Annotated in this window: 55 protein-coding genes, 1 tRNA gene and 2 pseudogenes; 17 read left to right on the plus strand and 41 right to left on the minus strand. The window is 63.7% G+C overall.

Annotated features, from left to right (window positions below; genetic code table 11):
* A pseudogene (locus U0S50_RS17255) lies at positions 1 to 108 on the plus strand (IS5/IS1182 family transposase); the annotation flags it as partial.
* A gap of 243 nt (positions 109 to 351) precedes the next feature.
* Here U0S50_RS17255 and U0S50_RS17260 read toward each other — a convergent pair.
* The 4 genes from U0S50_RS17260 to U0S50_RS17275 all read right to left on the minus strand — a co-directional run bounded on the left by U0S50_RS17260 (position 352) and on the right by U0S50_RS17275 (position 2,088).
* Positions 352 to 428, minus strand: a tRNA-Arg gene (locus U0S50_RS17260).
* A 49-nt stretch (positions 429 to 477) separates the two neighbouring features.
* A complete protein-coding gene (locus tag U0S50_RS17265) occupies positions 478 to 948 on the minus strand; it encodes a DUF1178 family protein (protein ID WP_322309918.1) in 471 nt (156 codons plus the stop codon).
* Positions 949 to 950: 2 nt separating this feature from the next.
* Positions 951 to 1,211 carry a glutaredoxin 3 gene (gene grxC, locus U0S50_RS17270; protein WP_322309919.1) on the minus strand — a complete coding sequence of 87 codons (261 nt, stop codon included), beginning with the start codon at positions 1,209 to 1,211 and terminating at the stop codon, positions 951 to 953.
* Positions 1,212 to 1,215: 4 nt separating this feature from the next.
* A complete protein-coding gene (locus U0S50_RS17275) occupies positions 1,216 to 2,088 on the minus strand; it encodes a double zinc ribbon domain-containing protein (protein WP_322309920.1) in 873 nt (290 codons plus the stop codon).
* A gap of 44 nt (positions 2,089 to 2,132) precedes the next feature.
* Between U0S50_RS17275 and U0S50_RS17280 the strand changes: the two genes are divergently transcribed.
* Positions 2,133 to 2,981 (plus strand): methyltransferase type 12, encoded by an 849-nt coding sequence (locus tag U0S50_RS17280; RefSeq protein ID WP_322309921.1) that lies wholly within the window; start codon positions 2,133 to 2,135, stop codon positions 2,979 to 2,981.
* On the opposite strand, the gene U0S50_RS17285 is transcribed toward U0S50_RS17280, so the two are convergent.
* Positions 2,982 to 3,443: a (deoxy)nucleoside triphosphate pyrophosphohydrolase gene (locus tag U0S50_RS17285; protein ID WP_416195012.1), complete on the minus strand. Its 462-nt coding sequence runs from the start codon at positions 3,441 to 3,443 to the stop codon at positions 2,982 to 2,984.
* Positions 3,444 to 3,884: 441 nt separating this feature from the next.
* Between U0S50_RS17285 and U0S50_RS17290 the strand changes: the two genes are divergently transcribed.
* A complete protein-coding gene (locus tag U0S50_RS17290) occupies positions 3,885 to 4,067 on the plus strand; it encodes a Flp family type IVb pilin (protein WP_322309923.1) in 183 nt (60 codons plus the stop codon).
* An 80-nt stretch (positions 4,068 to 4,147) separates the two neighbouring features.
* Here U0S50_RS17290 and U0S50_RS17295 read toward each other — a convergent pair whose 3' ends face one another.
* From U0S50_RS17295 to U0S50_RS17315, 5 genes are all read right to left on the minus strand, one after another.
* Positions 4,148 to 5,659, minus strand: coding sequence for a M48 family metalloprotease (locus tag U0S50_RS17295; RefSeq protein ID WP_416195013.1), 1,512 nt, complete (start codon positions 5,657 to 5,659; stop codon positions 4,148 to 4,150).
* Between the two features lie 134 nt (positions 5,660 to 5,793).
* On the minus strand, positions 5,794 to 6,741 hold the full coding sequence (locus tag U0S50_RS17300; protein ID WP_322309924.1) for an acetyl-CoA carboxylase carboxyltransferase subunit alpha: 948 nt from the start codon (positions 6,739 to 6,741) through the stop codon (positions 5,794 to 5,796).
* A 9-nt stretch (positions 6,742 to 6,750) separates the two neighbouring features.
* The gene (locus U0S50_RS17305; RefSeq protein ID WP_322309925.1) at positions 6,751 to 7,674 is read right to left on the minus strand and encodes a tyrosine recombinase; all 924 of its coding nucleotides are present in this window, start codon (positions 7,672 to 7,674) and stop codon (positions 6,751 to 6,753) included.
* Complete coding sequence (locus tag U0S50_RS17310; protein WP_322309926.1) at positions 7,667 to 9,493, minus strand: hypothetical protein; 1,827 nt, start codon at positions 9,491 to 9,493, stop codon at positions 7,667 to 7,669. The genes U0S50_RS17305 and U0S50_RS17310 overlap by 8 nt, the downstream gene beginning before the upstream one ends.
* Positions 9,490 to 9,615 carry a hypothetical protein gene (locus tag U0S50_RS17315; RefSeq protein ID WP_322309927.1) on the minus strand — a complete coding sequence of 42 codons (126 nt, stop codon included), beginning with the start codon at positions 9,613 to 9,615 and terminating at the stop codon, positions 9,490 to 9,492. The genes U0S50_RS17310 and U0S50_RS17315 overlap by 4 nt, the downstream gene beginning before the upstream one ends.
* 130 nt (positions 9,616 to 9,745) lie before the next feature.
* On the opposite strand from U0S50_RS17315, the gene U0S50_RS17320 reads away from it, so the two are divergent.
* Both U0S50_RS17320 and aroB read left to right on the plus strand, forming a co-directional pair.
* Positions 9,746 to 10,309: a shikimate kinase gene (locus U0S50_RS17320; RefSeq protein ID WP_322309928.1), complete on the plus strand. Its 564-nt coding sequence runs from the start codon at positions 9,746 to 9,748 to the stop codon at positions 10,307 to 10,309.
* Positions 10,297 to 11,397, plus strand: a complete 1,101-nt coding sequence (gene aroB, locus U0S50_RS17325; protein WP_322309929.1) for a 3-dehydroquinate synthase — start codon at positions 10,297 to 10,299, stop codon at positions 11,395 to 11,397. Before U0S50_RS17320 ends, aroB begins: the two co-directional genes overlap by 13 nt.
* A 7-nt stretch (positions 11,398 to 11,404) precedes the next feature.
* On the opposite strand, the gene U0S50_RS17330 is transcribed toward aroB, so the two are convergent.
* From U0S50_RS17330 to radA, 4 genes are read right to left on the minus strand one after another with little or no spacing between them, the layout of a single operon-like run.
* Positions 11,405 to 13,315, minus strand: coding sequence for a cation:proton antiporter (locus tag U0S50_RS17330; protein ID WP_322309930.1), 1,911 nt, complete (start codon positions 13,313 to 13,315; stop codon positions 11,405 to 11,407).
* Positions 13,312 to 13,746 carry an iron-sulfur cluster assembly scaffold protein gene (locus U0S50_RS17335; protein ID WP_322309931.1) on the minus strand — a complete coding sequence of 145 codons (435 nt, stop codon included), beginning with the start codon at positions 13,744 to 13,746 and terminating at the stop codon, positions 13,312 to 13,314. Before U0S50_RS17335 ends, U0S50_RS17330 begins: the two co-directional genes overlap by 4 nt.
* Entirely contained in the window at positions 13,743 to 14,279 is a 537-nt protein-coding gene (locus tag U0S50_RS17340) for a CvpA family protein (RefSeq protein WP_322309932.1), read from the minus strand. Before U0S50_RS17340 ends, U0S50_RS17335 begins: the two co-directional genes overlap by 4 nt.
* Positions 14,280 to 14,289: 10 nt before the next feature.
* Positions 14,290 to 15,651, minus strand: a complete 1,362-nt coding sequence (gene radA / locus U0S50_RS17345; protein ID WP_322309933.1) for a DNA repair protein RadA — start codon at positions 15,649 to 15,651, stop codon at positions 14,290 to 14,292.
* Between the two features lie 236 nt (positions 15,652 to 15,887).
* Here radA and U0S50_RS17350 point away from each other — a divergent pair, with 236 nt between their 5' ends.
* From U0S50_RS17350 to U0S50_RS17365, 4 genes are all read left to right on the plus strand, one after another.
* Positions 15,888 to 16,568, plus strand: coding sequence for a DUF4197 domain-containing protein (locus tag U0S50_RS17350; protein WP_322309934.1), 681 nt, complete (start codon positions 15,888 to 15,890; stop codon positions 16,566 to 16,568).
* A 120-nt stretch (positions 16,569 to 16,688) separates the two neighbouring features.
* Entirely contained in the window at positions 16,689 to 17,339 is a 651-nt protein-coding gene (fsa, locus tag U0S50_RS17355) for a fructose-6-phosphate aldolase (protein ID WP_322309935.1), read from the plus strand.
* Between the two features lie 187 nt (positions 17,340 to 17,526).
* Positions 17,527 to 18,330 carry an enoyl-CoA hydratase-related protein gene (locus tag U0S50_RS17360; protein ID WP_322309936.1) on the plus strand — a complete coding sequence of 268 codons (804 nt, stop codon included), beginning with the start codon at positions 17,527 to 17,529 and terminating at the stop codon, positions 18,328 to 18,330.
* Position 18,331: 1 nt separating this feature from the next.
* Positions 18,332 to 19,843 (plus strand): acetyl-CoA acetyltransferase, encoded by a 1,512-nt coding sequence (locus U0S50_RS17365; protein WP_322309937.1) that lies wholly within the window; start codon positions 18,332 to 18,334, stop codon positions 19,841 to 19,843.
* A 33-nt stretch (positions 19,844 to 19,876) separates the two neighbouring features.
* Here U0S50_RS17365 and U0S50_RS17370 read toward each other — a convergent pair whose 3' ends face one another.
* Positions 19,877 to 21,394, minus strand: coding sequence for an aldehyde dehydrogenase family protein (locus U0S50_RS17370; protein WP_322309938.1), 1,518 nt, complete (start codon positions 21,392 to 21,394; stop codon positions 19,877 to 19,879).
* Between the two features lie 128 nt (positions 21,395 to 21,522).
* On the opposite strand from U0S50_RS17370, the gene acs reads away from it, so the two are divergent.
* Entirely contained in the window at positions 21,523 to 23,460 is a 1,938-nt protein-coding gene (acs, locus tag U0S50_RS17375; RefSeq protein WP_322309972.1) for an acetate--CoA ligase, read from the plus strand.
* 65 nt (positions 23,461 to 23,525) lie between these two features.
* Here the strand turns inward: acs and secA are convergent, their stop codons facing one another.
* From secA to U0S50_RS17390, 3 genes are all read right to left on the minus strand, one after another.
* Positions 23,526 to 26,261, minus strand: a complete 2,736-nt coding sequence (gene secA, locus U0S50_RS17380) for a preprotein translocase subunit SecA (protein ID WP_322309939.1) — start codon at positions 26,259 to 26,261, stop codon at positions 23,526 to 23,528.
* 112 nt (positions 26,262 to 26,373) lie between these two features.
* Positions 26,374 to 26,646, minus strand: a complete 273-nt coding sequence (locus U0S50_RS17385; RefSeq protein ID WP_322309940.1) for a hypothetical protein — start codon at positions 26,644 to 26,646, stop codon at positions 26,374 to 26,376.
* 87 nt (positions 26,647 to 26,733) lie between these two features.
* Positions 26,734 to 27,249, minus strand: coding sequence for a hypothetical protein (locus tag U0S50_RS17390; protein WP_322309941.1), 516 nt, complete (start codon positions 27,247 to 27,249; stop codon positions 26,734 to 26,736).
* Between the two features lie 109 nt (positions 27,250 to 27,358).
* Here U0S50_RS17390 and U0S50_RS17395 point away from each other — a divergent pair, with 109 nt between their 5' ends.
* On the plus strand, positions 27,359 to 28,159 hold the full coding sequence (locus tag U0S50_RS17395) for an SDR family oxidoreductase (protein WP_322309942.1): 801 nt from the start codon (positions 27,359 to 27,361) through the stop codon (positions 28,157 to 28,159).
* Between the two features lie 83 nt (positions 28,160 to 28,242).
* Here the strand turns inward: U0S50_RS17395 and U0S50_RS17400 are convergent, their stop codons facing one another.
* From U0S50_RS17400 to U0S50_RS17435, 8 genes are all read right to left on the minus strand, one after another.
* The gene (locus U0S50_RS17400) at positions 28,243 to 28,950 is read right to left on the minus strand and encodes a head GIN domain-containing protein (RefSeq protein WP_322309943.1); all 708 of its coding nucleotides are present in this window, start codon (positions 28,948 to 28,950) and stop codon (positions 28,243 to 28,245) included.
* A gap of 43 nt (positions 28,951 to 28,993) precedes the next feature.
* Positions 28,994 to 29,752: a head GIN domain-containing protein gene (locus U0S50_RS17405; RefSeq protein WP_322309944.1), complete on the minus strand. Its 759-nt coding sequence runs from the start codon at positions 29,750 to 29,752 to the stop codon at positions 28,994 to 28,996.
* A gap of 75 nt (positions 29,753 to 29,827) precedes the next feature.
* Positions 29,828 to 30,478 (minus strand): NrsF family protein, encoded by a 651-nt coding sequence (locus U0S50_RS17410; RefSeq protein ID WP_322309945.1) that lies wholly within the window; start codon positions 30,476 to 30,478, stop codon positions 29,828 to 29,830.
* A 1-nt stretch (position 30,479) separates the two neighbouring features.
* Positions 30,480 to 31,001, minus strand: coding sequence for a sigma-70 family RNA polymerase sigma factor (locus tag U0S50_RS17415; RefSeq protein ID WP_322309946.1), 522 nt, complete (start codon positions 30,999 to 31,001; stop codon positions 30,480 to 30,482).
* Positions 30,998 to 31,456: a DoxX family protein gene (locus U0S50_RS17420; protein ID WP_322309947.1), complete on the minus strand. Its 459-nt coding sequence runs from the start codon at positions 31,454 to 31,456 to the stop codon at positions 30,998 to 31,000. Before U0S50_RS17420 ends, U0S50_RS17415 begins: the two co-directional genes overlap by 4 nt.
* On the minus strand, positions 31,453 to 32,169 hold the full coding sequence (locus U0S50_RS17425; RefSeq protein ID WP_322309948.1) for a DNA-binding domain-containing protein: 717 nt from the start codon (positions 32,167 to 32,169) through the stop codon (positions 31,453 to 31,455). The genes U0S50_RS17420 and U0S50_RS17425 overlap by 4 nt, the downstream gene beginning before the upstream one ends.
* Positions 32,162 to 33,043 carry a DUF692 domain-containing protein gene (locus tag U0S50_RS17430; RefSeq protein WP_322309949.1) on the minus strand — a complete coding sequence of 294 codons (882 nt, stop codon included), beginning with the start codon at positions 33,041 to 33,043 and terminating at the stop codon, positions 32,162 to 32,164. Before U0S50_RS17430 ends, U0S50_RS17425 begins: the two co-directional genes overlap by 8 nt.
* A gap of 9 nt (positions 33,044 to 33,052) precedes the next feature.
* A complete protein-coding gene (locus U0S50_RS17435; RefSeq protein ID WP_322309950.1) occupies positions 33,053 to 33,349 on the minus strand; it encodes a DUF2282 domain-containing protein in 297 nt (98 codons plus the stop codon).
* Between the two features lie 159 nt (positions 33,350 to 33,508).
* On the opposite strand from U0S50_RS17435, the gene U0S50_RS17440 reads away from it, so the two are divergent.
* The 5 genes from U0S50_RS17440 to U0S50_RS17460 all read left to right on the plus strand — a co-directional run bounded on the left by U0S50_RS17440 (position 33,509) and on the right by U0S50_RS17460 (position 38,385).
* Entirely contained in the window at positions 33,509 to 33,985 is a 477-nt protein-coding gene (locus tag U0S50_RS17440; RefSeq protein WP_322309951.1) for a GreA/GreB family elongation factor, read from the plus strand.
* Positions 33,982 to 34,161: a hypothetical protein gene (locus tag U0S50_RS17445; RefSeq protein WP_322309952.1), complete on the plus strand. Its 180-nt coding sequence runs from the start codon at positions 33,982 to 33,984 to the stop codon at positions 34,159 to 34,161. Before U0S50_RS17440 ends, U0S50_RS17445 begins: the two co-directional genes overlap by 4 nt.
* A 6-nt stretch (positions 34,162 to 34,167) precedes the next feature.
* Positions 34,168 to 35,346 carry an NAD(P)/FAD-dependent oxidoreductase gene (locus U0S50_RS17450; RefSeq protein ID WP_322309953.1) on the plus strand — a complete coding sequence of 393 codons (1,179 nt, stop codon included), beginning with the start codon at positions 34,168 to 34,170 and terminating at the stop codon, positions 35,344 to 35,346.
* Between the two features lie 165 nt (positions 35,347 to 35,511).
* Positions 35,512 to 37,293, plus strand: coding sequence for a DEAD/DEAH box helicase (locus U0S50_RS17455; protein ID WP_322309954.1), 1,782 nt, complete (start codon positions 35,512 to 35,514; stop codon positions 37,291 to 37,293).
* Between the two features lie 114 nt (positions 37,294 to 37,407).
* Positions 37,408 to 38,385 (plus strand): quinone oxidoreductase, encoded by a 978-nt coding sequence (locus U0S50_RS17460; RefSeq protein ID WP_322309955.1) that lies wholly within the window; start codon positions 37,408 to 37,410, stop codon positions 38,383 to 38,385.
* A gap of 28 nt (positions 38,386 to 38,413) precedes the next feature.
* Here U0S50_RS17460 and fghA read toward each other — a convergent pair whose 3' ends face one another.
* The 12 genes from fghA to U0S50_RS17520 form a co-directional block, all read right to left on the minus strand.
* Complete coding sequence (gene fghA, locus U0S50_RS17465; protein ID WP_322309956.1) at positions 38,414 to 39,262, minus strand: S-formylglutathione hydrolase; 849 nt, start codon at positions 39,260 to 39,262, stop codon at positions 38,414 to 38,416.
* On the minus strand, positions 39,259 to 39,765 hold the full coding sequence (locus U0S50_RS17470) for a prolyl-tRNA synthetase associated domain-containing protein (RefSeq protein ID WP_322309957.1): 507 nt from the start codon (positions 39,763 to 39,765) through the stop codon (positions 39,259 to 39,261). The genes fghA and U0S50_RS17470 overlap by 4 nt, the downstream gene beginning before the upstream one ends.
* 6 nt (positions 39,766 to 39,771) lie before the next feature.
* Positions 39,772 to 40,149, minus strand: coding sequence for a VOC family protein (locus U0S50_RS17475; RefSeq protein ID WP_322309958.1), 378 nt, complete (start codon positions 40,147 to 40,149; stop codon positions 39,772 to 39,774).
* A gap of 56 nt (positions 40,150 to 40,205) precedes the next feature.
* On the minus strand, positions 40,206 to 41,078 hold the full coding sequence (gene purU / locus U0S50_RS17480) for a formyltetrahydrofolate deformylase (protein ID WP_322309959.1): 873 nt from the start codon (positions 41,076 to 41,078) through the stop codon (positions 40,206 to 40,208).
* A gap of 1 nt (position 41,079) precedes the next feature.
* The gene (locus U0S50_RS17485) at positions 41,080 to 41,466 is read right to left on the minus strand and encodes a VOC family protein (protein ID WP_322309960.1); all 387 of its coding nucleotides are present in this window, start codon (positions 41,464 to 41,466) and stop codon (positions 41,080 to 41,082) included.
* A gap of 12 nt (positions 41,467 to 41,478) precedes the next feature.
* A complete protein-coding gene (locus U0S50_RS17490; protein ID WP_322309961.1) occupies positions 41,479 to 42,591 on the minus strand; it encodes an S-(hydroxymethyl)glutathione dehydrogenase/class III alcohol dehydrogenase in 1,113 nt (370 codons plus the stop codon).
* A gap of 416 nt (positions 42,592 to 43,007) precedes the next feature.
* Positions 43,008 to 44,387, minus strand: coding sequence for an L-serine ammonia-lyase (locus U0S50_RS17495; protein ID WP_322309962.1), 1,380 nt, complete (start codon positions 44,385 to 44,387; stop codon positions 43,008 to 43,010).
* Between the two features lie 63 nt (positions 44,388 to 44,450).
* Positions 44,451 to 45,065: a superoxide dismutase gene (locus tag U0S50_RS17500; RefSeq protein WP_322309963.1), complete on the minus strand. Its 615-nt coding sequence runs from the start codon at positions 45,063 to 45,065 to the stop codon at positions 44,451 to 44,453.
* Between the two features lie 201 nt (positions 45,066 to 45,266).
* Positions 45,267 to 46,844: a cisplatin damage response ATP-dependent DNA ligase gene (locus U0S50_RS17505; protein WP_322309964.1), complete on the minus strand. Its 1,578-nt coding sequence runs from the start codon at positions 46,842 to 46,844 to the stop codon at positions 45,267 to 45,269.
* Positions 46,841 to 47,851, minus strand: a complete 1,011-nt coding sequence (locus tag U0S50_RS17510) for a ligase-associated DNA damage response exonuclease (RefSeq protein ID WP_322309965.1) — start codon at positions 47,849 to 47,851, stop codon at positions 46,841 to 46,843. Before U0S50_RS17510 ends, U0S50_RS17505 begins: the two co-directional genes overlap by 4 nt.
* A gap of 100 nt (positions 47,852 to 47,951) precedes the next feature.
* On the minus strand, positions 47,952 to 48,698 hold the full coding sequence (locus U0S50_RS17515; protein ID WP_322309966.1) for a Crp/Fnr family transcriptional regulator: 747 nt from the start codon (positions 48,696 to 48,698) through the stop codon (positions 47,952 to 47,954).
* 19 nt (positions 48,699 to 48,717) lie between these two features.
* Complete coding sequence (locus tag U0S50_RS17520; RefSeq protein WP_322309967.1) at positions 48,718 to 50,253, minus strand: sensor histidine kinase; 1,536 nt, start codon at positions 50,251 to 50,253, stop codon at positions 48,718 to 48,720.
* 204 nt (positions 50,254 to 50,457) lie between these two features.
* Between U0S50_RS17520 and U0S50_RS17525 the strand changes: the two genes are divergently transcribed.
* Positions 50,458 to 51,249 carry a response regulator gene (locus U0S50_RS17525; protein ID WP_322309968.1) on the plus strand — a complete coding sequence of 264 codons (792 nt, stop codon included), beginning with the start codon at positions 50,458 to 50,460 and terminating at the stop codon, positions 51,247 to 51,249.
* Positions 51,250 to 51,267: 18 nt separating this feature from the next.
* Here U0S50_RS17525 and U0S50_RS17530 read toward each other — a convergent pair whose 3' ends face one another.
* From U0S50_RS17530 to U0S50_RS17540, 3 genes and pseudogenes are all read right to left on the minus strand, one after another.
* Positions 51,268 to 51,822 (minus strand): sigma-70 family RNA polymerase sigma factor, encoded by a 555-nt coding sequence (locus U0S50_RS17530; protein WP_322309969.1) that lies wholly within the window; start codon positions 51,820 to 51,822, stop codon positions 51,268 to 51,270.
* A 194-nt stretch (positions 51,823 to 52,016) separates the two neighbouring features.
* Complete coding sequence (locus U0S50_RS17535) at positions 52,017 to 52,421, minus strand: BLUF domain-containing protein (RefSeq protein ID WP_322309970.1); 405 nt, start codon at positions 52,419 to 52,421, stop codon at positions 52,017 to 52,019.
* Positions 52,422 to 52,503: 82 nt separating this feature from the next.
* A pseudogene (locus U0S50_RS17540) lies at positions 52,504 to 52,629 on the minus strand (IS5/IS1182 family transposase); the annotation flags it as partial.

The following is a 52,629-nucleotide window of genomic DNA, read 5'->3' on the forward strand; positions in this document are numbered from 1 at the left end:
TTCGGTCGTCTCAAGGACTGGCGGCGCGTCGCCACGCGCTACGATCGGTGCCCGAAGGCCTTCTTCTCCGCCGTAGCCCTCGCCGCTACCGTCATCTTCTGGCTCTGATCAATGAGTCCTGACCCTAGGTTTGAACCGACAGACGTGGCGGAATAGTCGCCGTCCAAATTCGCCGAGAGGTGAAAACCCCGCAAACCTCCGGATGGAAATTGCGTGACGTCGCTCGTCTTCCTCGGCACGCTGATAGAGGCGCCCCTCGTTACCGCTTTAGCTCAGTTCGCAGAGCACATTATTCGTCATGATGGAGCAACGGGTTCGCGTCCTGAAACGGTGCCCAGCTTTGTTCCGAAGTGGTGCACCCGGCGGGATTCGAACCCACGGCCCCCAGATTAGGAATCTGATGCTCTATCCTGCTGAGCTACGGGTGCACGCTGGGCTCGTCTAGCGGGGCTGGCGGTGCAGCGTCAATCGGGGCGTTTAATTCACCGCATCGGGCGGCACGACCGGAACGAGCAGCGGCGTAGCGGCGATGCCGTCGTCATGCAGCGCGCGCGCCTCTTCCGGGGAGGCTTGCCCGTGGATCAGATCGTCGCGTGCGCGGCCTTCGTGCATTGCGCGCGCCGCGTCGGCAAAGTCGCGCCCCACCCAACGCGAGCGCGGTAGCATTTCCGCCTGTTTGGCGGCAATTTCAGCCATCACCTGCCGCACCAGTTCGGGACCCGGCGCAATCGTCGGCGCGGCGACCGTCGACGCAGGCTTCGCGCCAGCCTGCTGGTTCGACTTCGCACCAATGCGCGGCGCCATCACCGCCTTTTCGACGCGACTATCGCCGCAGATCGGGCAGGCGATTAAACCCCGCGCCTGCTGATCGGTATAGCTATCGCTGCTGGCGAACCAAGCTTCGAAACGATGGGCACCCACCGCGCAGCAAAGATCGAAAACGATCAAGTTCAGCCGCCCCCGAGCAAGGGATCGAGCGCACCACGGGCGTCGAGCGCCGCCAAATCATCGCTGCCGCCGATATGCTGGCCGTCGATGAATATCTGCGGCACAGTTCTACGGCCCAGCGCACGATCAACCATCGAGTCGAATCCGGCGCGGTCCATCGTCACGTCAATCTCTTCGAATGCCGCGCCCTTTCGATCAAGCAATGCCTTCGCACGCGTGCAATAGGGGCAGAGAAATTTCGTATAGATTTCGATCTTCGCCATTCGGCTATCCTGTCATCCTTCCACCTTCCATATCGGAATCCAACGAGGCAAAGTCAAATATGTTGCCGGCCAGCGCATCAGGCACCACCCGCGCCCAGCTAAGCGCCGACACCCGCGCTGCGCCACTGCGCCGCAGCGCCCGCGCGGCCGCCCGCAAGGTCGCGCCGCTGGCATGGACGTCGTCGATCAGTATCAGATGTCTTGCAGCGGCACGTGGCCGGGCGCTGGACGCCAGTGCAAAAGCACCTGCCACAATCCGTTCGCGTTCGCGCCGTCCTTTACCGCGTAGCACCGGGGTCGACTTGGCCCGTATCAGCAGATCGCTGTCATGAGCAATACCAGTAATGCGCGTCAGCTCGGAGGCGATCAACGCCGCTTGGTTGAAACCGCGCGACCATAGCCGCCAACGATGAAGCGGCACCGGAATTAGCAGGGGCAGCCCCTTCCCCTCTCTTACCAATCCTGTCAACGGGCGTGCCATCAACCGTGCCATCAACCTCGCGTGCCCGATACGCCGCCCATATTTGAGCCGGAGCGCCACGGTCCGGGCTGCCGGGCCATAGGCCAGCGCCGCCGGCGCTCCATCAAACGGCGGAGGATCGGCCATGCAGGCGCCGCATTCCATCGGGACGCCGGGCAAAGCGGCGGGTAAGGGAATCGAACAGCGGGCGCATGCCGCGCCATCGAGAAAGGTTAGCGATGACCAACAGTCGAGGCAAAATTGGCGATCGTCACCGACGACCACACCGCACGCCGGACAGCGCGGCGGCAAAGCATAGTCGATCGCCGCACGCACGGCCATGCGCAGCAAAAGTAAAGAGCCGGTCCGCGCCATGCCCGGCTCCTCCGTTCCGGCATCATGCGGTGCCACGCCCATGCGCCCCCTTGTGAAGCATCGTCGAGGGCGGCACAAGCGCCGCCATGGCACAGCCCTCACTCATCTTTTCTTCCGTTCGCCACGCCGCGCAGCGCGACCGAATGGCACGCATGATCGATGGGGCCAATTTTCTGGCTCCGATCGTCGCCGACACATTGCTCGACCGGCTTGCGATGGTGACCCGCCGATTTCAACGCACTCTGCTGATCGGTGCGCATGACACCGCACTTGCCGATCGACTGCGGGCGGATGGCACCCAATTGACGATCATCGAAGGCGGCCCGGCGCTCGCCGCACGCACGGGCGCCTTGACCGGCGAGGCCGACAGTATCGACCTGCCCCTTGCCAACTTCGACCTCATCCTCTGGCCCGGCGGGCTTGACAGCGTAAACGATGTGCCAGGGGCGCTGGTCCGATTGCGCGCACTGCTGGCTCCCGACGGCCTGCTGCTTGGCGCCTTTTTGGGCGATGGCAGTTTACCGCGTCTTCGCCGCGCCATGATGAGCGACGGAGTGCGCGCGATCGCGCGGCTGCATCCACAAATCGACCTGGCGGCGACAGGAAATCTTCTTCAGAGCGTCGGCTTTACCCTGCCAGTCGTCGATGTCGACGCACTGACCGTGCGCTATGGCGATTGGTTCTCGCTGGTCCGCGATCTGCGTGCCGCAGGCCTGTCGAACCGTCTGTCGCCCACTCCCGCCCCGCTAACCCGTGCAGAAGTGACGCAGATCGCGACCGCCTTTGCCGCGCAAGCCGACACCGATGGGCGAATCGCCGAAACTTTCCGCCTCGTCTATTTCAGCGGCTGGGCTCCCCATCCCGATCAGCCGAAACCGGCGCGGCGCGGAAGCGCCACCGCCTCGCTCGCCGAAGCGCTGAAGCCAAGGGAATAGTTACACCAGCGCTTCGAGAAGGCCGATTAGCGGCTTATCGGCAGGCGGCATTTCCAGAGTGTGGAGTTCGAGCGGCCTGAGCCATCGCAAAGCCCGGGCGTGCTGAGCGATCGGCGAGCCGCGCCATTTGCGACAGATATAGAGAAGCAGGAGCAAGTGGCGATCGCCTAGCATGTCGCTAGCAAAACAGGCCGGAGCCAAGCACGAATGATCGACGTCGATCGCCAGTTCTTCATTCAACTCGCGGATCAGGGCGGCCTCGGGCGTTTCCCCCGACTCAAGCTTTCCGCCAGGAAACTCCCACAAACCCGCCATAGGTTTTCCTTCGGGGCGCTGCTGGACCAGCAGACGCCCATCACGATCAACCAGCGCCGCTGCGACGACGATCAAGGATCCGGACGGCGGGGTCGCCAAAACTGACGCGGACAAAATATTAACCCTCCTGTGCCAAGTTGTTGGCATCGCGAACTGATAGGACGAGGCCGCCCCAATTGCACGGCCAGGCCCTCAAGACCAAGACCAGAAGGTCGATTTGTGAAGGCTGCACGACCGGGCGTCGTTCCATCGGGCAAAACAGGGGTGGAACGATGGCATTGCTTACTGATCTGAGGCGATCGATCAAAGCCGCAACGGCGGTCGAATATGGTCTAATTCTGGCCGTGATATTCGTCGGCGCAATTGGCGCCATATCCCAATTCAGCGACGGAGCGATAGGACTTTGGAATTTCGTTGCAACGACCAGCGTTGAAGCGATGAACCCCCAGTGATTGTCCGGTTTCAGGACACCTCGTCGATTCTCAGAGCGCACGCATTAAACATTTCCAAACCAATTGGCCCTAAATTCGTTGATGTTGACCACGACCAGACCGTCAACAGGGTAAGTGACCGATTAGGAGACCAGAGATGAAATTCTTCAAGAAATTTGTTCGTAACAACAAAGCTGCCACTGCTATCGAATATGGCCTGATCGCTGCTCTGATCGCCGTTGCCGCGATCTCGGCGCTCGGCACGCTCAGCGGCGGCCTCAACGGTATCTTCACCAACGTCGGCACCAAGCTGACGACGGAAGCTGACAAGGCCAAGTAATCAGAATCTGATTATGATGAAATCAGGGTGGTGGAGCGATCCACCGCCCTTTTTTCACGTTTGCGCTTCGCTGTCGCTTGTCAACGGGTGGCGTAAACGACCAGCTTGACCTTTTGCCCCGGCGTCAATGCGTTGCCCGCACTCAACCGGTTGAGGACCTGAAACCGTTCGGCCTGCCAATTGCTGTAGGCCATGCGCCGGGACAGGCTGGCGATCGAATCGCCGCGCCCGACCGTCACCACATCGATACGTCGCGGGCGAATGGCAGCAGCCTCGCTGTTGCTAAGGCGGCGAACGCTGTTGAACATGGAATTGAATACCCCCGTTCCGCCCGCCTTTGCCAAGGTGACGAAATGAAACGCCTGGTTGCGTGAAAATTCATAGGCAAAAACAGTCACGTCGACCTGCCCCGACTGCGTGTTCGCGCGCGCCGTTGAATAGTATGCCGGAATTCCGTTGACCGTCGTGCGTTGAAGGCTGCTCGGCGTGAGCGACGCATTGCCCGCAACGCCCTTGAACACCGCTGCGACATAAGCGTTCATGTCGCCGCTATAAGCGCCGGTAGAAAATTGGGCCTGCCCGCCGTTACCACTCACCGTAACGGCCGTCGTCCCGTTCTGCATTCCATAGCCATTGGGAACGGTGAAGCGCAGCTTCAGGTCGGGGTGAAGGAAGTCATTGCCTTCAACCACCCCCTGTACCGGATCGTCGCCATAAAGCACGCCGTCGACCGCCGTGAGAAAGGCGTCGGCGTTGCGAACCCCGCCGCCACCGATACGAGCCGCCAGCGACTGGGCATTGCGGACGCGTGATGCCGGATCAGGATGGGTGCTGGCCCATTCGGGCAGCGAACGCGCATCATGCCCGGCAAGTCGGGCGTCAAGACTGGTCTGGTTCGCAAGACTGGCGAGCATCGTCGACAACGCCATCGGATCATAACCCGCGCTGCGCAGATATTGCACGCCAAGCTGGTCGGCCTGCAATTCCTGACTGCGCGAGAAGCCCAGCGTCGCAAGCTGCGCGACCTGCATCGCGTTATTCTGAAGCAAACCGCCGAGCCCGCCGAGCAGACCCCCGCTATCGCCGATCGCTCCGCCGAGGACCGCGCCGAGGACGCCGAGGATCTGGTTACGGGTCGCCGCCGACTGGCGTTTCTTGCTATGCTGCGCCGCGACATGGCCAACCTCGTGCCCCAGCACGCCAGCAAGTTCCGCCTCGTCATTCATCAATGCCATCAACTGGCGCGTGACATAGACATAGCCGCCAGGGATCGCGAAAGCGTTGTTGACGGGCGAGTTGAGCAGCGTCACGGTAAAGTCGCCACGAGCGTTCGACATGCCTGATTGCACGGCAATATTCTGGCCCACGCGCTCGACATAATTGGCCTGCGGCCCGCTGTAGCTACCACCGAATTCCTGCATCAGCTGTGGATGCGCTTCCTGTCCCTGCTTGCGCTCCGCAGCCGAAATGCTTGTAGCCGTCTTGATCGGCTTGGTCTGAGCCTCTGCTGTTCCATTGAGCCCGCCGCCCCCTGCTGCCGCGCAGCCAGCGAGAACCGCGACCATTGCCGTCAATGTCGTCATGCGAGCCATGAAAACGCCTCCATAAAATACTGACATCCTGTTCATATCCCCGATATTGCAAGGGACAAGCCGCCACCCGGTGGCCATAGCCGCCCATTAACCTATTCAGGGAACGCAGGTAGGAAGGATCGGGTTCCGCGCGGTCAGGCCCGGCCCATGGCAAGAAATTTTTCTTCGCGCGCTGCGAGCAAGGCGTCGCGCGGCAACCCGGAGAGCGAGTCAAGCTCAGCAGCGAGTGCGTCACCGAGCGACTGTATCGCGATATCGGGCGCACGATGGGCGCCGCCGACCGGTTCCGGAACGATGCGGTCGATCACCTTCAATGCCAAAAGATCCTGCGCCGCCATCTTCATCGCGGTTGCCGCTTCCGGCGCTTTGTCCGACGTGCGCCACAGAATCGAGGCACAGCCTTCAGGTGAAATTACCGAATAGACGGCATGCTCGAACATCAGCACCCTGTTTGCCGCTGCCAGCGCAATTGCGCCGCCCGATCCCCCTTCACCGACCACCGCCGCCACCATCGGAACGCCGAGTGCAAGGCATTGCTCGGTCGACCGTGCGATGGCCTCGGCTTGTCCGCGCTCTTCTGCCTGAATGCCTGGAAAGGCCCCGGACGTATCAACCAGCGTAACCACCGGCAGTCCAAAGCGATCGGCAAGCTGCATCAGGCGGATCGCCTTGCGATAACCTTCAGGTTTCGCCATGCCGAAATTATGTTTCATGCGCGACGGAATATCGTCACCCTTTTCATGGCCGATCACCATCACGCGGCGGCCGCGGAAACGCGCGAATCCACCCAAAATCGCCTGATCATCGGCAAAATTGCGGTCGCCCGCCAGCGGCATCCAATCGTCAAAAAGCCCCGCGACATAATGTTTAAAATGCGGGCGATCGGGATGGCGCGCCACCTGCGTCTTTTGCCACGGCGTCAATTTGGAATAGATTTCGCGCAGCAATTTAGAGGACTTATCCTCCAGCCGCGCGATGTCATTCTCGATATTAAGCGTCGGGTCTTCGCCCATCTCGCGCAGTTCAGCGATTTGCCGATCAAGTGCGGCGACCTGTTTTTCGAAATCCAGAAAGGCTGTCATGCGGAGTCGCTAGGCGGATGGGGCTTCGACGTCAACGTCCGCCGTATCGATCCCCATCCGCGCCAAAGGGTGGCGGCTGTTCACCAGTTCGACCAACCGCCGGCTATCGACATGGGTATAAATTTCGGTGGTCGCAATGTCGGCGTGGCCCAGCATCAGTTGCAGCGCGCGCAGGTCGGCCCCGCCCTCCAGTAAATGCGTGGCAAAAGCGTGGCGCAATACGTGTGGACTGACCGCCGCAGGGTCGATTCCTGAACGCGCTGCGAGCTCGCGCAGCATCTGGAACAGGCGTACGCGCGACAGATGCGCCCTCCCCGATGGGAACAACCAGGCTGCGCCTTCAGGAAGTAGAGGCAACCAGCGACCGAGCGCCGCCCCGGCACGCGCCGAAATCGGCACCAATCGCTCCTTGTCTCCCTTCCCCCGTACGATCAGAAATTCGCGCCCGCCGGCAATCGCACGACGCGGCAACGAGACCAGTTCGCTCGCCCGCAGCCCCGAACCATAGAGAAGTTCAAGGAGCAGTAGCATTCGTACCGCGCCGCTGGGCGGAGCGTCCCCCGCTGCCTCTTCACCCGCTTGAGCGAAAAGCCGCTCGACATCGCCATGCGCCAGAATGCGCGGCAACGGTCGCCGCGTTGCCGGGCGCGCGATGGCCAGCGCAGGATTGTCATCGCGCACTCCTTCATCAAGCAGGAAGGCATAAAATTGCCGGATCGCCGAAAGTTTTCGCGCAGCGCTGCTCGCAGCCATTCCGCGGAATTCCGCCATCAAAGCGCGCAGTGCCTCGACGTCGGCGGTCAACAACTTACCGGGCACCAGTTCGGCAGCCTGTGCTAGATCGCGGCGATAAGCGGCGAGCGTGTTGCGCGCCGCTCCACGCTCAGCCGCCATCATCTCCAGAAACCGGTCGATCAGTACCGGGTCAGACACGCACCAATGCTTCGGCAGCGATCATCCGCGCCTCTGCCTCCAGCCCCACCAAGCGCAACGCGCGCACAATGCGGTAGAGGTGATAGGGCGGCATTTTCGACCAGTCCCCCTGCATCCCCGTCGCGGCAAGCAGGGCGACCATGCCGGGCTCTCGGCGTTCAGCGGCCACATCGATGGCGCGCGACCAGCGCGTTTGCTTCGTCAGATTGGCGTCCAGGTCGTTGGCTATCGTCGAACTTGCGCCGGCGTCGATCCGGCCAAGTCCAGCAAGCCCGGCAAGCAGCAACTTCGACCGCAACTGATCATCGCTATCATCATCGTCCGCAAAATTACCGACCGCATCCGCATTGACGCCATTCAGGGGTTGCGGCGATCCCACCGCCAGCACGCCCCATGCGCGGCTCCCGACATTGACCTTCGACACCCAGGCGAGAGCATTGCGGTCATAACCGCCCGCGAGCATCGACCCGACCAATTGCCATGGATCACTCCCGACATCGGTTCCGACCGGCAGGCCGGCTGCCGCGCGCGCGGTCGATACCAGCGCGGCATAGCGCTGAACCGGACTACCTCCCTCACCCCACAAAGCTTCCATAGCCGCAAAACGATCGCCACCGCTCGCCGCGCCAAAGGCATCGCGAAGCCCTCCGGTCAGCGCTGCGAGCGCTGCGTCGGGTTCGGTTTCGGCCGATGCCGCGCTGAGCAGCGAGACGTACGCCTCACTCGACAGCACGCCGCGCGCCGCCGCATCGGGCGCCGCCGCCACGCGCTTCGCCATGTCCGTCATCGGCGCCAGCACCGTCCAGCCACGCATCTGTACCGGGGCGGACGCACGCAACGGATCGGGAATCTCGACCGCCGTCGCGGTGGCCAGCCCAAAGCGCCAGCTTGTCAGCCGATCCACGTTCGCCCATTCGATCGTCGTCGAGCGACGCCCCGCTCCCGTCGCGCCCAGGACACGTTCGGTGAGCAATATGTCGAAGTTGGCGATCTTTCCGCTCGACCGCACGCGCCCGATCGCCCAGCTTGCCGGCCCCGCTTCGCCCGAAAGGCCAGCGCACATGGCAGCGGCAAGGCGCCAGGCTTGTTCGTCACCATGCGCGAGCCCCGCCGGAACATAGGCGCACATTCCTGCAGGATCGGCGTTGGCCAGATAGGCCTGCTGAGCAACGGCAACCAGCCGCGGGCTCGCGCGGTCATAGTCCACCGACTGAACAATGCGGCGCGCCGTCGTCGATTCGCCCATTCTCAGCAACAACGCCGCACGCTCTGCAGCAAGGTCGGCACCATTGATGGTATCGGGCGTGTCGATCGCAGAGGCCAGGGAACGACGGAGCAATATCTGCCCCCAACGCGACGCGATCGGACCGCGCGTGCTGCGCATGATCGCGGCCGCATATTGGCCACGGATGCCAAAGGCATCTGGAGCCATCCCCCCAGTTTCGGGGGTCAGCGGCCCAATTCTCGCCAACAACCGCCGCGCCCCGGGCGGCAGGTCATATTTCAGCGTGCCGGGCTCGTTCGTTTCCTCGTCCGCGTCCCCTATTTCAGTGTCATCGGCAGCATCCGGCACGATCGAACCGGCGGGCGCTGTGACGGGCGATGAAGCTCCACCTGCTTTGGGGGTCGCGGTCGGCGCGGGTGTCGGTGACGGCGCTGGGGCCGGACGCGGCGCCGGAGTGTCCGCCGGACCACCGAACCCTTCAGGTAAAAGCGATTCCTGCGCCAGCGCAGGCAATACCAGCCCCGCGGCAATGGCCGCCCCCGAAAGGCCGAGTGAAAGGGACAGCATTTTCCGAGAAAGATTTTTCTGGGTCATCGCGCAGCGCTTTCGGCGATCTTGTCGGTCACGTCCACCTCAATCATGCGCGGTTCGATCGGCCGCCCAAGGAACAAAAGCAACAACCAGAAGGCCAGCAACACCATCAACAGAGCGATCAAGCGCCCTGCCCAACGGCCGTTCCCCGATCCATTTCTCGAGCGCAATATTCCCGCACCTGTCCATGTTCCATATCTGCGGCAACGCAAAATCATTGTTCCGCGCAGCATCGGCGGTATAGCCGCGCGCATCATGAGGCGAAACCCGAAAAGCCCCGCATCGGCGATACCACCGGCCATTCGTGCGCGGCCGATCGTACTCGTCGGGCTGATGGGATCTGGAAAATCGACCATTGGGCGTCGCTTGGCCGCTCGGCTGGGCATGCGCTTCGCCGACGCGGACGACGAGATAGAACGCGCAGCCGGAATGACCATTTCCGATATTTTTGCGCGATTTGGCGAAGCGCATTTCCGCGACGGCGAACGACGGGTGATCGGGCGCCTCTTGACCGGACGACCGCTGGTTCTGGCCACCGGTGGCGGCGCTTTCATGAATGAAGAGACCCGCGCGCTTATTCAGGAGAAAGCGCTGTCGATCTGGCTCGACGCCGATATTCCGACCCTCGTCGAACGGGTCGAACGCCGGAGCCATCGCCCACTCCTGAAAGGGCGCGACCCCGGCGAAGTGCTCCGCGAACTCGCCGCGATACGCAATCCCATCTATGCCGAGGCGCATCTACGCGTCAGTTCGGCCAGCAGCCCGCACGAACATACGGTGCGCGCAATATTGGAGGCCCTCGCAACATGCAAAGCCTGACCGTCGATCTTGGCGCCCGCAGCTATCCGATCCTGATCGGCGACGGGCTGATTGCCGACATCGGCCGCCATGTCGCGCCGCGGCTGCGCCGCCCCCGCACGATGATCGTGACCGACCGCCACGTCGCGCCGCACTATCTGGCCACGGTCGAGGCATCGCTCGCCGCAGCGAACATCGCCACCGCGTCGCTGATCCTCGACCCCGGTGAAGGCAGCAAGAGCTGGGCGGGGCTCGCCCAGTTGACCGAATGGCTGATCGGCGAAGGCGTCGAGCGCAGCGACCATGTCATCGCGCTAGGCGGAGGGGTCATCGGCGACCTTGTCGGGTTCGCCTGCAGCATCGTCAAGCGCGGCTGTGCCTTCATCCAAATGCCGACCACGCTGCTCGCGCAAGTCGACAGCAGCGTCGGCGGCAAGACCGCGATCAATGTCGCGGCGGGCAAAAATCTGATCGGCGCCTTTCACCAGCCGACGCTGGTCGTCATCGATCCGGCGACGCTCGCCACCTTGCCGCGCCGCGAACTGGGCGCGGGCTATGCCGAGGTCGTCAAATATGGGCTGATCGACGATGCCGCCTTTTTTGTCTGGTGCGAGAACAATGGCGCGGCGCTGCTCGAAGGTGACAGCGCGGCGCGGCACAAGGCGATTGCCCACAGCGTTTCGGCGAAGGCCCGGATCGTCGCGGCTGATGAGCGGGAAACGCAGGATATTCGCGCTCTGCTTAATCTCGGTCACAGTTTCGGCCACGCGCTGGAAGCCGAAACCGGCTATTCGGACAAGCTGCTGCACGGCGAGGCGGTAGCCGCGGGGATGGCGCTCGCCCATCGCTTTTCGGCCGCAAACGGCCTGTGTCCGACCGTCGACGCCGACCGGGTGCGCGCGCACCTCGCCGCCGTCTGCCTGCCGTATGATCTTGCCAGCGCGGGCGTCGATGCCGATGGTGCGACGCTTGCCGGGCATATGGCGCACGACAAGAAGGTGCGCGGCGGCAAGCTGCCGTTGATCCTGACCCGCGGTATCGGACAAAGCTTTGTCACCGACGCCTTTGGTCTCGACGCAGTGGCGGATTTCCTCGACGGGGAGCGCTGAGCGCGCGTCAGGCCGGTTTCGGGTCGGTAGCCTGCCCGCCTTCCTCGTCGCGTATAACCGTCTTGGCGACCTGTCGCCGTTGGCGCAGATTTTCAAGGACACTCGCCGCCTCGCGGCCACCGCCGGGCTTGAAGCGATGGTCCATACCGGCGGTCAGATCGCCCTCATCGATCTGCGCAGCAAGGCGCGTATCGTCGAGTTGACGGAAGGCGGTTTCGACGTCTTCTATTTCGCGCGGATCGATATCGAGCTGCTCCAGCGCCTTCAGCCCGAGCGCAATGGAGCTTTCGAACACTTCCCGGACTGCGGCTGACACGCCCGCCCCGTCGATTGCGATCAGCTGGCGGCGGTCGAACACGCGCGCCAGCACCTTCGCATGCGGAAAGGCTTTCACAATCGGCAGCAACGCCGCCGCATCGAAGGCAGAATCGTCGATGCAATAAATGATCAGCTTCGCATCCTCAGCACCGGCCCGGCGCAGCAGGTCGAGCCGCAGGCCGTCGCCATAATAGACTTTGGTATCGAACCGCCCCGACAGCTCGATTTGGCTCGGCTTCTTGTCGATCAGCGTGACCGAGCAGTCGACCGCATGTAGCATCTGCGTAACTGTCTGACCGAAGCGGCCATAGCCGATGACCATTGCGGACCCGCGCGGGGCATGTTCGGGGCCGTCCATCCCATCCCCATCGCGATCGGGTGCGAATTCCAGATTGCGCGCGAACAGCATGAGGAACGGGGTAGAGATCATCGACAAGGTCACGACGGCGCTGAACAGGCTTGCCGCCTCCGGCGCAATCAGCAACGCTTCCTGCGCCTGGGTGAACAGCAGAAAGCCGAATTCGCCGCCCTGGCTAAGCAGAAGACCAAGCCCCAATGCGGTTTTCCAGGATTGGCCAGACGCGCGGACGATCAGCGTCAGCACGCTGAGCTTGACCACGACCAACCCGATCGCCAGCCCCACAACGCGCATCGGATCGGCAAGCACTACATTGATGTCGAGCACCATACCGACCGCGAGAAAGAAAAGGCCAAGCAGGATCAGACGGAAAGGTTCGACGTCAGCCTCGATTTCGTGCCGATAGGGCGAGTCAGCAAGCATGACGCCTGCAACGAACGCGCCGAGTGCCGTCGAAAGATGAAGACTGTGCATCAGCGCGGCGCTAGCCAGAACGGCGAGCAGCCCGACGACCACGAACAATTCCCGCTCGCCATAACGACCGATCAGCCGCAGCAGTGGATTGACGATGAAGCGCCCCGCCAGCACCAGACCGATGATCGCCGCAACCGTATAAAGGGCGAGCATGGCGCCGGGCGGCGCAGATGGGTCGGCGGGTGCGCGCGACAAGGCCGCAACGATAGTGATCATCGGCACGATCGCCAGATCCTGGAACAGCAGGATCGAAAAGGCTTTTTCGCCAAAGGGCGAATTGATGCGCCCGGAGCTTTTGAGGCTGGGGAGCACCTGCGCGGTCGAGGATAGCGCAAGCGGCAGACCGAGTGCGATCGCCGCAGCAAGGCTGAAACCCTGGGTCAGGAAAATAAGGCCGATCAGGACAATCCCCGTCACGGCGACCTGTGTCATGCCCAGCCCGAAAATCGCGCGGCGAAGCTGCCACAAGCGACGCGGATGGAGTTCTAGACCGACCAGAAAGAGCAAAAAGGCTATGCCGAGTTCGGCAATCGCCAGCTTCGATTCGCCGCCGCCGACAAGGCCCAGGCCGTAGGGACCAACCAGCGCGCCAGCGACCAGATAGCCAAGTACCGCGCCCAGCCCCAACCGCCGAAAGATCAATACGAACAGCGTTGCGACACCAAGCAGAACCGCGCCTTCGAACAACAAGGTGTCGGTTGCCGTCTGCCCAGCCTTTTCCGCGCCTGCCGCAGCCGTGGTCGCCGCCGCGAGGAGCGGCCAACTCATGCGTCGGCCTCGACCGTTTCGAGCGCGGCGATCGCGGCGTCAAAGGGCAATAATATCGCTCCCTGCCGTGCGGGATAATCACGAGCCGGGGCCAACAGGTCAAAACCAGGCCAATCGGGCGCCTGCGCCCCCGCTTCATCGGCAAACCAAGAGGCTATCGCGCCGCGCGCCGTTCGCAATTCATCGATCGACCGCCCCGGCGCATGGCGGGCAAGCAGGGTCGCTGCCGCCTGCCCCAATGCACATGCCTCGACATGCATGCCCACCGCCTGCACCCGGCCAGCGGCATCGATGTCGATATCGATCAATATGCAGCTGCCGCACAGCGGCGCGCGCAGGCTGGCATGATAGCGCGCTTCCGGCTGCGGCAGATGCTCTGCGACCGCAACCGCAAGCGCCAATATGTCGCGATTATAGAGCGGCCCGGTCATGACGCATCCGGTGTGGTCTCGGCCGCCCGCGCTTCGGCCCGGCGTTCGGCGATCACCTTGCTCAACGCCGCACTCGTTGCGTTGAGCGCCGGATAGGTCCGGCTGTCGACGATCCATTGCGGGCGCTGTGCATTGCCATAGCCTATATCATAGAGCAGCGTGACAATCATGAAACCAATGGTGGCAATCAACAGCCCCTTTACCGCGCCGAATCCCGCACCAAGGCCGCGATCGAAGCCACCGACGAACGAAGCCCGGCTGCGTTGCCCCATCGCCCGGGAGCCATATTTGGCCAGCACAAAAACCCCGCCGAACAGGAGGATGAAGGCAAGCACCGCCGCTCCGCCCGCTGTCCCGACCCATCCGCTGACGAAACCGGTCACGGCCGGGTGAAACAGGCGCACGGCGACGATCGCTAGCACCCAGGCGAGCAGGGTCGTAACCTCCTGCACCAGGCCGCGCGTGAAACCGAGGACCGCGCTGCCACCAACCAGCGTGAGCACGATAATATCCAGAGCCGTAAGACTTCCCATGCGGCGAGCGCTAGTCGCGGCCGAGCATCAGGTCAACGAGTTCGCCCAATCGGGCAAAGCCGGTGACGCCGATCCCGTTCACCGCCTTCATCCCCTTTGGTCCCCAGCCCCTTGAAAAACCGAGCTTTGCCGCCTCGCGCAGGCGGAGCGCGTCGTGCGAAACCGGGCGTACCTCGCCCGACAGCGACAATTCGCCAAAGACGATCGCGTCGGCCGGCACCGGCCGCTCGCTGAACGCCGAGATCAGCGCCGCCGCGACCGCCAGATCGGCGGCGGGATCGGTCAGCCGATAGCCGCCGGCGATGTTGAGATAGACTTCGGCGGCGCCCATCTGGAGCCCGCAGCGCGCCTCGAGCACCGCCAGCACCATCGCGAGCCGCCCGCTGTCCCAGCCGACCACCGCGCGCCGCGGGGTCGCCCCGCTCGCGAGGCGCACGGTCAGCGCCTGCACCTCGACCAGCACCGGCCGCGTGCCTTCGAGCGCCGGGAACACCACCGAGCCCGGCACGTCGCGGCTGCGGTCGGTCAGAAACAGGCTCGACGGGTTGGCGACCTCGCCCAGCCCTTCCTCTCCCATCGCGAAGACCCCGATCTCGTCGGTGCCGCCAAAGCGGTTCTTGACCGCGCGCAGGATGCGATATTGGTGGCTGCGCTCGCCCTCGAACGCCAGCACCGTATCGACCATATGTTCGAGCACCCGCGGCCCCGCGATCGTTCCGTCCTTGGTGACATGGCCGACGAGCACCAGCGCCGCGCCGCCGTCCTTGGCATAGCGGATCAGTTCCTGCGCGCTCGCCCGCACCTGGCTCACCGTCCCCGGCGCGCTGTCGATCAGGTCGCTGTGCATCGTCTGGATCGAATCGATGACGACAAAATCGGCGCGTTGCCGGTCGAGCGTCGCCAGGATGTCGCGCACCGAGGTCGCGCTGGCGAGCGCCACCGGGGCGTCGCCCAACCCCAGCCGCTGGGCGCGCAACCGCACCTGCCCCGCCGCTTCCTCGCCGCTGATATAGACGACCGCCTTGCCTGCCTTTGCCAGACGCCCCGCCGCCTGAAGCAGCAGGGTCGATTTGCCGATCCCCGGATCGCCGCCGATCAGCGTCGCCGACCCGGCGACAAAGCCGCCGCCCAAGGCGCGGTCGAACTCGGCGATGCCGCACAGCATGCGTTCGGGCATCGGGCTATGTTCGCCCAACGTTTCGAGCGTCAGCGCGCGGCCGCCCTTCGATAGGTCGTGCTTTGCTGAGAAAACCGTCGAAGGTGCCTCTTCGACCAGCGTGTTCCATTCGCCACAATCGGCGCATTGCCCCTGCCAGCGGTACGATATGCCCCCGCAATTCTGGCAGACATATTGTCGTTTCGCTTTGGCCATGGCCTCGCTTAGCCGGAACAAATATGGAACACCAGCGCTTTCCGATCGCGACCTTGCTGAGAAGCGCGGCAGAACGAAAACCAGCCGCTGGCGCCGCGCCGCCCGTCGTCCGCGCCTGTTCCCGATCAGGCCATGCAACCGATCGGCAGTTCCGGCATATATAGGGGCGTTTCGGTCCGGCCCCAGCCAAGGACAACCCGCATGACAAACGCCCGCCTTTTCACGAAAGCCCAATCATGACCGCCATCACCGATCGCCGTACTTTGCTGTCCGTGCTTGCCACCGCGCCGCTTCTTGCCCTGCCCGGCTGCGCCAGCGTTCCAGGTTTCAGCCTGACCGACGCGGTCCGCGAATTATTGACTCTGTCGTCGCAGCGCGCCTTTGCCATGCTGCTCCAGCCCGGTGGATTTTACGACAGCGAGGTGGCACGCATCGACCTGCCGCCTCAACTCGGCGGTCCTGGCGCCACGTCGGTCATTTCACGCCTTTTGATGTCTAACCTGTTCAAGGACCGCCTGATCCGTCAAGTGAACAGCGCCGCTGAAAAGGGCGCGGAACGGGCCGCGCCGCTGGTCGCCGACGCTATCCGATCGATCAGCATAGCCGATGCCGCCGCGATCATCCGTGGCGGACCGACAGCGGCCACCGATCTGCTCGAGCGCGCAATGGGCGATAGCCTGGTCGGCGCCATGTTCCCCGGCATCGAACAGGGGCTGAGGCTGGCTGACCATGCCATTGTTACCGAAGCCCTGCGCATCGCGACCGGCATCAATTTTCAAGGCCTGGCCCGCGACATTTCGAATCGCGCGCGTGACGCCGTCTATCATGCCATCGGCGCGGAAGAAGCCGCCATCCGCGCCAATCCACGCGCAACGGGAAACCCGCTGCTGATCGGCGCCTTTGCGCTGGGGCGTTAAGTTCGTGGCTCCGAACGCGCCCTATCCGCTGCGCGTTCTGCCCGACGGTTCAGTTTTGCGCGCCATTGCTCTAGGGCGGGGCAATCCGAATCACCCCGTCCCAAAGGAACGCATTGCGCCATGAAATTCTTCGCCGACACCGCCGAAATCGCCGACATCCAGGAACTGGCCGCGACCGGCCTGCTCGATGGCGTGACCACCAACCCGTCGCTGATCGCAAAGTCAGGCCGCGACTTCAAGGAAGTGACCCGGGAAATCTGCGCCATCGTCGATGGCCCGGTGTCGGCCGAGGTCGTCGCGCTCGACCATGAAACGATGATGAAGGAGGCCGAAATCCTTCGCAAGATCGCCGACAATGTCTGCATCAAGGTGCCGCTGACCATCGACGGGCTCAAGACCTGCAAAGCGCTGACCAGCGACGGCACGATGGTCAATGTCACGCTCTGCTTCTCGGCGGCGCAGGCGCTGCTCGCCGCCAAGGCAGGCGCTACCTTCGTTTCGCCCTTTGTCGGCCGCCACGACGACAACGGCTTTGACGGGATGCAGCTGATCGATGACATCCGGCTGATCTATGACAATTACGCCTTCGACACCGAGATCCTGGTCGCAAGCGTCCGCCACGGCATCCATGTCCTGGAAGCCGCCAAGATCGGCGCCGACGTGATGACCGCGCCTCCGTCGGTCATCAAGGGATTGTTCAAGCATATCCTGACCGAAAAGGGCATTGAAGGCTTCCTCGCCGACTGGGCCAAGACTGGCCAGTCGATCTAAAGCCGGGCCTCTCCCCGTGCCACCGGCATGGGGAGGCCGCAACCCGAAGCGCTTGCGAAGGCGCCCCCAGCATCGCTGTGGGGCGCATGTCCTTTCCGCCGCGGATCGGTAGCGAGAGGCAGGCCCGTTAACAGTTGACGTAAACGTCAACCTGCCGCGATACTCACCCGAAAGGGAGAGATTCGCCATGACCGATACGGCCGACACCACGATCCTTACTGAACAGCGCGGGCATGTGCTGATCGTCACGATCAACCGGCCAGAGGCGCGCAATGCGGTGAACGCTGCGGTTCATGTCGGCATCGGCACCGCGCTCGAAACCGCCGAGGCTGACCCCGACATCCGCGTCGTCATCGTCACCGGGGCGGGCGACAAGGCCTTTTGCGCAGGCGCCGACCTCGTCGCGCTGTCGCGCGGCGAAAGCCTGTACCCCGACAATCCTGCGCAGCAGGAATGGGGTTTTGCGGGGATGGTGGCGCATCCGATTTCCAAGCCGATCATCGCGGCGGTCAACGGCTTCGCCTTCGGCGGCGGGTGCGAGATTGCGCTGATGAGCGACATCATCGTCGCCGCCAATCATGCGCAGTTCGGATTGCCCGAAGTCAAGGTCGGGCTGTTCGCCGCGGCGGGCGGCGCGTTTCGCCTCGCGCAGCAATTGCCGAAAAAGCTGGCGATGGAGCATATGCTGACCGGCGATCCGATCCCTGCCGCGCGCGCCGCCAAATTTGGCCTCGTCAATCATGTCGTGCCGCTCGCGGATCTGATGCCAACCACGCTCGCGCTGGCCGAAAAGATCGCCGAAAACGCACCGCTGTCGGTACAGGCGTCGAAGCGCGTCGCGCTCGGTATCGAGCAGGGCCGCATCGCCGCCGACGCTCCCTATTGGGAGCAGAACAGCCGCGAACGGTCGGTTCTGATTCGCAGCGAGGATGCACGCGAAGGCCCCCTAGCCTTCGCCCAGAAGCGCAAACCCGAATGGAAGGCACGCTGACATGGCGAACGAACCGGCGATGACCGACCCCGAGCGCATTCCCGTTATCATCGGCGTAGGCCAGGTCAACGACCGACCCGACGATCCCGATCAGGGACTCGACTCGCTCGGGCTGATGGTCGCGGCCTTGGGCGTTGCGGCGGCCGACGCCGGTGTATCTTTATCCGATATCGACAGTCTGGCGATCGTCGACCAGATCAGCTTTCACGACCTGGGCAAACTGTGCGAGCCACTGGCGGCCGCGATCGGGGCCAATCCCCGGTTCAACTATCAATCCGCTGCTCCGCACGGCGACACGCCGGTGCGATTGCTCAACGAAGCCGCAAATCGTGTCGGCACCGGCGAAGTCCGGCTGGCCGCGATCGTCGGGGGCGAGGCACTGCGCACTGCGGCCGGCCGCGCAGCCAAGGCCGCGACCGGCGAAGACAAAAGTTATAACGCAATCCGCAAGGTGGCGACCCGGCGCGAGCCCAATTATGCGCAAAAGCACGGCTTGGCGGCACCCGTTGACGTCTATCCGCTCTACGAAAATGCAACCCGCGCAGCGTGGGGCGAAAGCCTCGAGGACGCGCAGTTCGAAAGCGCCGAAATCTGGTCGCGCTTTTCCGGGGTCGCCGCCGCAAATGACGGCGCATGGATCAGGAAACCGGCCTCTCCGGAAGACATATTGCGAATCGACGAACGCAACCGCCCGATCGCTTTTCCCTATTCAAAGCTGATGGTGGCCAATTCGTCGGTCAACCAGGGTGCGGGCTTTCTTGTCGCGAGCCTAGCCGAAGCGCGCCGCCGCGGCATCGCCGAAGATCATCTGATCTACGTCGGCATGGGCGCCGCGGCAAAGGAACCCGCGAGCATTCTGCACCGCGACCGCTACGACGGCAGCGTCAGCATGGAAACCTCGATCACCCGCACGCTCGACCTCAACAGCATGACCATCGACGATTTCGATTGCGTCGAACTTTATAGCTGCTTCCCCTGTGTGCCCAAGATGGCACGGCGCATCCTCGGCTGGCCGTGGGACCGCCCCGCGACGGTGTTCGGCGGCCTCACGTTCGGCGGCGGCCCGATCGCCAATTATATGAGCCATGCGATCGTCTCGATGGTCGACCGCCTGCGCAAGCAGGGCCGCTACGGCTTCCTCTTCGCCAACGGCGGTTTCGCGACCGACAATCATTGCATCGTGCTGGGCAGCGAACCGATTGCCGCGGCCCATTTTCCGCAGGACTTCGACTATCAGGCAGAAGCGGAGGCGAAGCGAGGGCCAGTACCCGAATTGGCGGAGGATTACGCAGGGCCGGCGACGATCGAAAGCTACACGGTCTTTTATGGACGCGATGGCACGCCAAGAGCGGGAGTCGTCGTCGCGCGGACGCCGGACGGCAAACGCACGTTGGCGCATGTGGATGTCGGCGACGCCGCGATGCTGGCGTTCTTGATCGACGGCAAATCCGAGCCGGTGGGCGCTTCGGGACAAGTCGTGCCGCTTGCAGAGGGTTTCGGCTGGCGGGCGTAAGGCCATCTCCGCCCGTCGGCAGGAGAGAGAGCGCTAGATATCGAACGAAACCCCCTGCGCGAGCGGCAGCGCGTCCGAATAATTCACCGTGTTGGTGACGCGGCGCATATATTGCCGCCACGCATCGGAGCCGCTTTCCCTTCCGCCGCCGGTTTCCTTTTCTCCCCCGAAAGCACCGCCAATCTCCGCCCCTGATGTGCCGAGGTTGACATTGGCGATACCGCAGTCCGAACCACCGGCAGCAAGGAAGCGCTCCGCCTCGCGCATGTCGGTCGTAAAGATCGCCGACGACAGGCCCGCGGCGACATCATTGTGCAGGCGGATCGCGGCATCAAGATCGTCGTAGCGCATCACGTAGAGAATGGGGGCGAAGGTTTCTTCCAATACCGGCCCCACCTGTCCAGGCATCTCGACCAATGCGGGACGGATATAATAGCCTGCCCCTCCGCCTGTGCTTTCGCCGCCGTGAATGACGCCACCGGCCGCGTGCGCAGCAACAAGCGCCACCTGCATCGCATCGAATGCAGCCCGGTCGATCAGCGGGCCGACCAGTGCCTCTTGCATCAGCGGGTTTCCGACCGAAACGCCGGCATAGGCCGCCTTCAACCGCGCGACGAAACCGTCATAGACGCTATCATGCACGAACAGCCGCCGCGTCGTGGTACAACGCTGTCCGGCGGTACCGATCGCGCCAAAAACCACCGCGCGCAGCGCAAGGTCGAGGTCGGCCGACGGAGTGACGATAGCGGCATTATTGCCACCGAGTTCAAGGATAGCGCGCGCGAAACGCGCCGCAAGCCGCGGTGCAACGGTCCGTCCCATCTGCGTTGATCCGGTTGCCGACACCAAGGCGACGCGGCGGTCGTCGACCAAAAGCTCCCCGACCGCAGGTCCGCCGATCAGCAGCTGCGCCAATCCTTCTGGTGCGTCACCGAAACGCGCGGCGGCGCGCGCAAGGATTGCCTGTACTGCCAGCGCAGTCAGCGGTGCCTTTTCCGACGGCTTCCAGACCACCGCATTGCCGCAGACAATCGCGATGGCCGCATTCCACGCCCATACCGCGACCGGAAAGTTGAAGGCGGAGATTACCCCGACGACCCCGAGCGGGTGCCATTGTTCCATCATCCGGTGGCCCGGCCGCTCGGTCGCGATGGTCAGACCGTAAAGTTGTCGCGACAGCCCAACCGCAAAATCGCAAATGTCGATCATCTCCTGCACTTCGCCCGCGCCTTCGGAGGGGATTTTGCCAGCCTCTATCGTCACGAGCCGCGCCAGATCGGCTTTCGACGCCCGCAATTCTTCTCCCAACAGCCGAACCAGTTCGCCTCGATGCGGCGCGGGTACATCGCGCCAGGTGCGGAACGCGGCAGTGGCATCCGTTACCGTGGCACCGACCGTGGCACCGTCGGCCTGGACGACATGGCCGATCACCTCGCCGGTCAGCGGTGTCACAGCCGCAAGATCGCCATGCTGCCAGCTCCGGCGATCAACGCCCAGAGCGTCGAGCAAGCGACCGACCTCGTCAGCCATACCGGTTCCCGTACCGGTCATTCGCATTCCTTTCGTATTCAGAAGGCCCCCGCCCTTGCAACTTGTGCCCCCGGAGTTATCGCAGGAGAAGAACAAAGCAAACCGAAAGCGGGAGAGTATTCGTGTCCGACCTGCCCCCTTCCGAACCCATGGTTCCCGTGCCGGCCGACGCCGCTGCGTCCACCCATTGCACTCCCGCGGAATATGAGCGGCTCTATGCCGCCAGCATTGCCGACCCGGATGGCTTTTGGGCGGAACAGGCCAGACGTATCGACTGGGCCAAGGCGCCAACCAAAATAGCCGGCTGGTCCTATGACCCGGTCAATATCAAATGGTACGAGGACGGGGTCCTGAACCTTTGCCACAATGCGCTCGACCGCCATGTCGTCGCAGGGCATGGCAACCGCACCGCGATCATCTTTGAACCCGACGCCCCCGACGGCGAAACGCGGTCCATCAGCTATGCCGCGCTGCTCGCCGACACGATCCGCATGGCGAACACGCTCAAGAAAATGGGTGTCAAGAAAGGTGATCGCGTTACCATCTATATGCCCATGATTCCCGAAGGCGCGATGGCGATGCTGGCCTGCGCACGGATCGGTGCGATCCACAGTGTCATCTTTGGCGGCTTTTCACCCGAAGCGATCCATGGGCGGATCGAAGATTGCGGAAGCGAATGGGTCATTTGCGCCGACGAGGGCGTGCGCGGCGGCAAGACCATCCCCCTCAAGGCCAATGTCGACAAAGCGCTCGAAAAGATCGATGTGAAAGGGGTGCTGGTCGTCGCCCACACCGGCGGCGATGTCGCGATGACCGAAGGGCGCGACCATTGGTATGACGCGCTGTCCGCCGATGTCGGTGCCGACTGCCCGTGCGCGCCGATGGCGGCGGAAGATCCATTGTTCATCCTCTACACCTCCGGATCGACCGGCAAGCCCAAGGGGGTGCTGCACAGCGTCGGCGGCTATAGCGTGTGGACCGCGACGACCTTTTGGTATGGGTTTGACTATCGCCCCGGCGAGATTTTCTGGTGCACCGCCGACATCGGCTGGGTCACCGGCCACAGCTATGTCGTCTATGGCCCGCTACAGAATGGCGCGACGACGCTGATGTTCGAAGGCGTGCCCAATTACCCCGACCATGACCGTTTCTGGCAGGTGGTCGACAAGCACCAGGTCAATATCCTCTATACTGCGCCGACCGCGATCCGCGCGCTGATGCGCGAGGGCAATGACTATGTAACGCGGCATGACCTCTCGTCGCTGCGCCTGCTCGGCAGCGTCGGTGAACCGATCAATCCCGAAGCCTGGCGCTGGTACCACGACGCCGTCGGCAAAGGGCGCGTCCCCGTCATCGATACCTGGTGGCAGACCGAAACCGGCGGCATCATGATCACGACCTTGCCCGGCGCGCACGCGATGCAACCAGGAAGCGCCGGACGCCCGTTTTTCGGTGTTCGCCCGCAACTGGTCGATGCCGAGGGCGCCGTAATTGCCGACGAACAAACGGGCGGCGCGGCCGAAGGCAATTTGTGCATCACCCACAGTTGGCCGGGACAGGCGCGCACCGTCTATGGCGACCATGAACGGTTCATCCAGACCTATTTTTCGACTTATAAAGGCAAATATTTCACGGGTGACGGCTGCCGCCGCGATGCCGACGGATACTGGCGGATCACCGGCCGTGTCGACGATGTCATCAACGTGTCGGGTCACCGCATGGGCACCGCTGAGGTCGAAAGCGCGCTTGTCCTGCACGATCTGGTTGCCGAAGCGGCAGTGGTCGGTTTCCCTCACGACATCAAGGGTCAGGGCATCTACAGCTATGTCACGCTGAACGCCGGGGTCGACCCTAGCGACGACCTATTGGCCGAGCTCAAGCAGCAGGTCCGCCGGGAAATCGGTCCGATCGCCACGCCCGATCATATCCATTTCACCCCCGCACTGCCCAAGACACGCTCGGGCAAGATCATGCGCCGCATCCTGCGCAAGATCGCCGAAAATGACTTCGGGTCACTCGGCGACACATCGACATTGGCTGACCCGAGCCTGGTCGACGGACTGATCGAAGGGCGCAAGAACCGCTAGGCTGCGGCGGACCACGTCCACCTGCGAACCGGCCCCATCCCCTTTACGGGATGGGGCCGAACGGATCAGATGGCGCCGTGGCAATGCTTATACTTGCGGCCCGAGCCACAAGGGCACGGGGCGTTGCGGCTGATCTCCATCGCCGCATAGGGGTTTTCACCCTCGGGCAGATCAGGTTTCGGGACCTGCATCGGCGGCAAGGTGTCCGCGATGACCCCGAGCGATCCCGCATCGATATCGGCACTGTTATCCTCGCCCGTAAAAGGGTCGATGTGCGTCGTAAGAAAATCCGGCAGTTCGGGAAGCGGCATCGGTTCGGGTTCCTGATACTGGAAATCGATCCGTGCGACAGTCCGCGTCACATCTTCGCGAATGTTCGAGAGCATGCGCTCGAACAGCGCGAAGGCTTCCTGCTTATATTCGTTGATCGGCTGCTTCTGGGCATAGGCGCGCAGAAACACGACCTGGCGCAGCGCGTCGAGCGTCGAGAGATGTTCCTTCCAATGATGGTCGAGCGTCTGGAGCAGAATGGACTTTTCGATACCGCGCCAGGTTTCGCCGTCGACCTGCCCTGCCTTTTCGGCCGCGGTCGCATCGGCCAGCGCCTGGATGCGTTCCTCGAACACTTCGGGATCGACCGAATCTTCCTGCATCCATTCGTCGATCGGCGGATCAAGGTCGAGAATGTTCGCGACCCGCTCCTTCATCTGTTCGACATTCCACTGTTCGGGATAGCTTCCCGGCGGGCAGGCGTCGGCGACGATTGCGTTCACTGTTTCGGCGCGCATCGCGGTCATCACATCGTCGACGGTTTCGCTGTCGATGATTTCGCCGCGCTGTTCGTAGATGACCTTGCGCTGGTCGTTCATGACATTGTCATATTCGACGACCTGTTTGCGGATGTCATAGTTGCGCGCTTCGACCTTCTTCTGCGCGGTCTCGATCGCCTTCGACAGCCATTTCGACCCGATCGCCTCGCCATCCTCCAGATTCTTGTTCATCATCTTGGCGAACAGCGTGTCGGGGCCGAAGATGCGCAGAAGGTCGTCGTCAAGGCACAGATAGAATTTCGACAGGCCGGGGTCGCCCTGACGCCCCGAACGGCCGCGCAGCTGATTGTCGATGCGGCGGCTTTCGTGGCGCTCGGTCGCGAGCACGAACAGACCGCCTGCGGCGCGCACTGCTTCGCGTTCGGCGGCGACCTCCTCGCGGATGCGTGCCTCGGCGGCGGCGCGCTCGGGGCCTTCCGCCATGTCCTTCAATTCATCCTCGATGCGGAAATCCTCGTTACCGCCGAGTTTGATGTCGGTGCCGCGGCCCGCCATGTTGGTCGCGATGGTGACGGCGCCGGTGCGGCCAGCCTGCGCGACGATATGCGCCTCGCTTTCATGGAAGCGCGCATTCAGGACGCTATGCGTCACCCCTTCCTTTTCGAGGAAGGACGACAGGAGTTCCGACTTTTCGATCGACACGGTGCCGACCAGCACCGGCTGGCCACGCTCCTGCGCCTCGCGGATCGTCCGCGCGATCGCGCCGAACTTGTCGGTGATATTCTTGTAAAACTCATCCTCTTCGTCGCGCCGCGCGATCGGGCGGTTGGTCGGGATGGTGACGCAGTTCATCTTGTAGATGTCGAAAAATTCGGCCGCCTCGGTCGCCGCGGTGCCGGTCATGCCGCTCAGCTTGGGATACATGCGGAAATAATTCTGGAAGGTGATCGAGGCCAGCGTCTGATTCTCGGGCTCGATCTTGACGCCTTCCTTTGCCTCGACCGCCTGGTGCAGACCGTCGGACCAGCGGCGGCCATCCATCATGCGGCCGGTGAATTCGTCAATGATCACGACCTTGCCGTCCTTGACGATATAGTCGGTATCGATGCGGAACATGATGATCGCTTTCAGCGCCTGATTGACGTGGTGAACGATCTGGGTGTTTTCAATATCGTAAAGATTGTTGCCCTGAAGCAGGCCCGCCGCCTCGAGCAGCCGCTCGACATGCTCGGTTCCCTCCTCGGTCAGGCTGATGGCCTTCGATTTTTCATCCTTCTCATAATCCTCCTCGACGAGTTGGAGGACCACTTCGTTGACACGAACATAAAGCTCCGACTTGTCGTCGGTCGGCCCGGAGATGATCAGCGGCGTGCGCGCTTCGTCGATCAGGATCGAATCCACTTCGTCGACGATACCGAAATTGAACTCGCGATGGACCATCTGACCACGCTCGAACTTCATATTGTCGCGCAGATAGTCGAAACCCAGCTCGTTGTTCGTCGCATAAGTGATGTCGCAGCCATAAGCTTCGCGGCGCTGCGTTTCGTTGAGGTTGGGAACGATGATACCGGTCGTCAGCCCCAGAAAGCTGTAAACCTCGTTCATCCATTCGGCGTCACGGCGGGCGAGATAATCGTTCACGGTTACGACGTGAACGCCCTTCCCCTCCAGCGCATTCAGATAGCAAGGCAGCGTTGCCATCAACGTCTTGCCTTCGCCGGTAGCCATTTCGGCAATTTCACCACGATGCAGCACGACACCGCCGATCATCTGCACGTCGAAATGGCGCATGCCGAGCGTGCGGCGCGATGCCTCACGCACCGTTGCAAAGGCTTCAGGAAGGATATGATCCAGCGTTTCGCCGGCAGCCAGGCGCTCACGAAACTTTGGCGTCTGCGCCTTCAGCGTTTCGTCGTCCATCGCCTCCATCTGGGATTCGAACGCGTTGATCTTGTCGACGATCTTACGGATAGAGTTCACGTAACGATCGTTGGACGAGCCGAACAAGCTCTTGGCAATGCTGCCGAACATAATGATTTCCCTTGAAATATTGATACAGCGGCGACGGCACGCCGCCCGAATGTCGCATATCGGTCCCTGAACGGGACGCCGCGCCCCGGAAACGGGGCGCGAGTGTCGCACGCTACTCCAGCGCGCGATCGCTTCGGATCAGAAGACCCGGAAGGTGCGGCGACGCCGCCTTGGGCGCCTTGCACCGTGCCGAACCGGTTGATCGGCGCGACGGCGTCTGCGGCGCCGGACGCCGGGCACTGTCGCTCGCTTCGGCCTGACCGGTGCTTTCCGCAAAGAGGACAAGCGACCCCATCGCCGCAGGAACGGCGGGCGCGGCTGCCGCTGCACGGTCGGCGGTCGCCAGGCCGGTGAGCAAAGCCAAAAGGGTCAGCAACAAACGCAAGGATTGCCCCTCATCACGTCGAATGCGCGGTTGTCTATCACGCGATGCTGAACATAGGGTGAAAGCGAGGCCCCGTCCAGAGCCGCCTCAGTCCAGCGCCAGATTCAGTCGTTTGACCTCGACCAGAAAGCTCTTGGGTTTCTTGAAATATTTGCTCTTGCGGTTGACCGCCAGCCCAACGACTTCGGCTAGCTCCATCACAAAATGCACGCAATTGCGCTTGTTCAGACTATAGCTCGGCTGGTTGCGGTCGCGCCATTCATCCACTTTAGCGATCACCCGCGCATAGGTCGCGTCGTCCAGCGTCATACTGAATTGCAAGTCGCTTTTCCCGATATAGTCGGCCTTTTGCGACTGCACCTCCCCCTTCACCGACCCAAAAAGGATCGCCGGTGTTACCGCAGTCGCGGTGAAGCCATAATTTGTATCGACAATTTCGCCGGTAGTATCGACCCGTCCCTTGAGGACGATGAAGGCGTGGGGAAAGCGGTCGCCAAAGTCGTGGCTATAAAAGCTGACCACCACCTCAGCCCGGGTGGGCGCCGCAAACCCCGCGAAAAACAGGAGCAGGGACAATAGGATCAGGCGCGCGACGCGGGTCATCGCGCCCGTCCTTGCCAGCCCCGCAACGCCTTGCCAAGCCGCGATTGATGCTTGACGATCGGGGGCAGTTCGCCTGTTGTACCACTGACAATGATGTAAGGAGAGGGCGATGACAAAGAAATCCATTTTCATCACCGGCGGCGGCTCGGGCATCGGACGCGCGGTGGCTCGTCACTTCGCCGCGCAGGGATGGTTCGTCGGTATCGCCGATGTCAATGCGCAGGGCATCGATGAAACCGCCGCGCTCTTGCCCAGCGGCTCGTCATCCCGACACGTCATGGATGTACGCGATCGCGACCAGTGGGAGGCCGCGCTCAACGTCTTTGCCGCAGCCAGCGGCGGGCGCCTAGACGTGCTGTTCAATAATGCCGGCATCGGATCGGGCGGCCAGTTCATGGACATGGAGCCGGCCGAAGCCGACCGCCTGATTGCGATCAATTTCGGCGGCGTGGTGAACGGCATCTATATGGCGATGCCGCTGCTTCGCGCGACGCCGGGGTCGACCATCCTCAATACGGGTTCGGCCTCTGGATTCTACGGCGTCGCGGGGCTCGCCGTTTATTCGGCCACCAAATTCGCGGTTCGCGGACTGACCGAAGCGCTGGAAATCGAATTTGCCAAACATGGTATCAAGGTACGCTCGCTGATGCCGGGTTTCATCGACACCCCCCTCCTCGATCAGGTGAGCGCAGACAGCAACGAACCCGCGCGCAACCGCCTGTCGGCCAGCGGGTTCGAGATCGTCCCCGTCGAGCGGGTCGCCGAGGCAGCGTGGAACGCGGTGCATGGAACAAAGGTGCATGTCACGGTTGGAAAAATGGCCAAGCGCCTGTCCCGCCTTGCCCGCTTCCTTCCAGGCCTTGTCGCTCGCCAGTCGAAGAAGATCGATGGGCTGGGAACCGCCCTGTGAACCCTGTAGGGAACGCCCGCGAAATCGAAGCGTGTCCATGCAAACTTTGGCAGACGAACGCGTAGTGGAGCGGGAATGCCGCCCTATTTCGCGGTCCCGCATGTTACGGTGCCTGAACCGACATTTCGCACGGTGCATACCGGGCGGCCAAGCACCACCGTCGTCCCGATACCCCGCGCCGTTATCGTCGCTGTCTTGACGGCGTGAAAGCGATGGTCGCCCGTACCCTCGCTTTCGCTGGCCAGTGCATCGACCGCCAGCCGCCCGGCATCGACCGCCCCTGCACCTGAAAGCATCATTTCCGCCCGCTTGGCCTTGCCCCCGAGTGTCATCATGCCGTTGCCCATCATGGCGACCGAAAGACGGTCGCCGTCAATTGCATCGACGGTCAGACGCCCCGGTCCCTGAAGGGTGATACGGATGCGCGCGCCTTTCAGGCGATCGATCCGCAACGATCCCGCACCAGCAAGCGACGCGGCCCGCAGGTTCGCCGCGTTGACGCGAATCGTCACAGGTCCGCGTGGTGCGGTTCGCCGTTCATCGCCGACAAAACGGCTCTCGCGAATGACGAGGCGTCCATCGCGTGCTTCGATACTCAACCGGTCAAGCGCATCGCGCGGCCCGTCAGCAATTGCACCCACGGGTGCGCGCGCCGTCACCTCGACAATCACATCCGCCTGGACATCGATGGTGTCAAAGCTGGTAAGGCCGAATCGCTTCTCGGCTGCGGCAGCGGGAGCAACGGCGAGCGCCACCGACGCAGCGATCAAATGTCGAAAAACGCTGTTCATGGCGTCAGCCTAACCGCTTTGCAGTGGTCAGACCAGCCATCGATCAAGTGCAGCTGACTTCACCCGAACCCAGCGTGCGGGTCGAACAGGAAGCGCCGCCGGTCAGCATCGCATCGCCCGAACCCAAGATGGTGACGTCGGCCGCGCCCGTCGCATGCGCCTCTGCGCTGCCCGAACCGGTAATCGACAGGTCGAGCGCGGTCGCCGATAATCCCGAGGCCGTAATATCGCCCGAACCCGACAGCTTATACTGCGCCTGGTCCACATTGCCGCTAGCGACAGCGAGATCACCCGACCCAGTCAGCGAAATCGCGGCATTCTTGCCAACGAGCTTGCCAATCTTGAGATCCCCGGATCCAGTCAGGACGGCCGACACCGCCTCGCCCTCGACCACATCGGCGTCGACTTCCCCCGAACCGGTCAGCGTCAGCTTCGTCACGCGCGGCATCGTGATCGCGATCTTCACCCCCTGGCTGCGAACGCGGCTAGCATTGAAGCGCTCGCTCTTTCGACCGATCGACAGCCTGTCGCCGACCAACTCGATTTCGAGTTGTTCCAGTTCCGCCTCGGAGCCGCTTGCCTTGATCGAAAAGGCATCGCCCTGGCGAATGGTGACGTCATCGGGGCCGGTGACTTCGACGCCAACGAAATCCTTGAAGCCATAGCTTCGGCTTCCAACTGCGCCCGCCTCAGCCGACGAGCCCGCTTCTGACCTGCCATCGCCGAGCGACACCGCACCATCACATCCCGATACAGTCGTCGACAGAACCACGGGAAGCGCAATCATCCGCCAGTCAAACATCAGAAATCTCCTATGTGTGTTATTCACATAACACGCGCCGGAGGAGGATGTCCAGCATGTCGGATTGCGATGGCGCTACCAGCGCAAAAAAGAAGGCAACAACAACCGCCCGGCCGCTCCCGACAACGGAATTGCCAGCCCGTGCCACAGGGCAATATGCACCAGATCGTCGATCGGGCAGTGGAGTGCGACGATCGCGGCGCCCGATGCCCCGGCCGCAATACCGATAACCCAGGCAGCACGGGTCGGCGACGTCGGGGCGCCGCCCCTGAGCCATAGGAACAGCGAGGCGCCCACCCCCAGCCCGGCGAGCAGGGCCTGAGCCAGACACGGTGTATCGATGCCATGGCGGACCGAGGCCATCGCCGCATGGCTGTCCTCCATGCCCGTGAACAGCGCCGACAATGGCAGCGCCATCGCCGCGATGCCTGCCCAGCGCCAGCCGTTATAATCGCGCCCCACACCGGGCAGCCCCATGCGCAGCCCGCTCCAGATCGCGGCAAGCGCGACGGCAGCGATCAACCAGAAGGCCAGCATCGGCAGTGGCGGCAACATGACGCCTCGTGCCAGATCACCGCGCAAGCCGAGCAGGCCGAGCAACAATGCCGCTGCTCCGACCCATCCCACAGCGACCATCAGCGACCCTCGCGTCACACGCCGGGGGGTGATCGGTTCCAGTTCGTCGGCCAGACCCTCGATCAGTTCGTCGAGCGATGCACCCTTCATCTCATTCGCTTTCGATCAATGCCGCGAGCTTTTTCAACCCGCGATGGATATTCACTTTCACCAGCGATTCGCTTTGGCCGCTGATCTGCGAAGCCTCCGCAATCGAGGCGCCTTCGATCTTGACGAGCGTAATTGCCTGCGCCTGCCCTTGCGGCAAGTGTGTCAACAGCCGATCAATACTCAGTCGCGCATGAACGGCGTCATCTTCCGCCTCCACTGCGGCGTCTCCCTCACCGAGTTCCGCCTCGTCGCGCTGTCGCCGCAACATGTCGATCCAGCGATAGCGCGCGATGGCTGCCAGCCAGGGAAGAAAGGCGCGGTCGCTGTCCCAGGTCGCCAGCTTGCGATGCATCGACACGAGGGTTTCCTGAACCAGATCGTCGATCTGGTGCGGTGCAATACGTCGAGAAAAATATCGCGCCAGCCAGGCACGGCAGTCGCCGAGCAACGCGCGATAAGCCGCGCGGTCCCCTCGCTGCGAAGCAGCCATCAGCCGCGCCAGCGAAGGCTCGTCGATCCTCATGCCCGTTGCGGCCTAGCAAGAATCGCGTCGAGCGAGAACAGGCCGCCGCCACGAACGATCAATATCGCTGCCATTGCCGCCCACAAGGAATGCACCGGCCACCACGCATCGGGAAAGACGAAAATCTGGATGACAAGCGTCATCACCAGCAAGGCGGCTGCCGATAGACGGGTCGCCAGCCCGATCAGCAACAGGACAGGAAAAACATGCTCCGCCCAGGTCGTCAGAGGCACCGCAAGCGCCGGATCGAGCGGCAAGCCCGAAAACTCGTCGCGAAACAGGTCATAGGTGAAATCGTTGATTTCCAGCCAGCTTCCTTCGACCACCTTGGTTCGGCCCGAACGCCAGAAAACGCCGGCGAGCGCCACGCGCACCAACAATAGCGCCACCCCCTCGACAACAGGGCTGTTCAGCAAGGCAATCCCGCGACCATAGATTGCAACAACAGATTTCATGACCAACTTTTCTCCATCGCACCAGCGCCGATCAATACGGCGGCGGCATCGCCCCCTGGTTCGGCAAACCGGGCAATCAGGTTACCGAGCGGCGCAAACGAATCCGCTCCAGCCAGAAATGCCGCCTCCTTTTCGCTCACCGCAAGCAACCGGACGTCGGCTTCCGGGCGGGTCAGCAGCAGCGCAGGTGTATCGCCCGAAAGCGCGGGATCGAAATGCGGTGCGGCGGCGCTCGACAGTGTCACGATGCGGGCAGCAGGGTGCCGCCGGGTTCGAAGTGCCAGCAGATCGTCCACAGCCAGTCCCGCAAGATCGGACAGAAGAAGCGCCGGGGCGTCCATGGCGTGATAACTTTCCAGCCACGCCCATTCGACCATGGCGATGTCGGCGGCGAGCCGTCCCGACGCCAGTCCAAGCCATTCAGGAAAGTCGGCACCGATCTTGTTGAGCGATCGTCGCATAGCCCCTCCAGCGTCAAGGAAGGAACGCGACAAGCGATTGAACAGGGCCTCGCCCAGATGGGCCCGACACCGCGGAAAGCTGTCCTCCAACGCCACCAGGCGCGCATGCGACACGGTGTTCGCATGAACCGCAAGCCCGCGCAGGATTGCAACGTCGCCATCGACAAACAGATCGGCGGGACAATGGTCCGGCCCCTGGATCAGCGCCGCCGCGATGGCCGCCTGCCCGGCACCCAAATCACGATCAGCCATGAACCATCTCCGGCATGGACAAGGGGCGCAGCAACGCTTTTGCCTGTTCCACCTCGGCCATCAGCACCGCGTAGGGCGGGACATCGCTGTCCCATTCAACCAGAACGGGCTTGGCACCCGAGCGACAAAGAAAGCGCTCCAGCAAGGTCCAGCAGGCGCCATCGACCGGCGATCCGTGGTCGTCGATCGCGATCCTTCCACCCATGCCGTCGGCCTTAACGGCATGACCCGCAACATGAACTTCGCCGACAAGCGTGGGGTCGATCGCGTCGATCCAAGGCAATGGATCGAGGTCGAGGTTGAACGCCGACACGCAGATATTATTGACATCGAGCAGCAAACCGCAGCCGCTGCGGCGACACAGTTCGTGCAGAAAATCCACCTCCGACCAATCATCCCGACGGTAGGCGAGATAGCGCGACGGATTCTCGATCAATATCCTGCGACCAAGCCGATCCTGTACCCGGGTGACTTCAGCAACAAAATGGTCGAGCGCGGCATGACTGTAGGGGACCGGCAACAGGTCCGGAAACTTGTCGTCGGGCCCGTTCGACCAGCTAAGATGATCCGAGACCATCGCCGGTTCGTACCGTGCACAAAGCGCAGCAAGCGCCGCCAGCTCTTCGCGATCAACGCCCGACACCGTCCCCAGTGACAGTCCGACCGAATGAAAGCTGATCGGCAGATGCGCAGCAATGGCACCCAGCCAGCGATGCGGAGGCCCGCCTGCGCCGAAGTAGTTTTGGGGGTGAACTTCGACCCAGGCGGGCGGGGTTCCCCGTTCCACGTCCGCCAGGACGTCAGCATAATGGGCCGGCTTCAGCCCGATACCGGCGCAGGGCGGCAGGTCGTCGCGGAACAGGGACGGGAGCATGGGTGCGCGTCAGCCCTTCTTCGGCATCGGCTTGGCATTGCCCTTGTGCGCGGCCAGCGTGCCGCCCATTTTTTCGCAAGCGCCCTTCGCGACATATTTCCAGGCATTGCCCTGATAATCGACGGTCGAGGTTCCCGCGCAGCTGGTGCCCGGCCCGGCGGCGCAATCATTCTTTCCCTTCAGGGCAACGCCATAGCATTTTTCCTTCGCGCCGCTGGCCGCAACCGCTGCGCCAGGAACAGCGGCGGCGGTGGCCATGGCGATAAGCGCCGATGCGGCGAGCGACATTTTCACATTGTTGGTCATCGATAATCTCCCTTAGAATGGGCGATGCGGGGGATGGCATCACCCACCGGTTCGCGCCGCCCGCAGCGCCGGTTACCGGCCGGGAGATTTTTCGTGCCATCTTGTCGCCACCTTCGCCGTGCAAAAGAGCCCAATCCCTCCCCATCCGGACGAATGAAGATGAGCGTAGCGTTCCGCCGCGAAAGCGACGACGAACATAAGGAACCCGAGTTCGAACTGCCGATCCCGGTCGGTCCGAACCTTGTCACCGCCCGCGGCGCACGGCTGCTCGGCGAAGCCGTGGCGCGCCTCGAAACGGCAGTCGCGGCCGCAAGCGACGCCGAAGCGCGCAAGAAATTGCAACGCCAGCTGCGCTATTTCGGCACCCGCAAGGCCAGCGCCGAAATCGTACCGCCGCCCGCCGCCGATGTCGTCGGGATCGGCAGCCGTGTCCGCTATTCGCTGGGCGGCGCCGAACGCCATATTACCATCGTCGGCCATGACGAGGCCGACCCCACCGCCGGGCGTATCGCCTATACCGCCCCGCTTGGCCGCGCCCTGATGGGCGCCGAGGTCGACGAGAGCGTCGCTTTCCAGGGCCGCGAGGATGCGATCACCATCCTGGCCGCCGATGCCGACGCGGAGGAACTGGTATGAAAGACAAGTTCGAACGCCATAAACAGCCCTGGACCGCCGCCGAAATCGACAGGCTGCACAATCTGGCGAAAAAAGGCATGGCGCTGAAAGCCATTGCCAAGGCGCTGACCCGCAGCGAGGAATCGGTAAAGATCCGTGCCAAGGCCGACGGGCTGTCGATCGCAAAGCTGCGCTGACCGTTCATGGCCACTCCCCGATATGATGCCATCGTGCTGGGTGCCGGCGCGGCCGGGCTGATGTGCGCCGCTGTCGCCGGGCAGCGCGGACGTCGGGTGCTGCTGCTCGACCATGCCGATGCGGTGGGGAAGAAGATCCTCATCTCGGGCGGCGGACGCTGCAACTTCACCAACATTCATACCGGCCCCGACCGCTATATTTCGGCGAACCCGCATTTCGCGAAATCAGCCCTCGCGCGCTACACCCCCGCCGATTTCATCGCCCTGGTCGACGCCTATGGCATCGCCTGGCACGAAAAGACGCTGGGTCAGCTTTTCTGCGACGGATCGGCGAAGCAGATTGTCGCGATGCTGTGCGAAGAAGCCGCGAAAGCCGGGGTCGATCTGCGCTGCGGCCAGGCTGTCGGCCCGGTCGATCATGGCGACGATGGTTTTCGCGTTGGTTTCGGCGACCAAATGTTTACCGCCCCAAGCCTCGTCATCGCCACCGGCGGCCCGTCGATCCCCAAAATGGGCGCGACCGGCCTTGCCTACGACCTTGCCCGACAGTTCGGGTTGAAGGTCGTCGAGCCGCGCCCTGCCCTTGTTCCGCTGACCCTTGGCGGCGATGATGTGTTGTTCCGCGAGCTGTCGGGCGTCGCCACCCCGGTCGAGGCGCGCGCGGGCAACGCCGCATTCCGCGAAGCGGCGCTGTTCACCCACCGCGGCCTTTCGGGGCCGGCCATCCTGCAGGTCAGCAGCTATTGGCGGCACGGCGAGCCGGTGGCGATCGATTTTCTGCCCGATGCCGCTTCGGGGTGGCTAGCCGAGGCCAAGCGCGCCCGCCCGCGCACCTCCCTGGCCGCCGCGCTCGCCGCCGCGCTTCCCGACCGGTTGGCGCAGGTGCTGGCCGAGCGGCTGGCGCTGCCCGGCGAATTGGGGGCGCTGACCGACCGCAAGCTGGCCGATGCGGAGGCGCGGCTGGCGCGCTGGACCTTCCACCCCAATGGCACCGAGGGCTTTGCCAAGGCCGAGGTGACGGTGGGCGGAATTTCGACCGCAAATCTGTCATCGCAAACAATGATGGCCAAAAGCGTTCCGGGGCTCTATGCGGTCGGCGAAGCCGTGGATGTCACCGGGTGGCTGGGCGGCTATAATTTTCAATGGGCCTGGGCCAGCGGACACGCGGCAGGCCAGGCCCTTTAGGAAACGGACAAACCATCATTTTCGTCATGCTGACCCGGCGATGGCATCGCTGTTTCAGCATCCACAGGCGAACGCTGTGCCGCAGGATATTGGGCCCCGGATCAGGTCCAGCGTGACGAATCGACCAAATCGGCGGTGCAGCCCGCCCAGGACAAGAAGAACAAAATGGCTTTCGATCATCTCTCGCCCGTCCTTGCGGACGCCCTTACCGCGCGCGGCTATGAAGCGCTGACCCCCGTTCAGGCTCAGGTCGTCGAAACCGACGCGCACGGACGCGATCTGCTGGTTTCCGCACAAACCGGTTCGGGCAAGACCGTCGCCTTTGGCCTCGCGATGGCCGGCCAGCTGATCGAAGGCGAGCGCTTGCCCTTTGCAACGTCGCCGCTGGCGCTGATCGTCGCGCCGACCCGCGAACTCGCGCTGCAGGTCAGTCGTGAGCTCGGCTGGCTTTACGCCAAGGCGGGTGCGCGCATCGCCACCTGCGTCGGCGGTATGGACGCGAGCAAGGAGCGCCGCGCGCTGAACCAGGGCGTGCATATCGTCGTCGGCACCCCGGGACGTCTGCGCGACCATCTCGAACGCGGCGCGCTTGATCTAGCGGCGCTGCGTGTCGCGGTGCTCGACGAAGCCGACGAAATGCTCGACATGGGGTTCCGCGACGATCTGGAAGAAATTCTCGACGCCACCCCCGATACCCGCCGCACCCTGCTCTTCTCCGCGACGATCCCGAAACCGATCGCCCAGCTCGCCAAACGCTATCAGCAGGATGCGCTGCGCATCTCGACCGTTGGCGAAGAACGCGGCCATGGCGACATCAGCTATCAGGCGATCACCGTCGCCCCCGCCGACATCGAGGGCGCGGTCGTCAACCTGCTGCGCCTGCACGACGCCGAAACCGCCATGCTGTTCTGCGCGACGCGCGACAATGTTCGCCGTCTCCACGCCAGCTTGACCGAGCGCGGCTTTGCGGTCGTCGCGCTATCGGGCGAACATAGCCAGAATGAACGCAACCACGCGCTGCAAGCCCTTCGCGACCGCCGCGCGCGGGTGTGCGTCGCCACCGACGTCGCGGCGCGCGGCATCGACCTGCCGACGCTCAGCCTGGTCATCCACGTCGAAATCCCGCGCGACGCCGAAACGCTGCAACACCGGTCCGGACGCACCGGCCGCGCAGGCAAAAAGGGCACCGCGGCGATCATCGTCCCCTATCCGCGCCGCCGCCGCGTCGACGGCATGCTGCGCGGTGCACGGATCAACGCCGAATGGATGAACGCGCCGACCGCCGCCGACGTCCGCGCTCGCGATCAGGAACGGCTGATCGAAAAGCTGCTTGCCCCGCAGGAGCATGAACCCGAGGATCTGGAACTCGCCCAGCGGCTGATGGCCGAACGTACGCCCGAGGATATCGCCGCTGCGCTCGTCCGCGCGCACCGCGCGACGATGCCGCCGCCCGAGGATCTGATCGACACCGGCGCCCGCGGCCGCGGCGAGCGTCCGGAACGCGGCGAGCGGTTCGAACGCCCCGAACGGAGCGGCGAGTGGCGCGAGGGGTTCGACGACAGCGTCTGGTTCCGCCTGAACATCGGTCGCCGCCAGAATGCCGACCCGCGCTGGATTCTGCCGCTGCTGTGCCGCCGCGGCCATGTCACCAAGAACGAGATCGGCGCCATCCGCATCGGTCCGTCAGAGACATTGTTCAACATCCCGATCGCCATCGCCGACCGTTTTGCCGAAGCGGTGCAGCGCAGCGCCAATGCCGATGGCGAGGATGACAGCGGCGTCGCGATCACCCCGGCCCCCGACGGCCCGACCTGGCCGCCGCGCCGCGAAAAGGGCCCGCACAAGGGCGGCCCGCGCAACGATGGCCCACGCAAGCCTTATGGCAAGCCCGGCGGTTTCAAGCCCAAACCCTTTGGCAAGGGCAAGCCGCGCCACCAGGGCCGGTAAGCCGACGAGCCGCTTTCCCGGCGAAAGCCGGGGAAACGCGACCCTAGGCGATCGTGCAGCTTGCACCAACTGCCATGCGGCCGCACAATGGCCGCGGCGGCAGGAGGCACGGACATGCAGGCGACCGAAGCGTTTATCGAAAAGCAGGGCGGACCCGAGGTTATCCAGTGGCGCGACGTCACGCTTGGCGATCCGGGCCCGGGTCAGGCGCTGATCCGCCAGACCGCGATCGGGCTCAACTATATCGACATTTATCACCGCGACGGCACCTATCCGGTCGAGCTGCCCGGCGGGCTCGGGCTCGAGGCGGCGGGCGAAATCCTTGCAGTCGGCGCAGGGGTCGATCATCTCGCGCCCGGCGACCGGGTTGCGACCTTTGGACCGCAGCGCAACGCCTATGCCACCGCGCGGATCGTCCCCGCCGCATCCTTGTTCAAGTTGCCCGACGCAATCAGCGAAGAGACCGCCGCCGCCGCGCTGCTGAAAGCCGGGACGGTCGAAGCACTCGTCGAGCGCTGCGCGAAGGTCGAGGCGGGCTGGCCGGTGCTCGTCCACGCCGCGGCGGGCGGGGTTGGCCTGATCCTCGTCCAGTGGCTGAAAGCGATCGGCGCAACCGTCATTGGCACCGTCAGCACCGCCGAAAAGGCCGCCACCGCCACCGCTGCGGGCGCCGACCATATCATCCGTTACAGGGAGGAGGATGTCGCCGCGCGGGTCCGCGAGATCACCGGCGGCAACGGGGTCCCCGTCACCTTTGACGGCATCGGCATGACCACCTGGCAGACCTCGCTCCAGGCCACGGCGCGGCGCGGCCTGATCGTCAGCTATGGCAATGCCGGCGGCCCCGTCACCGGCGTGAACCTGGGCGTTCTTGCGCTGCACGGGTCGCAATTCGTCACCCGGCCGACGCTGTTCGATTATTATCGCGACCCCGCCGAACGCACCGCGGGCGCAGCGCGGGTCTTCGAGATGATCGGCAGCGGCGCGGTCGGCATCACCATCGGCCAGCGCTATCCGCTGACCGATGCGGCGCGCGCGCAGGAAGATCTGGCTGCCGGGCGGACGACGGGATCGACGCTGCTGGTTCCATAACCCACCGTCGTCGTGCCCCACGCGACGATTAGGCCTTTAGCCGTTCGGCGTGCCATTCGATATGTTCGGCCATGAAGGTCGAGATGAAATAATAGCTGTGGTCATAGCCCGGCTGCATCCGGATGTCGGCCTTTTGCCCCGCCCTCTTGCACGCCTCTTCCAGCAAATGCGTCTTGAGCTGGGCATCGAGGAAATTATCCGCCGTACCCTGGTCCACCAGCAGATCGGGCAACCGCGCACCGCCGTCGATCAGCGCACAGGCGTCGTAAGCGCGCCACGCTTCGCGATCGGCGCCGAGATAGTTCGCCAGCGCCTTTTCCCCCCACGGGCATTGCAGCGGCGCGGCGATCGGCGAAAAGGCCGATACCGACCGGAAACGGTCAGGGGTGCGCAAGGCGACGGTGAGCGCGCCATGGCCGCCCATCGAATGGCCGCTAATCCCCTGCCGCGTCAGGTCGGCCATCGGAAAATGACGCAGCACCACCGACGGCAACTCATCCTCGACATAGGAGCGCATGCGGTAATGTTTCGCCCACGGTTCCTCGGTCGCATCGACGTAAAAGCCGGCGCCGAGCCCGAAATCCCACGCCCCATCCGGATCGTCGGGCACATCGTCGCCGCGCGGGCTGGTGTCGGGCGCCACGAAGATGATGCCGTGCCGCGCGCAGGCCGCGCGATATTCGCCCTTTTCCATGACATTGGCGTGGGTGCAGGTCAGCCCCGACAGATACCAGAGCACCGGCAGGACCGCCCCCGCTTCATGGTCGGGGACAAAGACCGCAAAGCTCATATCGGTGCCGGTCGCGGTGCTGGCGTGCCGGTAAACACCCTGCGTACCGCCATGGCTGCGCACTGTCGAAACCGTTTCGAGGGTCATATCTGTTCCTGTGTCGGGATGGGAGCGGTGACGGGGTCATGACCCCAATGGCGCAGCAGGTCCAGTATCGCCGCGCCGGACAGCCCCAAAGTGCCGGTGTTGCGCAGCGGATGGACATTGACCCGCGCCGCCGCCGCCAGCCCGGCGTCGATCACCACGGTGAGGCTGCCGGGTTCGGCATTGATCGCGGCGAGCGGTGTCACCGATCCCGGCTGGATGCCGAGCAATCGCGCCATATCCTCCGCCTTGCCGAAGCTCACCCGTTTGCAACCGATCGCGGCGGGCAAAGCCTTCAGATCGACGCGCGCCTCGCCCGGCACGGTGACGAGCCAGAAGGCGCCGCCGGCATCCTTCAGGAACAGATTCTTGGTATGCGCGCCGGGAATCGCGGCGTTGACGTCGTCGCTTTCGGCGACAGTGAACACCGCGGCATGTTCGTGCGCGGCGAAGGGGATGGCCTGCGCATGCAGATCCGCCAGCAATCCCGCTTCGCCCCGCATCATGTCAGATTACATCCGGTGCAAGGCGCACAGCTTGTTACCCGACGGATCGCGCAGATAGGCGAGGTACATGGCGCCAAAGCCGCCCTCGCGCACGCCCGGCGGATCTTCGATCGAGGTGCCGCCATTGGCGACACCCGCGTCGTGCCACGCCTTTGCTTGCTCTGGCCCGTCCATCGCGAAACCGATTGTGCAGCCGTTGCCCGCGGTTGCCGGCTGGCCGTCGATCGGCGCGCCGACAAGGAAAAGTCCGCCATTGTGCACATAGATCAGGCGGCCCTTGTCGTCCTGGATCGCGGGCTTTCCACCGATCGCCTGAAAGGTAGCGTCATAGAATTTCTTCGATGCCTCAAGGTCGTTCGACCCGACCATATTGTGACTGTACATCGCCTTTGCTCCTTCTGGTTTTCGTTGCGAATCGATACCCAATCTTGTTCGCGCCGTCAGCGAAACACAACCGTCTTGCGCCCGTCGATCAGCACCCGCTGTTCAGCGACCCAGCGCACCGCACGCGCGAGCACCTGCGCCTCTATATCGCGGCCGGTGCGGATCAGATCCTCCACCGAATCGCGGTGATCGACGCGCTCGACCGCCTGTTCGATGATCGGCCCTTCGTCGAGGTCGCTGGTCACGAAATGCGCGGTGGCGCCGATCAGCTTCACCCCGCGTTCGTGGGCGCGGTGATAGGGTTTGGCGCCCTTGAAACCGGGCAGGAAACTGTGGTGGATATTGATGCAGCGCCCGGCGAGCCTGGCCGACAAATCCTCCGTCAGCACCTGCATATAGCGCGCAAGCACCAGATATTCGGCGCCGCCGCGCGCCATCACATCGAGGATGGCCGCTTCCTGTTCGGCACGATTGTCGCTGCTGACCGGCAGATAGTGGAAGGGCACGCCGTGCCATTCGCTGAGGCGCCGCTGCGCCTCGTGATTCGATACCACGCCGACGATGTCGATCGCCAGATTACCGGTCGACCAGCGGTGCAGAAGGTCGTTGAGGCAATGGCTGCCCTGCGACACCGCGATGACGAAGCGCGGTTTCGCGGTGCGGTCGCTGATCCGCGCCTCCATCGCAAATCGCTCGACGATCGGCGCGAACGCCGCCTGCACCCCCGCCAGCCCTTCCGGAAAGGCCGCTCCCGCCCCGCGAAACTCGACGCGCATGAAGAAACGCCCCGAATCGAGATCGGCATATTGCTGGCTGTCGAGGATGAAGCCATCGCGCTCCGCGAGCAGCCCCGTCACCGCCGCGACGATGCCCACCGCGTCGACGCAGCTGAAGGTCAGCACATAGGCGGGTCCGTTTTCGCCGGTCATGTCAGCCCGAAACCTTGTGCGTGGCGCAAAGCTTGTTGCCCGCCGGGTCGCGCAGATAGGCGAGATAGACGACGCGCCCCTCGGTCGCGTGACGAATGCCCGGCGGATCTTCCGCCGTCGTCCCGCCGTTCGCCACCCCCGCCGCGTGCCAGGCATCGACCGCATCGGTCGAGGGGGCGAGGAACCCCAGCGTGTGGCCATTGCCGCACGCCGCCGCCCCGCCGTTGACCGGTTGCGTCACGACCAACCGGCCGCCCGCGTGCATATAGATCAGCCGCCCGCGCTCATCGACATAGCCTTCAGGCACGCCGAACAGGGCGAGGGTCGCATCGTAAAAGCGCTTACTCGCCGCGATGTCGTTCGACCCCAGCGCCACATGGCTGAACATATATGCTTCCCTTTAGTAAACGACGACGCTGCGGATGCTCTCGCCCGCGTGCATCAGGTCGAAACCCTTGTTGATCTCTTCCAGCCCCATGACGTGGGTGATCATCGGGTCGATCTCGATCTTGCCCTGCATGTACATGTCGACGATCTTCGGCACGTCGGTGCGCCCCTTGGCGCCGCCGAAGGCGGTGCCGCGCCAGTTGCGCCCGGTGACGAGCTGGAACGGGCGCGTCGCGATTTCCTTGCCCGCCTCAGCGACGCCGATGATGATCGAGGTGCCCCAACCGCGATGGCAGGCTTCGAGTGCGATCCGCATCACCTCGGTATTGCCCGTCGCGTCGAAGGTGTAGTCGGCGCCGCCGTCGGTCATCTGGACGATTGCCGCGACGACATCCTCGCGGCTCATGCCCTTTGAATTGAGGAAGTCGGTCATGCCGAACTTGCGGCCCCATTCTTCACGATCGGGGTTGATGTCGACGCCGATGATCTGGTTCGCCCCCGCAAGCCGCGCGCCCTGGATCACGTTGAGCCCGATCCCGCCCAGACCGAAGATCACGACATTGTCGCCGACCTGCACCTTTGCGGTGTTGATCACCGCGCCGACGCCCGTGGTCACGCCGCAGCCGATGTAGCAGCTCGACTGGAACGGCGCGTCCTCGCGGATCTTTGCGACCGCAATCTCGGGCAGCACGGTGAAGTTCGAGAATGTCGAGCAGCCCATATAGTGGAAGATCGGCTGGCCCTTGTACGAAAAGCGCGTCGTGCCGTCGGGCATCAGCCCCTTTCCTTGGGTGGCGCGGATCGCGGTGCAGAGGTTGGTCTTGCCCGAAAGGCAGCTTTTGCACTGGCGGCATTCGGGGGTGTAGAGCGGGATGACATGGTCGCCGGGGACGACGCTCGTCACCCCCGCGCCGACCTCGCGCACGATCCCTGCGCCCTCATGCCCCAGCACGCTCGGAAAGATGCCCTCGCTGTCGAAACCGTCGAGCGTATAGGCGTCGGTGTGGCAGATGCCCGTCGCCATGATCTCGACCAGCACCTCGCCTGCCTTGGGGCCTTCCAGATCAAGCTCAACGATTTCGAGCGGCTTCTTCGCTTCGAACGCAACGGCGGCGCGGGTCTTCATGGCGGGTCTCCTTCTTGGCCGCTCCAATCCCGCAAAGCGCGCGGCAATGCAAGCATGTGATCCTCGCGGCGGCGCAGCCGTGGAGGGGGGCGCCGCGAAGCGGTCGTGGAAGGGCCGCGACGTCGGCGTCATCGCCCCTCCGTCAGCGGCTCCGCCGCTGCCACCTCCCCATCGCTGCGCGACAGGGCGGATCCATGCCGTCACATCCGTCTTAAAGCGACAAAAGATACGGACGCGCAGCGCGAAACTGTCTCCTTTGTCGCCTTAAGCGAAGGCGGGAATATCGACGGGATCAAAGAGCCGGAAGTTGCAGGATGACAGGCTGACAGAGCGAGATAATGTAGGAAAGCCGTTTCTCTGCTGTCCCGCGCGCGCGCCGGGCTTGACCCGGGGTGACGATTGAAGGGGAGCAGTGCTCAACACTCCACCACACTGACCGCCAGCCCGCCCTTCGACGTTTCCTTATATTTGTCGCGCATGTCGCGGCCCGTCTGCAGCATCGTCACGATGACGGTGTCGAGGCTGACGACATGCGTGCCGTCGCCGATCATCGCGATGCGGCTCGCGTCGATCGCCTTGATCGCGCCCATCGCATTGCGCTCGATACACGGGATCTGGACGAGCCCGCCGATCGGATCGCAAGTGAGGCCGAGGTTATGCTCCATGCCAATCTCTGCGGCGTTTTCGATCTGCGCGTTGGTGCCGCCGAGCGCGGCGGTCAGCCCCGCCGCCGCCATCGAGCAGGCGACGCCGACCTCGCCCTGGCAGCCGACCTCGGCGCCCGAAATGCTGGCGTTGCGTTTGTAGAGCGCGCCGACCGCGGCCGCGGTGAGCAGGAAGGTCCGCACCCCGGCGGCGTCGCCGCGATAGCCGCGCCGGTAGAAGCGGATCACCGCCGGGATGATCCCCGCCGCGCCGTTGGTCGGCGCGGTGACGACCTTGCCGCCCGCGGCATTTTCCTCGTTCACCGCCATCGCCCACAGGTTGATCCAGTCCATCATCGCGAGCGGATCGGTCAGATTGGCTTCGTGGCGGTTTCGGATGTCGTCGGCGATCTGCGGCGCGCGGCGTTTGACCTTGAGCCCGCCGGGGAGAATGCCCGTGCTCGAACAGCCCGCGTCGATCGAGGCATCCATCGCCTCGGCGATCGCATCGATACCCGCCGTCACCTCGTTCGGCGGGCGGTGACGCACTTCGTTGGCGAACATCATTTCGGCAAAGCTGAGGCCCGACGCCTTGCCCATCGCGATCAGGTCGGCGCCCGAGGTGAAGGGATAGGGCAGTTCGACCTCGTCCTCAGCGCCGCGGCTGTTGCGCCCCGCTTCGTCCTCGTCGACGACGAAGCCGCCGCCGATCGAGAAATACATGCGCTTGGCCAGGATTTCGCCTTCCGCATCGCGCGCGGTGAAGGACAAGGCATTGGTGTGAAAGGGCTGACGCTGGCGCATCTGGAAATGCAGGTCGCGCTTGGGTTCGAACCGCACGCGCTGGCGCCCGAGCAGATAGAGGAAACCTTCGTTTTCGGCGCGTGTCCAATGCGCCTGAATCGCCGCAAGGCTGGTTTCGGCCGGGATCTCGCCCGCAAGACCCGCGACGAGCGCGGTATCGGAGGCGTGCCCCTTTCCAGTCAGCGCGAGCGAGCCGTAAAGGTCGGCCTCGACATGCGCGGTACGAGGGAGCAGTTCATGCTCGTCCAGCCAGAGGCCGAAGCGGCGCCCGGCAACCATCGGTCCCACTGTATGCGAGCTCGAGGGTCCGACACCGATCTTGAAAAGTTCGAAAAGGCTGATGGTCATGGCGGCGCTATATAAGACGCGCCGCCATGACGATAGGACATTGATGCCCCGATTATTTCCCGATCAGGCCGGATAGGTCCAGGCGCCGTCGCGGGCGAGGTTTTCCGCCGCAAAGTCCCAGTTGAGGAGATCGTCGACCACCGCGTCGACATAGGCGGGGCGCAGATTCTTGCGGTCGATGTAATAGGCATGTTCCCACACATCGATGACGAGCAGCGGCTTGACGCCCGCGGCCAGTTCGGTGCCGGCGTCATGCGTGTCGGTCACCGACAGCGTGCCGTCCTTGGCAACGAGCCATGCCCAGCCCGACGCGAAATGGTTGACCGCGGTTTCCTTGAGCTGCTTTTTGAGCGCGTCCAGCGAACCGAAGTCGCGATCGATCGCGGCGGCCAGGTCGCCGGTGGGCGCAGTCTTGGCCGGGCTCAGGCTTTCCCAGTAAAAGGCGTGGTTCCACGACTGGGCGGCGTTGTTGAACAGCCCCTTGTTGCCTGCGCCTTCGGCGTGGTGGACGATATCCTCAAGGCTTTTGCCCGCCAGATCGGTGCCCTCAATCGCCGCGTTGACCTTGTCGACATAGGCCTTGTGATGCTTGCCATGATGCGTCGCCAGCGTGTCGGCCGAGATATGCGGGGCCAGTGCGTCCTGGGCGTAGGGAAGCGGGGGGTGAGCGATTGTCATGGCAGTCTTCCTTTTGTTTTGAACGTTCGGGGCCTTAACTCGGTATCGGGGCGCGCGGTTGCAACCCCGGGACGGGGAATTTTTCCTCTCGTCCTTGCGAGCGAAGCGGGCCGAAGGCGGCCGTAGGCCAAGCAATCCAGAGCGGCTACCGCCTGGCCTGAGTTGCCGCGTCGCCTTCGGCTCGTCGCTATGACGAAGGGGCTACGTCACCATGCTGCGCAGCGTCGCGATCCGGTCAGCCTCTTCGGCGGGCTTGTCGCGGCGGATGCGCGAAATCCGCGGGAAGCGCATCGCAAGCCCCGACTTGTGCCGTTTCGATGCGTGGACGGAATCGAAGGCGACCTCCAGCACCAGTGTCTTTTCCACTTCGCGCACCGGGCCGAAGCGATCGGTCGTGTGGTCGCGGACATATTTGTCGAGCCATTTCAGATCCTCGTCGGTAAAGCCCGAATAGGCCTTGCCGACCGGCAGCAGCTCGCCCGCATCGTTCCAGCAACCGAAGGTATAGTCGGAATAGAAGCTCGCCCGGCGGCCATTGCCGCGCTGCGCATACATCAGCACGCAATCGGCGATCAGCGGATCGCGTTTCCATTTATACCACAGCCCGGCGCGGCGCCCCGCCACATAGGGCGCGTCGCGGCGTTTCAGCATCACCCCCTCGATCGCCGCATCGCGCGCACCCGCCCGCAGCGCGGCGAGCGCGTCGAAATCGGACGCCGCGATCAATGGCGACAGATCGAAATGGCTGGCCGGCAGGTTCGCCGCGAAAGCTTCGAGCAGCCGTCGGCGCTCGGTCCACGCAAGGCCGCGCAAATCGCGGCCATCGAGATCGAGGAGGTCATAGACGCGGACGAAGGCGGGATATTCGGCCAGCATCTTTTTGGACACCGCCTTGCGCCCCAGACGCTGCTGCAACGCATTGAAGCTGGCGGCATCGCCGCCCTGCGTATCGCCGCGCACCAGCAGCTCGCCGTCGATGACCGCATGGCGACCGAACGCCGCAACCAGTTCGGGAAAGGCCGCCCCGATTTCCTCGCCGCCACGGCTGTAGAGGCGCGTCCGGTCGCCGCTGCGGACGATCTGGACGCGGATACCGTCCCATTTCCATTCGGCGGCATAGTCGGCAAGATCGACGCTTTCGGCGTCCAGCGGATGCGCGAGCATGAAGGGCCGGAAATAGGCGACATCGGCAAGGTCGGGCCGCGGCGCCCGCCGCTCGCCCCAGGCGAAGAGCGGGCCATAGGGCGGCGGGATCGCGTGCCACAATTCCTCGACATCGTCGACGGGCACATCGAAAGCCTGGGCAAAGGCCTGTTTCGCGAGCCGCGCCGACACGCCGATACGCATGCCGCCGAGCGCCAGCTTGAGCAGCGCATAGCGTCCGTCGGCATCGAGGCGGTCGAGGAGCGAGGCAAGGACCACCGGCGCATCGCTTCGCGTCGCGGCAGCAAGCGTTTCGACCGTTTCGCTGAGACCGAGAACCGGCCGCCCCGCCGAACCCGACGCGGGTTCCGGCCAGAGCAGCGCGGCGGTTTCCGCGGTGTCGCCAACGAAATGGCGCGACAGGCGGAACAGTTCGCCATCGACCCGCGAGGCGAGCAGCGCGCGAACCGTGCCGGCCTTGATCGCGGGAAAGTCGAACGCCTCGGTCAGCGCCGCAAGCGCCCAGCCGCGATCGGGGTCGGGCGTATGGCGAAGATAGTCGGCGATGAGCGCCAGCTTCGTATTGCGCGAACGGGTATAGATCAGCCGGTCGATCAGGGCGGCAAAGCGCTTCACGCCTCTCCCTCCTCCTGATCGCGGCCGACGAGATGCAGGGCGCGCGCCTTGCGCTGGTGAAGCTCGCACCAGCGCAGCAGACCATCCTCGCTGCCATGGGTGATCCAGCTTTCTCGCGGGTTCACCTCCGCGATCGTCGCGGTGAGTTCGTCCCAGTCGGCATGATCGGAAATGATCAGCGGCAATTCGACCATCCGCGCCCGCGCGCGCTGGCGTACCCGCATCCAGCCCGACGCCATCGCGGTCACGGGATCAGGCAGCCGCCGCGACCAGCGGTCGCCGAGCGCCGATGGCGGAGCGACGACGATCTGCCCCGCCATCGCGTCGCGTGCGGTATCGGCCACCAGCCTGAGATCGCCCAGGTCGATGCCATGATCGCGATAAAGCGCACACATGCGTTCGAGCGCGCCATGAATATAGATGGGGGCGTCCCAACCGGCCGCGCGCAGTTCGGCGATCACCCGCTGCGCCTTGCCCAGCGCATAGGCGCCGACGAGTACCGACCGGTCGGGCTCCGCCCGCACGGCGGCGATCAGCTTCGCAATCTCGTCCCCGGTCGCGGGGTGGCGGAACACGGGCAAGCCAAAGGTCGCCTCGGTAATGAAGATATCGCACGGCACGACCTCGAACGGCGCGCAGGTCGGATCGTGCCGCCGTTTATAGTCGCCCGTGACGACGACGCGCTCCCCCCCATGCTCCATCGCGATTTGCGCGCTGCCGAGGACATGGCCCGCCGGGTGAAAGGAAAAGCGCACCCCGCCGCGTTCAAAGCCCTCGCCATAGGCAAAGGCGGCATTGTGGCTCGCTTCGGCATCGACACCATAGCGTAGCGCCATGATCGCCAGCGTTTCAGGGGTCGCAAACACCGCGCCATGCCCGCTGCGCGCGTGATCGGCATGACCGTGGGTGACGACGGCGCGATCGACCGGGCGGGCGGGATCGATCCAAAGATCGGCCGGCCGCACATAGAGGCCATGCGGATGGGGTTCGAGCCAGTGACCGGTCATCGGCCTATCAATGCATGGAGCGCCAAGCGGTTCATTCAATATCGATAGCATATCATCGATAGCATATCGAACAAAGAAAGAACAAACTGCTGTCGACCCATTACCCCGGCCGCATCTGGCCCAACCGCATCCGAAAGGCGTCCAGGTGGAAATAGCTGGGATCGAACTCGCACATTTCGGCGAGCGCCGGCGCGTCGAGGAAGTGAATCCACTGGCGCCCCATTTCAATATAGCCCGCGCGAACCAAGCGTCGCAGGACGCGGTTGGTGTGGATCGGCGTCAAGCCCAGCGTATCGGCGATCTGCGTCTGGGTCAGCGGCAGCCTGAGGCTGTCGCCATGGGCCTGTTTGACGATCTGGGCGCGGCGATGAAGTTCGAGCAGCAGATGGCCGATCCGTTCCTGCGCGCTCTGGCGGCCGTTGCGCACGATCTGTTCCCGCAGAAACGCTTCTTCCTGCACCTGCGTCCACCAGAAGGCCATGGTCAGCGTTCCAGATCCCGCCAGCATGGCGCGCACCGCCGGCGGCGACAGCGCATAAAACGACCCGTCGGTAACGGCGATCACGCCATGATCCGCCTCTGCCGCGACGAGGACCTGAAGGTCGAATATGTCGCCGGGAAGCAGGATATTGAGAATCTGGCGGCGCCCATCCTCAAGCGTCTTGAAGCGAGCCGCCCACCCATCGCGCATCACGAGCACGGCATCCATTTTCTGGCCCGCCGAGATGATTTCGCTGTTCGCGCGAAACGGGCGCACCTTGCCGCCCAGTTGCGACAGCGCCGCCCGGTCGCCAGCGCCAAGGTCGTTATAATAGCCGAGCCGCGCGATCAGCGCTTCCAATGGCATCGTCCCCACCCTTCCCCGTTCAGGCTTCGCGCCAGCGCGCGGGCAGCGTGATTTCGCAGACGAGACCGGTCGGTTCCCAATGCCGCTCGATCGTCCCGCCCAGATTGTTGCGTACGCTGCGTTCCATGAGCAAGGTGCCGAAACTGGTCCGTTGGGGCGCGCCAACAACTTGTGCCCCGCCGGTTTCCGTCCAGGTCATGCGGAACCGGCGATCATCCTCTTCGCCGCCTTCCTGTGTCCAGCTGACCTCCACTCGCCCATGTTCGGTCGACAGCGCGCCGTGCTTGACGGCATTGGTCGCTAGTTCGTTGAACAGAAGGGCCATCGCGACCAACGCATTTTCGGGCAGCAGCAGGTCGGGGCCCGTCCAGTGGATGCGCGGAAAGGCTGCCTCCACCTCGCGCATCAGCGCATGCATCGACCCGGTCATGAAATTGGCGCCGAGCAGGACATTCTGGGCACGATTGAGCGCATCGAGGCGGCTGTTGATCCGCTCGACATAATCGTCGACGCCATCGGCGGAATGCCGGGTCAGCGAGATGATCGCGCCGACCGTCGCGAACAGGTTGCGCATCCGGTGATGCAGTTCGCGCATCAGCAGATTGGCGTTTTCCTGCCGGCTTTTCTGTTCGGTGATGTCGACGTTGATGCCGGTCAGCACCGCCTCGTTCAGACGCACGTCCCAATCGGCCCGCCCGGCAAGCCAGCGGACGCCGCGTTCGGGATGCTGCACGCGAAATTCGGTGGCATAGGGCGCGCCGCTGCTCACCGCCTCGTCGACCGCCGCGCGCACCATGGCGCGATCGTCGGGATGGATGCGGCCGAACACGGCCTCTGCGGTCGGCAGCGCGGCCGCGAAATCGCCGCCCCACAATTCGGCAGCCGCACCCTGCCAGCGAATGGCGTCGGTGATGGGATCGAACTGCCAGATGGCGATGCTCGAAAAATCGAGGGCGCGTTCCAGCATCCGCCGCGCCTCGTCGCGTTCGAAGGCGGTACGCCGCAATTCCGCCTCCGCCATCACGATAGCCGCGAAATCCTCTAGCCGCTGCATCGCCTTGGCATCCGGAGCCTCGCGCGGTTCACGGTCGATGACACACAAGGTACCGAGCACCGCGCCATTGTGCGCGCGCAGGGGAACGCCGGCGTAAAAGCGGATATGCGGATCGCCCGTCACCAGCGGATTGTCGGCGAAGCGCGGATCGTTCAGTGGGTCGGTGACGATCACAGGCCGTTCGTCGGCGACCACATGTTGGCAAAAGCTGATATTGCGCGGGGTTTCGGAGGCATCGAGGCCATGCGCCGATTTAAACCATTGCCGACAGTCATCGACCAGCGACACCAGCGCAATGGGGGCGTCGAACAGGTCGGCGACCAGCGCGGTCACGCGGTCGAAGGCTTGCTCGGGATCGGTGTCGAGCAGATGATATTCCCGAAGCGTGTCGAGCCGCCACTTTTCACGTAGCGCCGCACCATCTTCTCCGCCGTCCGCCAACACCCCCTCCTTTGCCGCCGATCGCGCCGTCTCGATCTGATCCCCCGGCCGCTCTGCCATGAATTCGGTTCCTACAAAAGCAAATCGGCCTTCCTTATGGAAAATCGTACCTTTCCATCATCTTACGGCCACAGTCCGTGTTTGTCGTCGGATTTTACGCTTTGCAGGACGACAGGTTGCAGGGCGCGCCCTCATTTCGTCGCAGCCGGGAACCGACCAGCGCGGGCGCGCGTATCAACATTTCCAAGAGAGGGAGGCCGATATATGAGTTTGGGCGATGAAATCCGTGGACACCTGCCCTTCCTGCGCCGCTATGCCCGCGCGCTGACCGGCAGTCAGCAGCATGGCGACAATTTCGTCCACACGACTTTGGAGGTCATTGTCGCCGCGCCGGACGAGTTCAGCGCTGGAAACGGGACCCGCATTGACCTTTACCGCCACTTTCACCGGATCTGGGAAAGCGCCTTCATCGCCGACGGCGATGTCGACGACGAAGAAGATCCGCTGGTGCGGGCCGCCAATCAGCGTCTGGCGACCATCACCCCGCTTGGCCGCCAGATTCTGTTGCTCAACGCCCTCGAAGGATTTTCGGTCGAGGAGACAGCGACGATCACCGGCACCGACGAACCGACGGTCGAGCGCCTGCTGGCCGATGCGGTCGCCGACATCGATCGCGAATCGCGCACCTCGGTGCTGATTATCGAGGACGAACCGCTGATCGCGATGGAGCTGGAACAGATCGTCCGCGGGCTCGGCCACGATGTCGCCGGAATCGCAACCACGCACGAAGACGCGGTCGCCGCCTTCGAGGCCACCGATGCCGGGCTGGTGCTGGCCGACATACAGCTGGCCGACGGATCCTCGGGCATCGACGCGGTTCAGGACATATTGGCCCTGGCGCCGGTTCCGGCAATCTTCATCACCGCCTTTCCCGAGCGCCTGCTGACCGGCAATCGCGTCGAGCCGACCTTTCTGATTTCCAAACCGTTTCGCGAGAACAGCGTGCGCGCGGCGATCAGCCAGAGCCTGATGTTCACGCCGCAGCTCGCGGCCTGAACACACGCTGCGCGGCCGCTATTCGGCCGGTGTTCGGCCGGCCGTCAGTTGGTCGACATTGTCCATGATCGCGGCGAACGGATCGCCAAGCGGCAGGGCATCGCCCCCGCGCCGCGGCATGTCGTCGCTGTCCAGGATCACCTGTAGCGCGGTCCGCGCACGCGACACGCGGCTTTTCATCGTCCCCACCGCGCATCCGCAGATCGCCGCGCCTTCCTCATAGGAAAGCTGCCCGGCGCCGATCAGCACCAACGCCTCGCGCTGGTCGACCGGCAACTGCATCAGCGCGCGCTGGACATCGGCGAGGTGCAGGCTGTCATCCTGGTCATCCGGGGCGACAAGCAGCCGTTCCGCCGCCAACTCGTCATATTCGGCGGTGAATTTGCGCCGCCGCATCTGCGACAGGAAACAGTTGCGCAGGATCACGAAAGCCCAGCTCTTCATGCTCGACGGGCCTGGAACATAGGAAGCGCGCGCTTTCCACGCCTTCATCATCGTTTCCTGGACCAGATCGTCGGCAAGATCGGCGTTGCCACACAGGCTGCGCCCAAAGGCGCGCAAGTGCGGCAACATCGCCGCAAGTTCCCGCTTGAAGCTGTCGTCGTCGAGCGGCAGAGGAACTATATCGCTGATAATATGGCCTTTGTCTTGGCATTCGCCCCGGAGTTATTCCACAGGCTTAGCGTGTCCGAACCGCGAAGCAAAGCCGAAGCGTGACACGCCGGGCCGCCTGTCGCCCAAAGCCGCCTCAACGCCACGACACGCCGTCACCCCGCGCCGCGGCGCGCACCGAGCGCAATGAAGTTCGCCATCAGCCGCTCGTCCTGTTCATCAAGCTTTCCATTCGCGGCAAGTCGCGACAAATCAGCCTCAACATCGCCGTGCAGCCGGTGATAGAGCATCGACCAGCCCGAAAATTCGCGTTCCGAAACATGGCGTCGGCGAATTTCGACCATCCCCGAATGCCGCCGGTCGGGCCGGATCAGGCCCAGGCACGCCTCCACCTTCGCCGAAGGGCCTTCGAGCAATTGCATGAAATTATGGCCGTTATAAATCAGCGCGCCCGTCAGTTCGTCACGGGCATTGTTGCGCTGCGCCTGTTCGACAAGCTTCGTTATGTCGTCCGTTCCGAGCAAGGGATCGGCGACGCTTACATAGATGATCGACAGCAACGAATGACCCTCCCTCGCGTCGCCGGACAGCGACGCGCCGGACGACCTTAGCCCGGCCGCAAACACTTGGCACTAATCTGGATTAGGTCGTGTTGACAAAAGACTTCAGCCATAGGCGCGAGGCGGCGAGGTTGAGGAAGCTCTCGAACGAGAGAAGTGTCTTGTCGTATCGGGTGGCGATGCGTCGTTGCTGTTTGAGCTTGCCGAA

It is taken from the genome of Sphingopyxis sp. (assembly GCF_034380315.1).
Taxonomy (GTDB): Bacteria; Pseudomonadota; Alphaproteobacteria; order Sphingomonadales; family Sphingomonadaceae; genus Sphingopyxis.

Coding starts and splice junctions, on each gene's coding strand:
- grxC (WP_322309919.1), bottom strand. CDS start 1,211: ATGGCGAAGATCGAAATCTATACGAAATTTCTCTGCCCCTATTGCACG.
- U0S50_RS17275 (WP_322309920.1), bottom strand. CDS start 2,088: ATGGGCGTGGCACCGCATGATGCCGGAACGGAGGAGCCGGGCATGGCG.
- U0S50_RS17280 (WP_322309921.1), top strand. CDS start 2,133: ATGGCACAGCCCTCACTCATCTTTTCTTCCGTTCGCCACGCCGCGCAG.
- U0S50_RS17285 (WP_416195012.1), bottom strand. CDS start 3,443: ATGCCAACAACTTGGCACAGGAGGGTTAATATTTTGTCCGCGTCAGTT.
- U0S50_RS17290 (WP_322309923.1), top strand. CDS start 3,885: ATGAAATTCTTCAAGAAATTTGTTCGTAACAACAAAGCTGCCACTGCT.
- U0S50_RS17295 (WP_416195013.1), bottom strand. CDS start 5,659: ATGGCTCGCATGACGACATTGACGGCAATGGTCGCGGTTCTCGCTGGC.
- U0S50_RS17300 (WP_322309924.1), bottom strand. CDS start 6,741: ATGACAGCCTTTCTGGATTTCGAAAAACAGGTCGCCGCACTTGATCGG.
- U0S50_RS17310 (WP_322309926.1), bottom strand. CDS start 9,493: ATGACCCAGAAAAATCTTTCTCGGAAAATGCTGTCCCTTTCACTCGGC.
- U0S50_RS17320 (WP_322309928.1), top strand. CDS start 9,746: ATGAGGCGAAACCCGAAAAGCCCCGCATCGGCGATACCACCGGCCATT.
- aroB (WP_322309929.1), top strand. CDS start 10,297: ATGCAAAGCCTGACCGTCGATCTTGGCGCCCGCAGCTATCCGATCCTG.
- U0S50_RS17330 (WP_322309930.1), bottom strand. CDS start 13,315: ATGAGTTGGCCGCTCCTCGCGGCGGCGACCACGGCTGCGGCAGGCGCG.
- U0S50_RS17335 (WP_322309931.1), bottom strand. CDS start 13,746: ATGACCGGGCCGCTCTATAATCGCGACATATTGGCGCTTGCGGTTGCG.
- U0S50_RS17340 (WP_322309932.1), bottom strand. CDS start 14,279: ATGGGAAGTCTTACGGCTCTGGATATTATCGTGCTCACGCTGGTTGGT.
- radA (WP_322309933.1), bottom strand. CDS start 15,651: ATGGCCAAAGCGAAACGACAATATGTCTGCCAGAATTGCGGGGGCATA.
- U0S50_RS17350 (WP_322309934.1), top strand. CDS start 15,888: ATGACCGCCATCACCGATCGCCGTACTTTGCTGTCCGTGCTTGCCACC.
- fsa (WP_322309935.1), top strand. CDS start 16,689: ATGAAATTCTTCGCCGACACCGCCGAAATCGCCGACATCCAGGAACTG.
- U0S50_RS17360 (WP_322309936.1), top strand. CDS start 17,527: ATGACCGATACGGCCGACACCACGATCCTTACTGAACAGCGCGGGCAT.
- U0S50_RS17365 (WP_322309937.1), top strand. CDS start 18,332: ATGGCGAACGAACCGGCGATGACCGACCCCGAGCGCATTCCCGTTATC.
- U0S50_RS17370 (WP_322309938.1), bottom strand. CDS start 21,394: ATGACCGGTACGGGAACCGGTATGGCTGACGAGGTCGGTCGCTTGCTC.
- acs (WP_322309972.1), top strand. CDS start 21,523: ATGGTTCCCGTGCCGGCCGACGCCGCTGCGTCCACCCATTGCACTCCC.
- secA (WP_322309939.1), bottom strand. CDS start 26,261: ATGTTCGGCAGCATTGCCAAGAGCTTGTTCGGCTCGTCCAACGATCGT.
- U0S50_RS17390 (WP_322309941.1), bottom strand. CDS start 27,249: ATGACCCGCGTCGCGCGCCTGATCCTATTGTCCCTGCTCCTGTTTTTC.
- U0S50_RS17395 (WP_322309942.1), top strand. CDS start 27,359: ATGACAAAGAAATCCATTTTCATCACCGGCGGCGGCTCGGGCATCGGA.
- U0S50_RS17400 (WP_322309943.1), bottom strand. CDS start 28,950: ATGAACAGCGTTTTTCGACATTTGATCGCTGCGTCGGTGGCGCTCGCC.
- U0S50_RS17405 (WP_322309944.1), bottom strand. CDS start 29,752: ATGTTTGACTGGCGGATGATTGCGCTTCCCGTGGTTCTGTCGACGACT.
- U0S50_RS17410 (WP_322309945.1), bottom strand. CDS start 30,478: ATGAAGGGTGCATCGCTCGACGAACTGATCGAGGGTCTGGCCGACGAA.
- U0S50_RS17415 (WP_322309946.1), bottom strand. CDS start 31,001: ATGAGGATCGACGAGCCTTCGCTGGCGCGGCTGATGGCTGCTTCGCAG.
- U0S50_RS17420 (WP_322309947.1), bottom strand. CDS start 31,456: ATGAAATCTGTTGTTGCAATCTATGGTCGCGGGATTGCCTTGCTGAAC.
- U0S50_RS17425 (WP_322309948.1), bottom strand. CDS start 32,169: ATGGCTGATCGTGATTTGGGTGCCGGGCAGGCGGCCATCGCGGCGGCG.
- U0S50_RS17430 (WP_322309949.1), bottom strand. CDS start 33,043: ATGCTCCCGTCCCTGTTCCGCGACGACCTGCCGCCCTGCGCCGGTATC.
- U0S50_RS17435 (WP_322309950.1), bottom strand. CDS start 33,349: ATGACCAACAATGTGAAAATGTCGCTCGCCGCATCGGCGCTTATCGCC.
- U0S50_RS17440 (WP_322309951.1), top strand. CDS start 33,509: ATGAGCGTAGCGTTCCGCCGCGAAAGCGACGACGAACATAAGGAACCC.
- U0S50_RS17445 (WP_322309952.1), top strand. CDS start 33,982: ATGAAAGACAAGTTCGAACGCCATAAACAGCCCTGGACCGCCGCCGAA.
- U0S50_RS17450 (WP_322309953.1), top strand. CDS start 34,168: ATGGCCACTCCCCGATATGATGCCATCGTGCTGGGTGCCGGCGCGGCC.
- U0S50_RS17455 (WP_322309954.1), top strand. CDS start 35,512: ATGGCTTTCGATCATCTCTCGCCCGTCCTTGCGGACGCCCTTACCGCG.
- U0S50_RS17460 (WP_322309955.1), top strand. CDS start 37,408: ATGCAGGCGACCGAAGCGTTTATCGAAAAGCAGGGCGGACCCGAGGTT.
- fghA (WP_322309956.1), bottom strand. CDS start 39,262: ATGACCCTCGAAACGGTTTCGACAGTGCGCAGCCATGGCGGTACGCAG.
- U0S50_RS17470 (WP_322309957.1), bottom strand. CDS start 39,765: ATGATGCGGGGCGAAGCGGGATTGCTGGCGGATCTGCATGCGCAGGCC.
- U0S50_RS17475 (WP_322309958.1), bottom strand. CDS start 40,149: ATGTACAGTCACAATATGGTCGGGTCGAACGACCTTGAGGCATCGAAG.
- purU (WP_322309959.1), bottom strand. CDS start 41,078: ATGACCGGCGAAAACGGACCCGCCTATGTGCTGACCTTCAGCTGCGTC.
- U0S50_RS17485 (WP_322309960.1), bottom strand. CDS start 41,466: ATGTTCAGCCATGTGGCGCTGGGGTCGAACGACATCGCGGCGAGTAAG.
- U0S50_RS17490 (WP_322309961.1), bottom strand. CDS start 42,591: ATGAAGACCCGCGCCGCCGTTGCGTTCGAAGCGAAGAAGCCGCTCGAA.
- U0S50_RS17495 (WP_322309962.1), bottom strand. CDS start 44,387: ATGACCATCAGCCTTTTCGAACTTTTCAAGATCGGTGTCGGACCCTCG.
- U0S50_RS17500 (WP_322309963.1), bottom strand. CDS start 45,065: ATGACAATCGCTCACCCCCCGCTTCCCTACGCCCAGGACGCACTGGCC.
- U0S50_RS17510 (WP_322309965.1), bottom strand. CDS start 47,851: ATGACCGGTCACTGGCTCGAACCCCATCCGCATGGCCTCTATGTGCGG.
- U0S50_RS17515 (WP_322309966.1), bottom strand. CDS start 48,698: ATGCCATTGGAAGCGCTGATCGCGCGGCTCGGCTATTATAACGACCTT.
- U0S50_RS17520 (WP_322309967.1), bottom strand. CDS start 50,253: ATGGCAGAGCGGCCGGGGGATCAGATCGAGACGGCGCGATCGGCGGCA.
- U0S50_RS17525 (WP_322309968.1), top strand. CDS start 50,458: ATGAGTTTGGGCGATGAAATCCGTGGACACCTGCCCTTCCTGCGCCGC.
- U0S50_RS17530 (WP_322309969.1), bottom strand. CDS start 51,822: ATGTTGCCGCACTTGCGCGCCTTTGGGCGCAGCCTGTGTGGCAACGCC.